53 protein-coding genes, 2 pseudogenes and 1 riboswitch (2 of these 56 cut by a window edge) are annotated in these 57,671 nt (G+C 53.2%); of the genes and pseudogenes, 35 read left to right on the top strand and 20 right to left on the bottom strand.

The window, feature by feature from the left end:
• The 3 genes from dkgA to I6L54_RS04800 form a co-directional block, all read left to right on the top strand.
• Window positions 1–755, top strand: partial view of a 2,5-didehydrogluconate reductase DkgA gene (dkgA, locus tag I6L54_RS04810; RefSeq protein ID WP_040233977.1) — the 3' portion only. Its footprint begins 73 nt before the window's first position; only the last 755 of its 828 coding nucleotides appear in the window; its start codon lies off the left edge, out of view; the stop codon is at window positions 753–755.
• A 188-nt stretch (window positions 756–943) separates the two neighbouring features.
• Complete coding sequence (locus I6L54_RS04805; RefSeq protein WP_005123117.1) at window positions 944–2,398, top strand: DASS family sodium-coupled anion symporter; 1,455 nt, start codon at window positions 944–946, stop codon at window positions 2,396–2,398.
• Window positions 2,399–2,442: 44 nt separating this feature from the next.
• Window positions 2,443–2,898, top strand: coding sequence for an HIT family protein (locus I6L54_RS04800; RefSeq protein WP_040233976.1), 456 nt, complete (start codon window positions 2,443–2,445; stop codon window positions 2,896–2,898).
• Between the two features lie 94 nt (window positions 2,899–2,992).
• Here the strand turns inward: I6L54_RS04800 and I6L54_RS04795 are convergent, their stop codons facing one another.
• The 5 genes from I6L54_RS04795 to I6L54_RS04775 form a co-directional block, all read right to left on the bottom strand.
• Window positions 2,993–5,164 (bottom strand): YgiQ family radical SAM protein, encoded by a 2,172-nt coding sequence (locus I6L54_RS04795; RefSeq protein ID WP_040233974.1) that lies wholly within the window; start codon window positions 5,162–5,164, stop codon window positions 2,993–2,995.
• Window positions 5,165–5,353: 189 nt separating this feature from the next.
• The gene (ftsP, locus tag I6L54_RS04790) at window positions 5,354–6,766 is read right to left on the bottom strand and encodes a cell division protein FtsP (protein ID WP_005123112.1); all 1,413 of its coding nucleotides are present in this window, start codon (window positions 6,764–6,766) and stop codon (window positions 5,354–5,356) included.
• Between the two features lie 71 nt (window positions 6,767–6,837).
• Window positions 6,838–7,575 (bottom strand): 1-acylglycerol-3-phosphate O-acyltransferase, encoded by a 738-nt coding sequence (gene plsC, locus I6L54_RS04785; protein ID WP_040233973.1) that lies wholly within the window; start codon window positions 7,573–7,575, stop codon window positions 6,838–6,840.
• A 196-nt stretch (window positions 7,576–7,771) separates the two neighbouring features.
• Window positions 7,772–10,030 carry a DNA topoisomerase IV subunit A gene (parC, locus tag I6L54_RS04780; protein ID WP_040233972.1) on the bottom strand — a complete coding sequence of 753 codons (2,259 nt, stop codon included), beginning with the start codon at window positions 10,028–10,030 and terminating at the stop codon, window positions 7,772–7,774.
• A gap of 117 nt (window positions 10,031–10,147) precedes the next feature.
• Window positions 10,148–10,543, bottom strand: a complete 396-nt coding sequence (locus tag I6L54_RS04775; protein WP_005123105.1) for a YgiW/YdeI family stress tolerance OB fold protein — start codon at window positions 10,541–10,543, stop codon at window positions 10,148–10,150.
• A gap of 152 nt (window positions 10,544–10,695) precedes the next feature.
• Between I6L54_RS04775 and qseB the strand changes: the two genes are divergently transcribed.
• The 4 genes from qseB (at window position 10,696) to I6L54_RS04755 (ending at window position 13,737) form a co-directional block, all read left to right on the top strand.
• Window positions 10,696–11,355, top strand: a complete 660-nt coding sequence (gene qseB / locus I6L54_RS04770; protein ID WP_040233971.1) for a quorum sensing response regulator transcription factor QseB — start codon at window positions 10,696–10,698, stop codon at window positions 11,353–11,355.
• Window positions 11,352–12,701: a quorum sensing histidine kinase QseC gene (gene qseC / locus I6L54_RS04765; protein WP_040233969.1), complete on the top strand. Its 1,350-nt coding sequence runs from the start codon at window positions 11,352–11,354 to the stop codon at window positions 12,699–12,701. The genes qseB and qseC overlap by 4 nt, the downstream gene beginning before the upstream one ends.
• 109 nt (window positions 12,702–12,810) lie before the next feature.
• On the top strand, window positions 12,811–13,392 hold the full coding sequence (locus I6L54_RS04760; RefSeq protein WP_040233968.1) for an NAD(P)H-dependent oxidoreductase: 582 nt from the start codon (window positions 12,811–12,813) through the stop codon (window positions 13,390–13,392).
• A 30-nt stretch (window positions 13,393–13,422) separates the two neighbouring features.
• A complete protein-coding gene (locus I6L54_RS04755) occupies window positions 13,423–13,737 on the top strand; it encodes a putative quinol monooxygenase (RefSeq protein WP_003024557.1) in 315 nt (104 codons plus the stop codon).
• Window positions 13,738–13,843: 106 nt separating this feature from the next.
• Here I6L54_RS04755 and parE read toward each other — a convergent pair whose 3' ends face one another.
• The 5 genes and pseudogenes from parE to nudF form a co-directional block, all read right to left on the bottom strand.
• Window positions 13,844–15,736, bottom strand: coding sequence for a DNA topoisomerase IV subunit B (gene parE, locus I6L54_RS04750; RefSeq protein WP_040233967.1), 1,893 nt, complete (start codon window positions 15,734–15,736; stop codon window positions 13,844–13,846).
• A gap of 28 nt (window positions 15,737–15,764) precedes the next feature.
• Entirely contained in the window at window positions 15,765–16,346 is a 582-nt protein-coding gene (gene yqiA, locus I6L54_RS04745) for an esterase YqiA (protein WP_003024575.1), read from the bottom strand.
• A pseudogene (gene cpdA / locus I6L54_RS04740) lies at window positions 16,346–17,172 on the bottom strand (3',5'-cyclic-AMP phosphodiesterase). Before cpdA ends, yqiA begins: the two are co-directional and overlap by 1 nt.
• Before the next feature lie 24 nt (window positions 17,173–17,196).
• Window positions 17,197–17,619: a DUF1249 family protein gene (locus I6L54_RS04735; RefSeq protein WP_005123087.1), complete on the bottom strand. Its 423-nt coding sequence runs from the start codon at window positions 17,617–17,619 to the stop codon at window positions 17,197–17,199.
• Window positions 17,616–18,248, bottom strand: a complete 633-nt coding sequence (nudF, locus tag I6L54_RS04730; RefSeq protein WP_040233966.1) for an ADP-ribose diphosphatase — start codon at window positions 18,246–18,248, stop codon at window positions 17,616–17,618. Before nudF ends, I6L54_RS04735 begins: the two co-directional genes overlap by 4 nt.
• Window positions 18,249–18,447: 199 nt before the next feature.
• Here nudF and tolC point away from each other — a divergent pair, with 199 nt between their 5' ends.
• From tolC to I6L54_RS04715, 3 genes are all read left to right on the top strand, one after another.
• Complete coding sequence (gene tolC, locus I6L54_RS04725; RefSeq protein ID WP_137378485.1) at window positions 18,448–19,929, top strand: outer membrane channel protein TolC; 1,482 nt, start codon at window positions 18,448–18,450, stop codon at window positions 19,927–19,929.
• Between the two features lie 157 nt (window positions 19,930–20,086).
• Entirely contained in the window at window positions 20,087–20,764 is a 678-nt protein-coding gene (locus I6L54_RS04720; protein WP_040233964.1) for a DUF1190 family protein, read from the top strand.
• A 5-nt stretch (window positions 20,765–20,769) separates the two neighbouring features.
• Complete coding sequence (locus tag I6L54_RS04715) at window positions 20,770–21,930, top strand: glutathionylspermidine synthase family protein (RefSeq protein WP_005123077.1); 1,161 nt, start codon at window positions 20,770–20,772, stop codon at window positions 21,928–21,930.
• Window positions 21,931–22,015: 85 nt separating this feature from the next.
• Here the strand turns inward: I6L54_RS04715 and ygiD are convergent, their stop codons facing one another.
• Window positions 22,016–22,804 (bottom strand): 4,5-DOPA-extradiol-dioxygenase, encoded by a 789-nt coding sequence (gene ygiD, locus I6L54_RS04710; RefSeq protein ID WP_005123074.1) that lies wholly within the window; start codon window positions 22,802–22,804, stop codon window positions 22,016–22,018.
• 147 nt (window positions 22,805–22,951) lie between these two features.
• On the opposite strand from ygiD, the gene zupT reads away from it, so the two are divergent.
• From zupT to dsbI, 4 genes are all read left to right on the top strand, one after another.
• The gene (gene zupT / locus I6L54_RS04705) at window positions 22,952–23,725 is read left to right on the top strand and encodes a zinc transporter ZupT (protein WP_003024600.1); all 774 of its coding nucleotides are present in this window, start codon (window positions 22,952–22,954) and stop codon (window positions 23,723–23,725) included.
• A gap of 639 nt (window positions 23,726–24,364) precedes the next feature.
• Window positions 24,365–26,161 carry an arylsulfate sulfotransferase AssT gene (locus I6L54_RS04700; RefSeq protein ID WP_040233963.1) on the top strand — a complete coding sequence of 599 codons (1,797 nt, stop codon included), beginning with the start codon at window positions 24,365–24,367 and terminating at the stop codon, window positions 26,159–26,161.
• A 23-nt stretch (window positions 26,162–26,184) separates the two neighbouring features.
• The gene (locus I6L54_RS04695; protein ID WP_040233962.1) at window positions 26,185–26,853 is read left to right on the top strand and encodes a thiol:disulfide interchange protein DsbA/DsbL; all 669 of its coding nucleotides are present in this window, start codon (window positions 26,185–26,187) and stop codon (window positions 26,851–26,853) included.
• A gap of 14 nt (window positions 26,854–26,867) precedes the next feature.
• Window positions 26,868–27,545 (top strand): protein-disulfide oxidoreductase DsbI, encoded by a 678-nt coding sequence (gene dsbI, locus I6L54_RS04690; protein ID WP_040233960.1) that lies wholly within the window; start codon window positions 26,868–26,870, stop codon window positions 27,543–27,545.
• 84 nt (window positions 27,546–27,629) lie between these two features.
• On the opposite strand, the gene ribB is transcribed toward dsbI, so the two are convergent.
• Window positions 27,630–28,283, bottom strand: a complete 654-nt coding sequence (gene ribB, locus I6L54_RS04685; protein WP_040233959.1) for a 3,4-dihydroxy-2-butanone-4-phosphate synthase — start codon at window positions 28,281–28,283, stop codon at window positions 27,630–27,632.
• 106 nt (window positions 28,284–28,389) lie between these two features.
• A riboswitch (FMN riboswitch) is annotated at window positions 28,390–28,539 on the bottom strand.
• Between the two features lie 132 nt (window positions 28,540–28,671).
• On the opposite strand from ribB, the gene ubiK reads away from it, so the two are divergent.
• On the top strand, window positions 28,672–28,968 hold the full coding sequence (gene ubiK / locus I6L54_RS04680; protein ID WP_005120914.1) for a ubiquinone biosynthesis accessory factor UbiK: 297 nt from the start codon (window positions 28,672–28,674) through the stop codon (window positions 28,966–28,968).
• Window positions 28,969–29,001: 33 nt separating this feature from the next.
• Here the strand turns inward: ubiK and glgS are convergent, their stop codons facing one another.
• Window positions 29,002–29,208 (bottom strand): cell surface composition regulator GlgS, encoded by a 207-nt coding sequence (gene glgS / locus I6L54_RS04675; protein WP_137378484.1) that lies wholly within the window; start codon window positions 29,206–29,208, stop codon window positions 29,002–29,004.
• A gap of 133 nt (window positions 29,209–29,341) precedes the next feature.
• Here glgS and I6L54_RS24205 point away from each other — a divergent pair.
• Window positions 29,342–29,702 (top strand): annotated as a pseudogene (locus tag I6L54_RS24205) (flotillin domain-containing protein).
• A 208-nt stretch (window positions 29,703–29,910) separates the two neighbouring features.
• Window positions 29,911–29,970: a type I toxin-antitoxin system Ibs family toxin gene (locus I6L54_RS04660; RefSeq protein WP_199947192.1), complete on the top strand. Its 60-nt coding sequence runs from the start codon at window positions 29,911–29,913 to the stop codon at window positions 29,968–29,970.
• Between the two features lie 124 nt (window positions 29,971–30,094).
• Here I6L54_RS04660 and hldE read toward each other — a convergent pair whose 3' ends face one another.
• The 3 genes from hldE to I6L54_RS04645 all read right to left on the bottom strand — a co-directional run bounded on the left by hldE (window position 30,095) and on the right by I6L54_RS04645 (window position 35,822).
• The gene (hldE, locus tag I6L54_RS04655; RefSeq protein ID WP_040233957.1) at window positions 30,095–31,528 is read right to left on the bottom strand and encodes a bifunctional D-glycero-beta-D-manno-heptose-7-phosphate kinase/D-glycero-beta-D-manno-heptose 1-phosphate adenylyltransferase HldE; all 1,434 of its coding nucleotides are present in this window, start codon (window positions 31,526–31,528) and stop codon (window positions 30,095–30,097) included.
• Window positions 31,529–31,587: 59 nt separating this feature from the next.
• On the bottom strand, window positions 31,588–34,428 hold the full coding sequence (gene glnE / locus I6L54_RS04650; RefSeq protein ID WP_040233955.1) for a bifunctional [glutamate--ammonia ligase]-adenylyl-L-tyrosine phosphorylase/[glutamate--ammonia-ligase] adenylyltransferase: 2,841 nt from the start codon (window positions 34,426–34,428) through the stop codon (window positions 31,588–31,590).
• A 92-nt stretch (window positions 34,429–34,520) separates the two neighbouring features.
• Window positions 34,521–35,822, bottom strand: a complete 1,302-nt coding sequence (locus I6L54_RS04645; protein WP_040233953.1) for a CYTH domain-containing protein — start codon at window positions 35,820–35,822, stop codon at window positions 34,521–34,523.
• 241 nt (window positions 35,823–36,063) lie between these two features.
• On the opposite strand from I6L54_RS04645, the gene I6L54_RS04640 reads away from it, so the two are divergent.
• Entirely contained in the window at window positions 36,064–36,684 is a 621-nt protein-coding gene (locus I6L54_RS04640; protein ID WP_005120905.1) for a TIGR04211 family SH3 domain-containing protein, read from the top strand.
• Window positions 36,685–36,746: 62 nt separating this feature from the next.
• Window positions 36,747–37,988 carry a multifunctional CCA addition/repair protein gene (locus I6L54_RS04635; protein ID WP_005120904.1) on the top strand — a complete coding sequence of 414 codons (1,242 nt, stop codon included), beginning with the start codon at window positions 36,747–36,749 and terminating at the stop codon, window positions 37,986–37,988.
• Window positions 37,989–38,084: 96 nt separating this feature from the next.
• Here the strand turns inward: I6L54_RS04635 and bacA are convergent, their stop codons facing one another.
• Complete coding sequence (bacA, locus tag I6L54_RS04630) at window positions 38,085–38,903, bottom strand: undecaprenyl-diphosphate phosphatase (protein WP_040233952.1); 819 nt, start codon at window positions 38,901–38,903, stop codon at window positions 38,085–38,087.
• A gap of 86 nt (window positions 38,904–38,989) precedes the next feature.
• A complete protein-coding gene (folB, locus tag I6L54_RS04625; RefSeq protein WP_005120902.1) occupies window positions 38,990–39,358 on the bottom strand; it encodes a bifunctional dihydroneopterin aldolase/7,8-dihydroneopterin epimerase in 369 nt (122 codons plus the stop codon).
• Window positions 39,359–39,464: 106 nt separating this feature from the next.
• Between folB and plsY the strand changes: the two genes are divergently transcribed.
• Entirely contained in the window at window positions 39,465–40,082 is a 618-nt protein-coding gene (gene plsY, locus I6L54_RS04620) for a glycerol-3-phosphate 1-O-acyltransferase PlsY (RefSeq protein WP_003828443.1), read from the top strand.
• 31 nt (window positions 40,083–40,113) lie between these two features.
• On the opposite strand, the gene ttdR is transcribed toward plsY, so the two are convergent.
• On the bottom strand, window positions 40,114–41,055 hold the full coding sequence (gene ttdR, locus I6L54_RS04615) for an L-tartrate utilization transcriptional activator TtdR (protein WP_040233951.1): 942 nt from the start codon (window positions 41,053–41,055) through the stop codon (window positions 40,114–40,116).
• Between the two features lie 212 nt (window positions 41,056–41,267).
• Between ttdR and ttdA the strand changes: the two genes are divergently transcribed.
• The 10 genes from ttdA (at window position 41,268) to ureG (ending at window position 49,342) form a co-directional block, all read left to right on the top strand.
• The gene (gene ttdA / locus I6L54_RS04610; protein ID WP_040233949.1) at window positions 41,268–42,176 is read left to right on the top strand and encodes a L(+)-tartrate dehydratase subunit alpha; all 909 of its coding nucleotides are present in this window, start codon (window positions 41,268–41,270) and stop codon (window positions 42,174–42,176) included.
• On the top strand, window positions 42,173–42,778 hold the full coding sequence (gene ttdB, locus I6L54_RS04605; RefSeq protein ID WP_005120898.1) for a L(+)-tartrate dehydratase subunit beta: 606 nt from the start codon (window positions 42,173–42,175) through the stop codon (window positions 42,776–42,778). Before ttdA ends, ttdB begins: the two co-directional genes overlap by 4 nt.
• Window positions 42,779–42,826: 48 nt before the next feature.
• Window positions 42,827–44,290, top strand: coding sequence for an anion permease (locus tag I6L54_RS04600; RefSeq protein WP_005120897.1), 1,464 nt, complete (start codon window positions 42,827–42,829; stop codon window positions 44,288–44,290).
• Window positions 44,291–44,418: 128 nt separating this feature from the next.
• Window positions 44,419–45,237 (top strand): urease accessory protein UreD, encoded by an 819-nt coding sequence (locus tag I6L54_RS04595; RefSeq protein ID WP_209442491.1) that lies wholly within the window; start codon window positions 44,419–44,421, stop codon window positions 45,235–45,237.
• A gap of 10 nt (window positions 45,238–45,247) precedes the next feature.
• Entirely contained in the window at window positions 45,248–45,550 is a 303-nt protein-coding gene (locus I6L54_RS04590; protein ID WP_003024678.1) for an urease subunit gamma, read from the top strand.
• Window positions 45,551–45,559: 9 nt separating this feature from the next.
• Window positions 45,560–45,880, top strand: coding sequence for an urease subunit beta (locus I6L54_RS04585; protein WP_005120895.1), 321 nt, complete (start codon window positions 45,560–45,562; stop codon window positions 45,878–45,880).
• Window positions 45,873–47,576: an urease subunit alpha gene (gene ureC / locus I6L54_RS04580; RefSeq protein ID WP_040233948.1), complete on the top strand. Its 1,704-nt coding sequence runs from the start codon at window positions 45,873–45,875 to the stop codon at window positions 47,574–47,576. The genes I6L54_RS04585 and ureC overlap by 8 nt, the downstream gene beginning before the upstream one ends.
• Before the next feature lie 9 nt (window positions 47,577–47,585).
• Complete coding sequence (gene ureE / locus I6L54_RS04575) at window positions 47,586–48,044, top strand: urease accessory protein UreE (protein WP_040233947.1); 459 nt, start codon at window positions 47,586–47,588, stop codon at window positions 48,042–48,044.
• Window positions 48,044–48,715 (top strand): urease accessory protein UreF, encoded by a 672-nt coding sequence (locus tag I6L54_RS04570; RefSeq protein ID WP_040233946.1) that lies wholly within the window; start codon window positions 48,044–48,046, stop codon window positions 48,713–48,715. The genes ureE and I6L54_RS04570 overlap by 1 nt, the downstream gene beginning before the upstream one ends.
• 9 nt (window positions 48,716–48,724) lie before the next feature.
• Window positions 48,725–49,342 (top strand): urease accessory protein UreG, encoded by a 618-nt coding sequence (ureG, locus tag I6L54_RS04565; RefSeq protein WP_003838095.1) that lies wholly within the window; start codon window positions 48,725–48,727, stop codon window positions 49,340–49,342.
• A gap of 37 nt (window positions 49,343–49,379) precedes the next feature.
• On the opposite strand, the gene tsaD is transcribed toward ureG, so the two are convergent.
• Window positions 49,380–50,393 carry a tRNA (adenosine(37)-N6)-threonylcarbamoyltransferase complex transferase subunit TsaD gene (gene tsaD, locus I6L54_RS04560; RefSeq protein ID WP_003024694.1) on the bottom strand — a complete coding sequence of 338 codons (1,014 nt, stop codon included), beginning with the start codon at window positions 50,391–50,393 and terminating at the stop codon, window positions 49,380–49,382.
• Window positions 50,394–50,629: 236 nt separating this feature from the next.
• Between tsaD and rpsU the strand changes: the two genes are divergently transcribed.
• The 5 genes from rpsU to I6L54_RS04535 all read left to right on the top strand — a co-directional run.
• Window positions 50,630–50,845 (top strand): 30S ribosomal protein S21, encoded by a 216-nt coding sequence (rpsU, locus tag I6L54_RS04555; RefSeq protein WP_001144069.1) that lies wholly within the window; start codon window positions 50,630–50,632, stop codon window positions 50,843–50,845.
• Window positions 50,846–51,079: 234 nt separating this feature from the next.
• Window positions 51,080–52,825: a DNA primase gene (gene dnaG, locus I6L54_RS04550; RefSeq protein WP_137378483.1), complete on the top strand. Its 1,746-nt coding sequence runs from the start codon at window positions 51,080–51,082 to the stop codon at window positions 52,823–52,825.
• Between the two features lie 359 nt (window positions 52,826–53,184).
• Complete coding sequence (gene rpoD / locus I6L54_RS04545) at window positions 53,185–55,032, top strand: RNA polymerase sigma factor RpoD (RefSeq protein ID WP_003024699.1); 1,848 nt, start codon at window positions 53,185–53,187, stop codon at window positions 55,030–55,032.
• A gap of 159 nt (window positions 55,033–55,191) precedes the next feature.
• On the top strand, window positions 55,192–56,241 hold the full coding sequence (gene yncE, locus I6L54_RS04540) for a 7-bladed beta-propeller protein YncE (RefSeq protein WP_040230558.1): 1,050 nt from the start codon (window positions 55,192–55,194) through the stop codon (window positions 56,239–56,241).
• A gap of 10 nt (window positions 56,242–56,251) precedes the next feature.
• Window positions 56,252–57,671, top strand: the 5' portion of a protein-coding gene (locus I6L54_RS04535) for a TonB-dependent receptor domain-containing protein (RefSeq protein ID WP_040230557.1). Its footprint extends 578 nt past the window's final position; only the first 1,420 of its 1,998 coding nucleotides appear in the window; the start codon lies at window positions 56,252–56,254; its stop codon lies beyond the right edge, outside the window.

The raw sequence follows: 57,671 nt of genomic DNA, 5'->3' as shown, positions 1-57,671 counted from the left end.
CAAGCAACGAAGAAGTCATCACCGCCATTCATAAAGCGCTGGAAGTAGGGTATCGCTCAATTGATACCGCTGCGGCGTACAAAAACGAAGAAGGTGTCGGCAAAGCAATACGCGATGCGGGCGTGCCACGCGAAGAGTTATTCATTACCACCAAGCTGTGGAATGATGACCAGAAACGCCCACGGGAAGCGTTGCTCGAAAGCATGGAGAAACTCCAGCTCGATTACCTCGATCTCTACCTGATGCACTGGCCTGTCCCGGCGATCGATCACTACGTTGAAGCGTGGGAAAACATGATCGACTTGCAAAAAGAGGGGCTGATTAAGAGCATCGGCGTGTGCAACTTTCAGATCAACCATCTCCAGCGGCTGATGGATGAAACAGGCGTCCCGCCGGTGATTAACCAGATAGAACTGCATCCACTGATGCAGCAACGCCAGCTGCACGCCTGGAACGCCACACATAAAATCCAGACCGAATCCTGGAGCCCGCTGGCGCAAGGCGGTAAAGATGTATTCGATCAAAAGATCATTCGCGACCTCGCTGAAAAATATGGTAAATCACCGGCGCAGATTGTCATCCGCTGGCATCTGGATAGCGGCCTGGTGGTGATCCCGAAATCCGTCACCCCTGCCCGTATTGCCGAGAACTTCAATGTCTGGGACTTCCGCCTGGACAAAGATGAACTCGGTGAAATCGCAAAACTCGATCAAGGGAAACGCCTGGGCCCTGACCCGGATCAGTTCGGCGGTTAATCTCTCCTCTCCAGCCCGGCATTCCCGTCGGGCTTTTCCCTTGCCGAAATATTAAGAAACAATAAACGCACAACTATAGATGTATTTATGGCACATCCACGTGCAGCATTACGCAATATAACTTACTAATTATTCAGTAATAATATTGTTTTCATGAATACATCACAAATGTCTATAGGTGCGTGACCATGGTGGAAAAAACACAGCAAGGCGTCAAATGGCTCCCATTGATTCTTATACTATTTATTTGTGCCGGGCTCTGGCAGCTTACCCCACCCAGTGGGTTAAGTGCGCCAGCCTGGCATTCAGCCATTATCTTCGTTGCTACCATTGCTTCTATCGTGGCAAAAGTTCTGCCTATTGGCGCAGTCGGCATTATCGGTATTACCGTTTTTGCCCTCGCTTATGCTGCCGGGGATAAAACCGCCAGCGGCGCTATTACCACCGCACTGAGCGAACTGAACAGTTCGCTGATCTGGCTGATTGTCGTCGCCTTTATGATTGCCCGCGGGTTTATCAAAACGGGACTCGGACGACGTATTGCGCTGCAGATGATTCGCCTGCTCGGCAAGCGCACGCTGGGACTCGCCTACGGGCTGGCGTTTGCGGACCTGATACTGTCCCCCGCAATGCCAAGCAATACGGCACGCTGCGGCGGCGTCATCTATCCAATTGCCGACTCCCTGGCGCGCAGTTTCCATTCGAACCCGGAAGATGAGTCCCGCAGTAAAATCGGTACCTTTCTTATCACCTGTATTGGCAACGTCAACGACGTCACCGCCGCGCTCTTTATGACTGGCTATACCGGCAACCTGTTGGCAGTGAAACTGGCGGCCAATGCGGGGGTCACACTCACCTGGGGCAGTTGGTTTATGGCGGCGCTGCTGCCTTGCCTGGTTTCCTTACTGCTGGTTCCATTACTGGTCTACTGGATTGTGCGTCCGGAAATTAAACACACGCCGGATGCCCCTAATCTGGCGCGTAAAGAACTGGCGGAAATGGGCCGTATGTCACGCGGTGAATGGCTGATGCTGGCTACCGTCGGCGTCCTGCTGGTGCTGTGGATTTTTGGTGATACCCTGGGCGTCGACGCCACCACCGCCTCATTTGTTGGTTTATCCATCTTGCTGCTCAGCGGCGTTCTAAGCTGGGAAGATGTCAAAAGCGAGAAAGGTGCGTGGGATACACTGATCTGGTTTGCCGCACTATTGATGATGGCAAATCAGTTGAAAAAACTGGGCTTTACCACCTGGTTTGGCAACCTGATTGGCGATAGCCTGAGCAGTACCATGCATGGGACCAGTTGGGTGGTTGTCCTGCTGCTGCTCAACGCCGCCTACTTTTATACCCACTACTTTTTTGCCAGCGGTAATGCGCAGATTGCGGCGCTGTACGCCGTTTTCCTTGGCGTCGGCCTGCATTTGAATATTCCTGCAGCCCCTACGGCGTTGATGCTGGCCTTCACCAGCAGTCTGTACTGTTCCCTCACTCAGTACACTCACGCTCGCGGGCCGATTCTGTTTGGTGCCGGGTACGTACCGACGGGGGTCTGGTGGCGAACAGGATTCATCATCAGCCTGTTTAATCAAGCCGTCTTTATCACTGTAGGGCTGATGTGGTGGAAGATACTGGGTCTGTACTAAACTCACTGCGTCCTGACGAAACGTCTTATCTACGGAGAAAAGGAATGACCTGTATTTTCTGTCAAATTGTTGAAGGTAAAGCGCCCTGCCATAAAGTCTGGGAAGACGAGCATCACCTGGCCTTTCTGTCGATTTTCCCGAACACCGAGGGGTTTACCGTGGTGATCCCGAAAAAGCACTACCCAAGCTATGCATTTGATATGCCGCCACAGGCGCTGGCAGACCTGATGCTGGCGACCCAAAAGGTGGCGAAGAAACTGGATAATGCTTTCCCGGATGTCAGTCGTACGGGGATGTTTTTCGAAGGGTTTGGCGTGGATCATGTGCACAGTAAGCTCAGCCCTATGCATGGCACAGGTGATTTGACGCGCTGGAAACCGATCGAGTCCCGGAAGACTAAATTTTTCGAGCAGTATGAAGGGTATCTGTCGTCACATGACCACGAACGGGCTGACGATGAAAAACTGGCCGCATTAGCGGCCAGAATTCGTGAGGCATAAATACTGAGCACGTCTGCCGGATAGCGGTGCAAGCACCTTATCCGGCCTACGGTCTGTCAGGCCCGGTAAGCATTCCACTCCCGGATCTGACAGATTAGCGCCCCGCGACTTTCCCGCGTTTTTTATTCGCCGCAGGCGTCTGACGCTGGTGCGCGACTGGCGTATGCTTGGTCAGTGCCGGACGGGTATGGCGGTTCTGACGACGTGCTTCACGCATCTCTTCCAGCGTCGGGGCCGGAACCAGACATTCGCGGCGACCGCCAATCAGATGCTTTTTCCCCATATCTTCCAGCGCCTGACGGATTAACGGCCAGTTAGCAGGATCATGGTAACGCAGCAGTGCTTTATGCAGACGGCGCTGTTTATCACCTCTTGGCACTACCACATCTTCACTCTTATAACCAATTTTGCCCAACGGGTTTTTCCCGGTGTAATACATGGTTGTAGAGTTTGCCAGCGGTGATGGGTAGAAGTTCTGCACTTGATCCAAACGGAAACGACGCTGTTTCAGCCACAGCGCCAGATTCACCATATCCTCATCACGCGTACCCGGGTGCGCGGAGATGAAGTACGGGATCAGGTACTGCTCTTTACCGGCCTGTTTAGAGTAGGTATCAAACAGCTCCTTAAAGCGGTCGTAGCTGCCCATACCCGGCTTCATCATCTTCGACAATGGGCCTTCTTCGGTATGCTCCGGCGCAATCTTCAGGTAGCCACCCACATGGTGAGTTGCCAACTCTTTAATATAGCGCGGGTCCTCAACGGCGATGTCATAACGCACCCCGGATGCGATAAGGATCTTTTTAATGCCTTTCAGATCACGCGCGCGGCGATAGAGATTAATCGTCGGTTCGTGGTTAGTATCCATATGCGGGCAGATATCCGGGTAAACGCAGGACAGACGACGACAGGTCTGTTCTGCACGCGGAGACTTACAGCGCAGCATATACATGTTTGCCGTTGGACCGCCGAGATCGGAGATCACGCCGGTAAAGCCCGGAACGGTATCGCGAATGGCTTCGATCTCATTGATGATCGAATCTTCAGAACGGCTCTGGATAATGCGCCCTTCGTGCTCGGTGATCGAACAGAACGAGCACCCACCAAAACAGCCTCGCATGATATTGATCGAGAAACGGATCATCTCATAGGCGGGAATACGGCTGTTACCGTACGCCGGATGTGGTACGCGCTTGTACGGCAGTGCAAAGACGCTGTCCATTTCTTCAGTCGACAACGGGATCGCTGGCGGGTTAACCCAAATATAGCGATCGCCATGCTTTTGCATCAGCGCACGCGCGCATCCTGGGTTGGTTTCGTGATGCAGAATACGTGACGCATGGGCGTACAGAACTTTGTCGCTCTTCACTTTCTCGAAAGACGGCAACAGTACGTAGGTTTTTTCCCACGGCTTCGGACGCGGCGGCTGTACGGTTACCGCTTTCGCTTCTTGTTTTTTCGGCGCCACGGGTTTGTTGTCAGCACACGGCAAATCTTCGCCGTACGGATGCGGAATAGGGTCAATTTTCCCAGGCATGTCCAGACGCGTGGAATCCACCCCGCTCCAGCCCGGCAGCGCTTCTTTGACCATAATCGCGGTATTACGCACGTCGCGGATCTGATCAATGGTTTCGCCCATCGCCAGACGGTGTGCGACTTCCACCAATGGGCGTTCGCCGTTGCCAAACATCAGCATGTCAGCTTTTGAATCCACCAGCACGGAACGACGCACGGTATCTGACCAGTAATCATAATGCGCAGTACGGCGCAGGCTGGCTTCAATACCGCCGAGAATAACCGGCACATCTTTCCAGGCTTCTTTACAGCGCTGGGTATAAACCAGCGTCGCGCGGTCCGGGCGTTTACCCGCCACGTTGTCCGGCGTATAGGCATCGTCATGGCGCAGTCGGCGATCGGCGGTATAACGGTTGATCATCGAGTCCATGTTGCCGGCGGTTACGCCGAAGAACAGGTTCGGTTTACCCAGACGCATAAAGTCATCTTTGCTGTTCCACTCCGGTTGGGCGATGATCCCCACGCGAAAGCCCTGTGCTTCCAGCATACGGCCGCAAATAGCCATGCCGAAGCTCGGGTGATCGACGTACGCATCGCCGGTAACCAGAATGATGTCGCAGCTATCCCAGCCAAGTTGATCCATTTCGTCGCGTGACATCGGCAAAAATGGTGCCGGCCCAAAGCAGGCGGCCCAGTACTGCGGCCAGGAGAAAAGGTCTCTGTCCGGTTGGATCAGGGATATTGCGCTCATAATGCTTCCAAAAAAATGGTAAAAAAATAATCAAAGGCCGGGGATTATACGCTGGATCAACAGGGGAAATGAAGGAGTATTGTAAGGATGTTAAATTTCATCTCTGCTGGTGCTACGCTGACCGTTCCTGTGCTTTCGCACGGCCCAGGCCGGGTTAGGCGAAGCCGCCACCCGGCACAGGAATATCCATTACGGTGCCGGGTTCACCAGCATCTGGCCAATAGAACCACGGTCTGCCATTTCCAGCGTCTGGCTGTTGAAGTAGAACGGAAAATGCGCCCAGGAAGGCTGCCCATAATAGACCAGCAACTCCACTTGCCCATCAACCCATACGGTATCTTTCCAGCCACGGTCTTCCGGGAACGGCATCGCGCCATTCACATTACGGATCAGGAAAGAGACGCCTTCAATATGGAACGACTGCGGCATATCGGCGCGCACCGTCCAGCGCTCCCAGGAGCCCTGCTGCGCCGTGATATCCATGCGATTAACATCCCACAGTTGGCCATTGATTCCAGGATCGTCATCAAGGCTAATATCACGGCTGCGAATCGGCGAGCCGCTCAAAATTTCGGTGGGTAACAGACGCATTGGCAGGCTATCCGTTACCAGCGGCAGAAGGCCGGTTGGACGCAGAGTCAGTACCAGCGTGGAGATCAGGATACTGGAAGGTTCAAAGAAACCACGGATCCTGTCAACAATACTGGCCGCCTCGCCGCAGGTAATCGAAACTTCATCACCGTTGGTCATATCGACCAGAATCTCACGACGCTCGCCTGGCGCCAGCGATAGCTGCTTCACCGAAACCGGCGCGGGTAAAAACCCCTGATCGCCAGAGATAACATGCAGCGCGCGACCATCGCTCATTTTCAGCAGATATCGACGCGAATTTGAGGCATTCAGCAAACGCAAACGCACCCAGCCGCGGGACACTTCGACATACGGACTTTGCGCCCCGTTGACCAGAAGAGTATCCCCCACAAAACCCCCACTGCCCGGTTCGCTATATTCTGGCGTACCGAAATTATCCAGCCGCTTATCCTGAATAATGACTGGAAAATCATCCACGCCATAGTGGTTAGGGATCGGCAGTGATTTACTCACTTCATCTTCAACCAGCCACATCCCGGCAAGGCCGTTATAGACCTGCTGGGCAGTGCGATTTGGCGTATTGGCGTGATACCACAAGGTTGCTGCGCTTTGGCGAATCGGCAGCACGGGCGCCCAGTCCGCATTAGGCGACATCATACGCGCCGGCCCCCCCATAAGAGGACCCGGGACCTGTAATCCGGCAACGGTCATTGAGACATTTTCTGTCAGACGGTTGCTGTAGATAAGCTTGACGTCATCACCTTTCCAGACGCGGATTGTCGGCCCCAGGTAGCGCCCGTTAACACCCCATACGGGTGCGCGCGTGCCCGGCGTAAACGACCAGTGCGCACGTTGCAGCGTCATAAATAGCGGCTGTCCCCGACGGGACTCCAGCAGGGGGGGAACAGGTAGCGGTTGTTGCTGACCGGCAGCATTAGCCTTCAGCGGAACAGCACCTGCACACAATGCGATCCCCGATGCCTGAATGAACTGACGCCGACTGAATGACATATAAGCTCCATGAAAAACTGGCGATTAACACGCAGGAAATCATTTCCTGTAACAAACCCGAAATGAGCGAATCAAACCTTACCGGCAGCTTCCCGCTCAGCAACTTCTTTATCGAGTTCTGCGATTTTTTGTTCCATCAGCGTGCGGCAATGCGCTGCCAGTTCACGAACCTGATCTTTACCAAAATGACTGATATCCACTGGCGGCAGCATCTCTACAATCGCCAGCCCATTATTGAGTCGGTTCAATTTGATCTTATTAGAGGTTGTTGAAACGCAAACAGGGATAACCGGGACACCCGCAGCAATTGCCGCATGGAACGCACCTGTTTTAAACGGCAGCAGACCACGGCCACGGCTACGCGTTCCTTCAGGGAACATCCAGATAGAGATACGACGCTTTTTAAAGTGGTTCACAACCGCCGCAATGGTGCTGTGCGCTTTGGCGCGGTTATTTCTGTCGATCAACAGATTACCGGTGAGCCAGTACAGTTGTCCGAAGAAAGGGATCCACAACAGGCTTTTTTTACCTACTGTAACCGTCGGTGGCTGAACGATATTCGCTGCGGTAACCATGTCATAGTTATTCTGATGGTTACAAATATAGATAGCATTACCATAGTTCTTCGCGTCAGGCGGCATGCGACACTCAACCTTCAGGCCATACAGGGGAGCCAGGCGACCAAACATATGGCCGAACGTCGCAACGTGTTTTGGATTTCGTGGGCTGAACAGACAGTATATGCAACCGAAAATACAGACCAAAATGCAGTAAATAACAGTAATAATTAAACGAAAAATATATAGCATAACAACCTCTAAAGGCCTAAGAGCCTGGCATTCTACGTCACCTGATTCCGAACACTGCATCAGGTTAGGGCATTGTTAAGAGTGGCTCTCTGGAAAAGCGTATTGTTAATCGCAACGCACGAATAAACAACGGTTTCACGGGAATTTTTAAAACAAGCTCTCCCTGTGCGAAAACAGGGAGAGCCAGACGCTGGCGTTATTCTTCGCTGTCGCCGTGACGGGCGCGTCGAGGCGAGTCAATCTCAACACGGTCGATGCGTTGCAGACCGCGCATGAGCGTACCGCGACGACCACGCTCGCCGGTTACCTTCTGTAGCTCTTCAGGGCGCAGTTTAATTTTGCGTTTCCCGACGTGGATAGTCAGCGTGCTTTGCGGCGGCAGCACGTAGAGTTGTGCCAGACCATCTTCGCCTTTCGCAGCTTCCGCAGAAGGAATATTGATTATCTTGTTCCCTTTGCCTTTCGACAACTGCGGCAAATCGCTCACCGGGAACATCAACATGCGGCCCGCATGGGTAATCGCCAGCAGCATATCGGTTTCATCTTCAATCACCACCGGCGGCATAACATGTGCGTTTTCCGGCAGCGTAATCAATGCCTTGCCCGCACGGTTACGCGCAACGAGGTCATTGAAGGTGCAGACAAAACCGTAACCGGCATCAGATGCCATCAGCAGCTTCTGATCGTCGCCCTCCATCAGCATATGCTCAACCGTCGCGCCCGGTGGCAGCGTGAGCTTACCGGTCAACGGTTCCCCCTGACCCCGTGCAGACGGCAGCGTAATTGGGTCGATAGCATAGCTACGCCCGGTTGAGTCAACGAATACAACCGGTTGGTTACTCTTACCCTTCACAGCCGACTTAAAGCTGTCGCCCGCTTTATAGCTTAAGCCAGGCGCATCAATGTCGTGGCCTTTCGCACTTCGCACCCAACCACTCTGGGACAGCACAATGGTCACCGGCTCAGACGGCAACATGTCGTGCTCGCTCATCGCCTTCGCTTCTTCACGCTCCCGCAATGGAGAACGGCGATCGTCACCATAAGCATCCGCATCAGCCTGCAGTTCTTTCTTCAGCAGGTTACTCATTTTGCGTTCAGAGGCCAGAATGCCCTGCAGTTGATCGCGCTCTTTCGCCAGTTCGTCCTGCTCACCACGGATTTTCATCTCTTCCAGTTTGGCAAGGTGACGTAATTTCAGCTCAAGAATGGCTTCCGCCTGAGTTTCTGAAATACCAAACCGCGACATCAGCTCAGGCTTTGGTTCATCTTCATGACGAATAATTTCGATCACTTCATCAATGTTGAGGAACGCTATCAGCAAACCTTCAAGAATGTGCAGGCGTTTGAGTACTTTCTCCAGGCGATAGTTCAGGCGACGGCGCACGGTATCGCGACGGAACGTCAGCCACTCGGTGAGGATCTCCAGCAGGTTTTTAACTGCCGGACGACCATCAAGACCGATCATGTTCAGGTTAATACGGTAGCTTTTTTCCAGATCGGTGGTAGCAAACAGATGGTTCATCACCTGTTCCATATCCACGCGATTCGACCGCGGGACAATCACCAGACGAGTCGGGTTTTCGTGATCCGATTCGTCGCGCAGGTCATCGACCATCGGCAGCTTTTTATTGCGCATTTGAGCCGCAATCTGTTCCAGTACTTTTGCGCCGGAGACCTGGTGCGGCAGCGCGGAAATCACCACCGCGCCATCTTCTTTCGTCCATACCGCACGCATGCGAACGGAACCGCGTCCGTTTTCATAAATCTTACGAATCTCCGCACGCGAGGTAATGATCTCTGCTTCGGTCGGATAATCCGGCCCCTGTACAATATCCAGCAGTTGATCCAGCGTCGTTTTCGGCTGTTCAATCAGCGTAATTGCCGCTTTGGCCACTTCACGCAGGTTGTGCGGCGGAATGTCCGTCGCCATACCCACGGCAATCCCGGTCGTGCCGTTTAGCAGGATATTCGGCAGACGCGCAGGCAGCATTTTTGGCTCTTGCATGGTACCGTCGAAGTTTGGCACCCAATCCGACGTTCCCTGACCGAGTTCACCCAGCAGGACTTCCGCATATTTCGACAGGCGGGATTCCGTGTAACGCATCGCGGCGAAGGATTTCGGATCGTCTGGTGCCCCCCAGTTCCCCTGCCCGTCAACCAGCGGATAACGGTAAGAGAAGGGCTGGGCCATCAGCACCATCGCTTCATAGCAGGCGCTGTCGCCGTGCGGATGGTATTTACCCAATACGTCACCGACGGTACGGGCGGATTTTTTAAATTTGGCGCTGGCATTCAGCCCCAGTTCGGACATCGCATAAACGATGCGACGCTGAACAGGTTTCAGACCATCACCAATAAACGGTAACGCCCTGTCCATGATGACGTACATGGAGTAGTTCAGATAGGCGTTTTCCGTGAATTCATGCAGCGCCAGGCGCTCTGCCATATCGCTCATTAATCGTGGTTCCTCAACTTATACCCGTCTATTGAAGGGCAATATTGCCGCAGATACTACCCTATCTGGCGTGTTGAGTCACAAAGAAAAGGGCCGCGAATACGGCCCTGATGGGGATTATTTGGCAACTTTGGTAATCTGTTTCACGTCGATTTCAACGGAGTTCCAGTCTTTATCCACTTCACCCTGGATTTCAACCACATCCTGCGGCGTGACGGTTACGCCGTTCCAGCGCTTGTGGTCAATATCCACATTCACTGTGCCGGTCGCATCTTTAAACACATACAGGTCGTCGGAAATACGCTCAACGATGTTCCCGCGCAGGGTAACCCAGGTGTCATCACGCAGCGATTTGGCGCTTTCTACCGTCGTGCTGCTACCGTTTGGGCCAACAAAGCCGCCGTTTTGGCTTTGCGTTGTCGTCGTCGGTCCAGAGAAGCCGCCCTGCTGCGCTGCCAGAACAGGTGCGGAACACAGTGCCATTACGGCAACCATTGCAGCTAATTTTTTCATCGTCATGTCTCCCTTTCATGTTGGTTTACGACTATTAAATAAGTTAATCCTTAACAAGTTCTTAAGGCAAAAAAAGATACTTTTTTTACTGTACAGAGGCTGTAGCCACAGGTTTACTTGACGGTAATGAGAGCGACCGCAGGGAAGAACATATGCGTATTTTACTGGTAGAAGATGACACGCTGATTGGCGATGGCCTTAAAACAGGTCTGAGTAAAATGGGTTTCAGCATCGACTGGTTTACCGAGGGTCGCCAGGGGAAAGAAGCGCTTTACAGCGCCCCTTATGATGCGGTGATCCTTGACCTGACGCTGCCTGGTATCGACGGGCGCGATATCCTGCGCGAATGGCGGGCAAAAGGTAATCAAGAGCCTGTGCTGATTCTGACGGCTCGGGATGCGCTGACAGAACGCGTTGAAGGCCTGCGCCTGGGCGCGGATGACTATCTGTGTAAACCCTTTGCACTCATCGAGGTTGCCGCCAGACTGGAAGCATTGGTACGCCGCGCCAGCGGCCAGGCCACCAGCGAACTGCGCCATGGTCAGGTCTCGCTTAATCCCGGCGCGCTGGTCGCGACAGTCGCAGGTGAACCTTTGCCACTCAAACCCAAAGAGTTCGCCCTGCTGGAGCTACTGATGCGTAATAAAGGCCGCGTGCTGCCCCGCAAACTGATCGAAGAAAAACTGTATAACTGGGACGAAAACGTTTCCAGCAATGCCGTTGAAGTGCACGTCCACCACTTACGCCGTAAGCTCGGCAGCGACTTTATCCGCACTGTACATGGCATTGGCTACACCCTGGGTGACGCATGAAACTCACACAACGCCTGAGTCTACGCATCAGACTTACGCTTATATTTATCATTTTGGTTTTGGTAACCTGGTTGATTTCCAGTTTTGTTGCCTGGAAACAAACCACCGATAACGTTGACGAGATGTTTGACACGCAACTGATGCTGTTTGCCAAACGGCTGGTCACGCTGGATCTTGATGAACTAAAAGCTTCTGAGCGCATCGCGCAGACACCGAAAAAGTTCAAACATGGCCATATTGACGACGATGTACTGACCTTTGCGGTCTACACGCCGGATGGGAAAATGGTTCTTCATGATGGTGACAATGGTCAGTACATTCCCTATAGCTATCGTCGGGAAGGGTTTGACGATGGTTATCTGAACGGTGATAACGATAAATGGCGCTTTATCTGGCTAACTTCAGCGGATAAAAAGTACCGGATCGTGGTCGGTCAGGAGTGGGAATATCGCGAAGATATGGCCCTGGCGATCGTGACAGCCCAATTGGTGCCGTGGCTGGTCGCCCTGCCGCTGATGCTGCTGATCCTGATTGTCCTGTTAAGCCTTGAACTTAAGCCGCTAAAAAAGCTGGCGCAGGCCTTACGTGTGCGGGATCCGGAATCTGAAGAACCACTGAGCCTAAAAGGTATTCCTGGCGAGGTTCGCCCGCTGGTTGAGTCGCTCAATCAACTGTTTATCCGCACACACTCGATGATGGTTCGCGAACGGCGCTTTACCTCTGATGCCGCCCACGAACTGCGCAGTCCGTTGACGGCACTGAAGGTACAGACCGAAGTCGCGCAGTTGTCCGACGATGATCCGCAGGCACGACAAAAAGCGTTAATGCAGATGCAGACGGGAATTGACCGCGCTACCCGACTGGTTGATCAGCTCCTGACGCTTTCGCGCCTCGACTCCCTCGACAACCTTCAGGACGTGGCTGATATCTCGCTGGAAGAACTATTGCAATCCGCTGTAATGGATATCTATCACCCAGCGCAACAGGCACACATTGATGTGCGTTTGCAGATTAACGCCCACGATATCAAGCGCATGGGACAACCCTTGTTACTCAGCCTGATGGTGCGGAATCTACTGGATAATGCGATTCGCTATAGCCCACAGGGTAGCATTGTAGAGGTGACGCTTAACTCCCGCTATTTTAGCGTCAAAGATAACGGGCCTGGCGTTGCGCCGGAAGTCCTGACGCACATCGGTGAACGCTTTTATCGTCCGCCGGGACAAAGTGTTACCGGCAGCGGTCTCGGCCTGTCGATTGTCCGCCGTATCGCGACGTTGCATGGAATGTCAGCCTCGTTTGGCAATGTGCCGGAAGGTGGCTTTGAAGCGAAAGTCAGTTGGTAACTGGGTTATTATTGCTCAAATAGCAAAAGACTTTGCACATTTTGCTAATTTCACCGCACCGCTGGTGGGAGTAAAATCGTCCTCAAACGTATTTCCTTGAGGACACAACATGAGCAACATTCTGATTATCAATGGGGCGAAAAAATTCGCTCACTCTAACGGTCAGTTAAACGACACCCTGACCGAGGTCGCGGATGGTATCCTGCGCGACCTCGGGCATGATGTTAAAATCGTGCGTGCAGATAGCGATTACGACATTGAAACGGAAGTGCAGAACTTTGTCTGGGCTGATGTGGTTATCTGGCAAATGCCGGGCTGGTGGATGGGTGCACCGTGGACGGTGAAAAAATACATCGATGATGTGTTTACCGAAGGTCACGGTACGCTGTATGCCAGCGATGGTCGTACACGTTCAGATGCCTCTAAAAAATACGGCTCAGGCGGGCTGATTCAGGGCAAAAAATACATGCTGTCCCTGACCTGGAACGCGCCAATGGAAGCCTTCACTGAAAAAGACCAATTCTTCCATGGTGTTGGCGTTGATGGTGTGTATCTGCCGTTCCATAAAGCAAATCAGTTCCTGGGAATGGAAGCGCTGCCGACGTTTATCACCAATGACGTGATTAAAATGCCAGATGTTCCGCGTTATATCGCAGAATATCGCAAGCATCTGACCGAGATTTTTGGTTAACTAGTCACCTGGAATTAGAAGGAGTTAACCATGCTTACTGTTATTGCAGAAATCCGTACACGTCCAGGTCAACATCACCGCCAGGCGGTACTGGATCAGTTTGCTAAAATCGTTCCGACCGTACTGAAGGAAGAAGGCTGCCACGGCTATGCGCCGATGGTGGATCATGCTGCGGGTGTGAGTTTTCAGACCACAGCACCAGACTCAATCGTGATGGTTGAACAGTGGGAAAGCATCGCGCATCTTGAAGCGCATTTGCAGACCCCGCATATGAAAGCCTACAGCGAAGCCGTGAAAGGCGACGTGCTGGACATGAATATCCGTATTCTGGAATCGGGTATTTAAGTTATCGTCATGGCCGCCGGGCCAGATAAGCGCAGCGCCATCGGGCATAATGACCTTGCCGGATGGCGGTATTAACCGCCTTATCCGGCCTACATACCCATATCCCTTAGCCTTCGAGATCCGCCAGGTCACCTTTCTCCTGCAACCAGTTGCGACGATCCTCTGAACGTTTCTTGGCCAGCAGCATATCCATCACCGCATTCGTACGCTGATCGTCCTCATCATCAATGATGAGCTGCACCAGACGACGCGTATTGGGATCCAGCGTCGTTTCACGTAACTGCATCGGGTTCATTTCACCCAGACCTTTAAAGCGTTGTACGTTCGGTTTCCCTTTCTTGCGCTTTAACTGCTCCAGCACGCCCGCTTTTTCTTCTTCTGTCAGAGCGTAATACACTTCTTTGCCGAGATCGATACGGTACAACGGCGGCAGCGCCACATAGACGTGGCCGTGTTTCACCAGCGTACGGAAGTGTTTCACAAACAGCGCGCACAGCAGCGTCGCGATGTGCAAACCATCGGAGTCCGCATCCGCCAGAATACAGATCTTGCCATAGCGCAACTGGCTCAGATCGTCGCTGTCCGGATCGATGCCGATCGCCACCGAAATATCATGCACTTCCTGCGAGGCCAGCACTTCATCAGAAGAGACTTCCCAGGTATTGAGGATCTTACCTTTCAGCGGCATGATCGCCTGGAATTCACGATCGCGCGCCTGTTTGGCGGAACCGCCTGCGGAGTCACCTTCGACGAGAAACAGTTCGGTGCGGTTAAGATCCTGTGCAGTGCAGTCCGCCAGTTTGCCCGGCAGCGCCGGACCGCTGGTCAGCTTTTTACGTACGACTTTTTTCGCCGCACGCAGGCGACGCTGGGCACTGGAAATCGCCATCTCAGCCAGCAGTTCGGCTGACTGTACGTTCTGATTCAGCCACAGGCTGAAGGCATCTTTCACCACGCCAGAAACAAACGCCGCACACTGACGCGAAGAGAGGCGTTCTTTGGTTTGACCGGCAAACTGCGGATCCTGCATTTTTACCGACAGCACATAGGCGCAGCGATCCCAGATATCTTCAGCAGACAACTTCACGCCGCGCGGCAGAATATTACGATACTCGCAGAATTCGCGCATTGCATCCAGCAGACCCTGACGCAGACCGTTGACATGCGTCCCACCCTGCATGGTTGGGATCAGGTTCACATAGCTTTCGGTCAGCAGCTCGCCGCCTTCCGGTAGCCAGAGCAGCGCCCAGTCTACGGTTTCTGTTTCACCGCTGAAATTACCGATAAACGGTTTTTCCGGCAGCGTCGGCAGGCCATTTACCGCTTCGCTCAGGTAGTCATTCAGACCGTCCTGGTAGCACCAGCGCTGCTCGCTGTTGTTAACTTCATCTTTAAAGGTGATCTCTACGCCCGGACACAGCACCGCTTTGGCTTTCAGTACGTGCGTTAAGCGAGAAACAGAGAAACGCGGGCTGTCAAAGAAGGTTTCATCCGGCCAGAAGTGTACGCTGGTACCGGTATTGCGTTTACCACAAGTACCGACAACCTGTAAATCCTGCACTTTATCGCCATTCTCAAACGCGATGTTGTATACCTGCCCGTCGCGGCGTACGTTCACTTCCACACGTTTGGACAGGGCGTTAACAACGGAGATACCCACACCGTGCAGACCACCGGAGAACTGGTAGTTCTTGTTGGAGAACTTGCCGCCCGCGTGCAGACGACAGAGGATCAGCTCGACCGCCGGAACGCCTTCTTCTGGGTGAATATCCACCGGCATGCCGCGTCCGTCGTCAATGACTTCCAGCGATTGATCGGCATGTAAGATCACATCCACGCGTTTCGCGTGGCCAGCCAGTGCTTCATCCACACTGTTATCAATCACTTCCTGTCCAAGATGGTTAGGACGGGTCGTGTCAGTGTACATCCCAGGGCGACGGCGTACCGGCTCAAGCCCAGTGAGTACCTCAATGGCATCAGCGTTATAAGTTTGCGTCATGGTTTAAATTAGCAATTCGAATTGATCGTCAGAAACTGTGCAGTCCAAGGAAATCGACAATCGGGTTGAAATAATCTTCGAAGCCCGTGAATGCGTGGTTTCCGCCCTCAATAACTGTCTGACGGCAGGAGGCGTAATACGCCACCGCCTGGCGGTAGTCCAACACTTCATCGCCCGTTTGTTGAAGCAGCCAAATCAAATCCGGCGCTTCCAGCGGGTCAATCTGCATGACTTTAAGATCGTAAATATGGCGTGACTCTAGCACATATTGCTGCCCCGTGTAGGGGTTCTCGTTTTGACCGAGATAGTCGACCAGCAGTTCATAAGGCCGTACAGCCGGGTTCACCACCACTGCCGGCAGCATAAAACATTGCGACAGCCAGGTGGCGTAATAGCCTCCTAATGAGGAGCCGACAATCCCCAGCGACTCTCCGCCATGTTCAAGAATGATCGATTCCAGCATCTCTGCGGCCTGGGCCGGATACGGCGGCAACTGCGGCACGATCATCTCAACGTGCGGATGGTGCTCCGCCAGCCAGTTTTTCAGCAAGCACGCCTTCGCCGAACGAGGAGAACTATTGAATCCATGAAGATAGAGAAGCGTAGACATCAGTAGCCTTCTGAAGCGGTATCAGGGTGGAAACGATTACCCTGCAGACGGCGAACCTGAGTCTGCAACGTCCCGTCAGCAAAAAGCTCCAGCGTCCGCCAGCCGGGGCTGATGGTATCTAACGTGAAGTTGGAACAATGCGGCTTAAACTGCACGCAGGTCGATGGCGTCGCCAGCAGGCGGCGACCGTTCCAGTCCAGATCCAGTTCCTGATGAATATGCCCGCACAGCAGATACTTCACGCGCGGATAATTCACCAGCACGTTGTCGAGCTCCGCCGCATTGCGCAGGCTGTGCTGATCGAGCCAGCTGCAGCCCGCAGGCAAAGGATGATGATGCAGAAGCAGCAAGGTATTGCGCTCAGGCGCATCGGCAAGTTTACGCTCCAGCCATTCGAGCTGAAATTCACTTAATTCACCGTGGGGAACGCCGAACACCTGGCTGTCGAGCAACAATATTTGCCACTGTTCGCCGATGAAAACGCGCTTGGCAGGGGAATTCCCGCGTCCTGTAGCGCGCTGTACATTGCCGGCTGAAAATCGTGATTGCCCGGTAGCCAAACGCAGGGCGCACGAAAGCTTGCGATGCCCTCAGCAAAATGCTGATAGGCAGCAGCGGATTGATCCTGCGCCAAATCCCCCGTCGCGACGATCAGATCGTACTCTGGCGACTCTGCATGTATGGCATCCAGTACGGATTGATAACTGTCCCAGGTGTTCACACCCAGCAGCGTTTCATGCTTTTCGGCAAACAGGTGAGTGTCTGTAATTTGTAAGATCCTGACTCTGGCCTCACCAGCCAAAGGAAGGGTTAACAGGCTTTCCAAATGGTGTCCTTAGGTTTCACGACGCTAATAAACCGGAATCGCCATCGCTCCATGTGCTAAACAGTACCGTAACCAGTCGGCCAAAAACTGATTAATTTGATGCTTTTCGTCGCGTTGATGCAACTTTTTATTTGGATAATCATACCGCGCTTTGAAGCGAAAGATCTGCTGACTTGAACACACTTCAGCCACCCTCGCATCATGATACAGGCGCACAGTCAGCGACGGCAGGCTCCAGTAGGTAACCGCTGGTGCCGTCTGTTCGATCGCGACAAGCGTAGTGTATCGGGTCGATTCCACGATCGTTAATCGATATTGTGCGTTTGCAACCTGATAGCTCACTGTTTCACCGGCTGCATCATTGCGTGGCAACAGGCGGCGCAACTGCGAAAAATTGGTTTCGCACAGGCGCATCATTTCAGGGAAGTCAGGTGTGTAACGCTTCATTTTTTCCACTCAGTTTTTAACTCTTGATAGTGCAGCTGTAACCATTGCAAAGCGATGACAGAAGCCGCGTTGTCGATTATCCCCTCTTCTACCCATTGATAAGCCTGTTCCCGACTCACCACATGAACACGAATATCTTCGTTTTCATCCGCCAGACCGTGGATACCATTTGCGGTCGAAGCGTCCACTTCACCTACCAAAATAGACAGGCGCTCACTGGTGCCGCCAGGGCTTGCCAGATAACTCAGCACGGGTTTCGTACGTTTAACGTCCAGTCCGGCTTCTTCCATTGCTTCACGACGGGCCACATCTTCAACGGTTTCGCCTTCTTCAATCATTCCGGCTACCATTTCCAGTAGATACGGCGTTTCGCTGGTGTCATAGGCCGCGATGCGGATCTGTTCAACCAACACAACTTCATCCCGCTCAGGGTCAAAGGGTAGCAAGACTGCCGCGTGTCCGCGCTCAAAAATTTCACGCTTCACTTCACCGCTCATACCACCGTTAAACAGGCGATGACGGAAGCGATAAAGATCTAATGAAAAAAAACCGCGGTATAGTGTTTCTCGTGCAATAATTTCTACATCATTTTTAGTGAATGTCATTGGCAAGTTGTCTGGTTTACGCATTGTGCTGTCCTGGTACCAATAGTGATTAAAATGTGAATTTCAAGGTCGTTTGACTGCTGTTTGAGCGCCCTTGTGTTAAATTGATGCAAATTAACGCCGTATGGCACGTAACGCCAACTTTTTGAAGTGGCGGATTCTGCTAGAATCAGCAATTATTTTTACAATTTGATCAGCGCTAAATACTGCTTCACAACAAGGAATGCAAATGAAGAAATTGCTCCCCATCCTTATCGGCCTGAGCCTGTCGGGGTTCAGTACTCTGAGCCAGGCAGAAAACCTGATGCAGGTTTATCAGCAAGCACGCCTGAGCAACCCGGAATTGCGTAAATCCGCCGCCGATCGCGATGCTGCATTCGAAAAAATTAACGAAGCGCGTAGTCCTTTACTGCCGCAACTGGGCTTAGGTGCCGATTACACCTACAGCAATGGCTACCGTGATTCAAATGGTATCAACTCCAACGCCACCAGCGCGTCATTACAATTGACTCAGACGCTGTTTGATATGTCAAAATGGCGTGCCTTGACGCTGCAAGAAAAATCAGCGGGCATCCAGGACGTGACCTATCAGACCGATCAGCAAACGCTGATCCTGAATACCGCCACGGCCTATTTTAACGTATTGAACGCGATTGACGTGCTCTCTTATACCCAGGCACAAAAAGACGCCGTTTATCGTCAGTTAGATCAGACGACCCAGCGTTTTAACGTTGGCCTGGTTGCTATCACTGACGTACAGAACGCCCGTTCACAGTACGATACTGTGTTGGCGAATGAAGTTACCGCGCGTAACAACCTGGACAACGCCGTTGAACAGCTGCGTCAGGTCACCGGCAATTACTATCCGGAACTGGCTTCGCTGAATGTTGATGGCTTTAAAACCAACAAACCGCAGGCGGTGAATTCACTGCTGAAAGAAGCAGAAAACCGCAACCTGACGTTATTGCAGGCACGTTTAAGCCAGGATCTGGCGCGTGAGCAAATTCGTCTGGCACAGGACGGTCATCTGCCGACGCTGGGTTTAACCGCCTCTACTGGTGTTTCTGATACCTCTTACAGTGGTTCTAAAACTAACACCTCTCAGTATGACGACAGTAACCAGGGCCAGAATAAAATTGGTCTGAACTTCTCGCTGCCGCTGTACCAGGGCGGGATGGTTAACTCGCAGGTTAAACAAGCACAGTACAACTTTGTTGGCGCCAGCGAGCAACTGGAAAGCGCGCACCGCAGCGTAGTACAGACCGTTCGTTCGTCATTCAACAACATTAATGCGTCTATCAGTAGCATTAATGCGTACAAACAAGCCGTTGTCTCTGCGCAAAGTTCCCTTGACGCGATGGAAGCGGGTTATTCTGTCGGTACACGTACCATCGTGGACGTGTTGGATGCCACTACCACGCTGTACAACGCTAAGCAGCAGTTGGCAAATGCGCGTTATACCTATCTGATCAACCAGTTAAACATCAAGTCTGCGCTCGGTACGCTTAACGAGCAGGATCTGGTGGCGTTGAACAATACGCTGGGCAAACCTATTTCCACCGCGCCTGACTCCGTTGCGCCGGAAAACACCCAGCAAGACGCCACAGCAGATGGTTATACCGCCAACAGTGCGGCGCCGGCGGTCAAACCGGCAGCAGCACGTACAACCAGCAGCAGTAACGGCAACAACCCGTTCCGTAATTGATGTTGATGACGGGGCTTCGGCCCCGTCTGAACGTAAGACAACGTAAAGATCCGCCCCTTCCTGCGCATTCTCGCCTCTTCCCGCTTCAATTTCGACCAGTCATCCTCTATCCTGAGCATTATTTACTGTGTTTACCACTGGGTCCTGGAAGACAAAAATGAAACGGACAAAATCGATACATCATGCTTCGTTCCGCAAAAGCTGGAGCGCGCGCCATCTGACTCCTGTCGCCCTGGCAGTTACCGCTGTGTTTATGCTCGCGGGCTGTGAAAAGAGTGACGAAACGGTTTCGCTTTATCAGAATGCGGACGACTGCTCTGCGGCGAATCCAGGTAAAAGCGCTGAATGTACGACCGCATTCAACAACGCGCTGAAAGAAGCTGAACGCACGGCGCCAAAATACGCCACGCGCGAAGACTGTATTGCCGAGTTCGGTGAAGGTCAGTGCCAACAGGCACCTGCCCAGGCAGGTATGGCACCGACCGGTGAAGGCCAGGCTCAGGCGCAGAATCAAAGCAGCGGCAGCTTCTGGATGCCGCTGATGGCTGGCTACATGATGGGCCGCATGATGGGCGGCGGAATGGGCGCTCAGCAGCCGCTGTTCAGCTCGAAAAACCCGGCCAGCCCTGCATACGGCAAATACACTGACGCCGGCGGCAAAAACTACGGCGCAGCAACGCCGGGCCGCACCATGACCGTACCAAAAACCGCCATGGCACCGAAACCAGCCACCACGTCTACCGTAACCCGCGGCGGATTTGGTGAGTCAGTCGCCAAACAGAACACCATGCAGCGTAGCGCAAGCGGCACCACCACACGTTCAATGGGTGGCTGATCGTCATGGAAAGAGTCAGTATTGTTGAGCGCCCGGACTGGCGCGATAAGGCCACCGAGTACGGTTTCAACTTTCACACCATGTACGGCGAGCCGTACTGGTGTGAAGACGCATACTATAAGCTGACGCTCGCTCAGGTCGAAAAGCTGGAGGAGGTCACCGCAGAGCTGCACCAGATGTGCCTCAAGGTGGTTGAGAAGGTCATTGCCAGCGACGAGCTGATGACCAAGTTTCGTATTCCGAAGCATACCTGGGGCTTTGTCCGCCAGTCCTGGCTGACACAGCAACCGTCGCTCTATTCCCGCCTCGATCTGGCGTGGGATGGTACCGGTGAACCCAAGCTTTTAGAAAACAACGCCGATACGCCAACCTCATTGTATGAAGCTGCTTTTTTCCAGTGGATCTGGCTGGAAGATCAGCTTAATGCGGGCAACCTGCCGGAAGGCAGCGATCAGTTCAACAGCCTGCAGGAAAAACTGATCGAACGTTTCACTGAGCTGCGCGAGCAGTACGGTTTTCAGTTGCTGCACCTGACCTGCTGTCGCGATACGGTCGAAGATCGTGGAACGATCCAGTATTTGCAGGATTGCGCGGCTGAGGCTGAAATTGCCACTGAATTTCTCTATGTCGAAGATATCGGTCTTGGCGAAAAAGGTCAGTTCACGGACATGCAGGACCAGGTGATCGCCAACCTGTTCAAGCTATATCCGTGGGAGTTTATGCTGCGTGAAATGTTCTCCACCAAGCTGGAAGATGCCGGCGTTCGCTGGCTGGAACCAGCATGGAAAAGCATTATCTCCAACAAAGCACTGTTGCCGCTGCTGTGGGAAATGTTCCCGGATCATCCGAATCTGCTACCGGCATATTTCGCCGAAGACGACTATCCGCAGATGGATAAGTTTGTCGTGAAACCGATCTTCTCGCGTGAAGGCGCTAACGTTTCCATCATTGAGAACGGTAAAACGATCGAAGCCGTGGAAGGCCCATACGGTGAAGAAGGCATGATCGTGCAGCAGTTCCATCAGTTACCGAAGTTTGGCGACAGCTATATGCTGATCGGCAGTTGGCTGATTAACGACCAACCGGCCGGGATCGGCATTCGCGAAGACCGCGCCCTGATCACGCAGGATCTCTCCCGTTTCTATCCGCATATTTTTGTCGAATGATTGAGAGTGCCGGGTGGCGGCTCCGCCTTACCCGGCCTACGGCACGAACTTAATGCCCGATAAGCGTAGCGCCATCGGGCGTTCATCACCCAACCTGCACTGACAACATACTCAGGCTACCCATCTCAATCCCATCAACAGGAATCGTCACCGGCTCTTTGCCATCCCACGCGCCAAGTACATACAGCAGCGGCAGATAGTGATCCGCCGTTGGGTTCGACAGCGATCCGCCTTCATGATCCATATAGTTAACCAGCGGGTGCTGTTCAACCGGTCCCTGCCATGTGAGGTTTGCTTTAACATAATCGTTAAATGAGGTCGCCCACGGATACGGCGTATTCTCGCCGTGCCAGCGCGCAGTACGCAGGTTATGCACCACGTTACCGCTGGCTACCAGCATAATGCCCTCATCACGCAGCGCCGCCAGCTTACGACCCATTTCGAAATGCCAGGCCGCAGGTTTGGTGCTATCGACACTCAACTGCACCATCGGGATATCTGCGTTCGGGTACATCTTGATCAGCACACCCCATGAGCCGTGGTCAAATCCCCACGCCTCTTTATCTAACGTGACTGGCACTGGAGAAAGCAGATCCACCAGATGCTGAGCCAGTTCAGGAGACCCCGGGGCCGGATAATGCGTGTCATACAGCGCCTGCGGAAAACCACCAAAGTCATGAATCGTTTTCGGTGCTTCCATCGCGGTTACGCCAGTGCCGCGCGTAAACCAGTGCGCTGAGACCACCACGATGGCTTTCGGACGTGGCAACGTTTCCCCCAGCTGCTGCCAGGCACGGGTATAAACGTTATCTTCCAGAACATTCATCGGGCTGCCGTGGCCCAAAAACAATGCTGGCATACGAGTTGAAGACATGATGATATCCTTACTGAGGGAGTCATTTTGATATCACCACAATACGCTTTTTCGGTTGATGAAGAACTCAGATAACCATGATGAAGATCATCAGTTATTTTGACGAACCGCCCCGAATAGCAGATTGATAAGGAGTTTTATTTGTCGATGTCAGTACCTTTACTTCTGACCTTACTGGCAGGCGCCGCCACATTTATTGGTGCATTTCTTGGCGTGCTGGGACAAAAACCCTCTAACCGCGTTCTCGCATTTTCTCTGGGTTTTGCCGCAGGTATCATGTTGCTAATCTCCCTGATGGAGATGTTGCCAGCCGCACTGGCAGCAGAGGGAATGTCTCCGGTGCTGGGTTACGGGATGTTTATCGTTGGTTTGCTGGGCTACTTTGGCCTGGATCGTTTGCTGCCGCACGCTCACCCTCAGGATTTAGTCCAAAAAACCACACAGCCGTTACCCGGTTCCATTAAGCGTACTGCGATTTTATTAACTCTGGGTATCAGCCTGCATAACTTCCCAGAAGGGATTGCGACTTTTGTTACCGCCAGCAGCAATCTCGAACTGGGCTTTGGTATTGCGCTTGCCGTCGCATTACACAATATTCCTGAAGGATTAGCCGTTGCAGGTCCGGTCTATGCAGCCACGGGTTCAAAACGTACCGCTATATTCTGGGCAGGGATCTCGGGAATGGCGGAAATATTAGGTGGGGTACTGGCATGGTTAATTCTGGGCAGTTTGATTTCACCCGTGGTGATGGCGGCAATTATGGCCGCGGTCGCCGGAATTATGGTGGCGCTGTCAGTCGATGAATTGATGCCACTGGCAAAAGAGATCGACCCGAATAATAATCCCAGCTATGGGGTGCTTTGTGGCATGTCAGTTATGGGGTTAAGCCTCGTCATCCTCCAGTCTATGGGAATCGGATAATCCTGAGGGCGGATGCCACCCTGCTATTTTACAGCATCCGCTCATCCATAGCAGAACGTGAAGGACTATTCCTGTTCCTTAATCACGCTGTTATCTTCACCAGAACGACGGAAGAGTTTGTTTCGCGCCTCGAGCAATGCGTCTCTGTCTTGTCGGAATGCCCGACAATAACGCTTCATATGGCAATAATAACCCAATGCAACGAGTGCAATTAATACGATCCAATACCAGGCAATAAACATTCTTTTACCCTTAACATTTAACATCATTAAACATTTAACGTTAAAATTTTACATAAGCTTATTCTGACATACCCCTATAGTGGCATATTCCAGAAACAAATATATGATTTCGATCATATAAACCAGCAGCTATGCCAATAGCTAAAACACTTATAAAAAATAAAACTGTGTCGACGAGATCACACTAAGCAATAATAAATATTGTCCTTAAAATACCTCACTCATACTATCCAGAAAATAACAAAAATTAGATCTTGCAGAATAATACACTTCATAAATATTTATATACCCACAATAAAAATGACATCAGTAGTACTATTTTCATTTTTAGCCATATCGTAAAAACATAATATATTCATTGAGATTATATTTAAAATTAATATAAGGAGATATATCCATGTTTAGACAATATCGAAAAACGCTACTCGCAGGCACTCTGGCACTGACGTTTGGATTAACGGTCGGAAATTCTTTTGCTGCTGGCTTTCAACCCGCCCAACCCGCAGGAAAACTGGGCGCAATAGTCGTTGATCCTTATGGAAACGCCCCACTTACCGCGCTGGTTGAATTAGACAGTCACATTATTTCAGATGTTAAAGTCACCATTCATGGCAAAGGCGAGAAAGGCGTTCCTGTTACTTATACTGTTGGCAAAGAGTCGTTAGCAACCTATGACGGCGTGCCTATTTTTGGTCTTTATCAAAAGTTTGCTAATAAGGTCACCGTTGAATATAAAGAAAATGGCAAAGCCATGAAGGATGATTATGTGGTGCAAACGTCCGCCATCGTTAATCACTACATGGATAACCGTTCAATTTCCGATTTACAGCAAACGAAAGTTATTAAGGTAGCGCCTGGTTTTGAAGACCGTCTGTATCTGGTGAATACCCATACCTTCACTGCACAAGGGGCGGAATTCCACTGGCATGGTGAAAAAGATAAAAATGCCGGCATCCTGGATGCGGGTCCGGCGGGCGGGGCATTACCCTTTGACATTGCCCCCTTCACCTTTATCGTCGATACGGAAGGTGAATATCGTTGGTGGCTGGATCAAGATACCTTCTATGATGGCCATGACATGGATATCAATAAGCGCGGTTACTTGATGGGGATTCGAGAAACGCCGCGCGGCACCTTCACTGCCGTGCAGGGCCAGCATTGGTACGAATTCGATATGATGGGGCAGATTCTGGCCGATCATAAGCTACCGCGCGGCTTCCTCGACGCGTCGCATGAATCGATCGAAACAATCAACGACACCGTGCTGCTTCGCGTGGGCAAACGCGATTATCGCAAAGAAGATGGCATCCATGTGCAAACTATCCGCGATCAGATAATTGAAGTAGACAAGTCCGGTCGAGTGGTTGACGTGTGGGATCTGACAAAAATACTCGATCCGATGCGTGATGCGCTGCTGGGTGCGCTGGACGCAGGTGCGGTATGCGTCAACGTTGACCTCGCTCATGCCGGTCAACAGGCGAAACTGGAGCCAGATACACCTTACGGTGACGCCCTCGGCGTGGGTGCGGGTCGTAACTGGGCGCACGTTAACTCCATTGCCTATGATGCCAAAGATGACTCCATTATTATCTCTTCCCGCCATCAGGGCGTCGTCAAAATCGGTCGCGATAAACAGGTGAAATGGATCCTCGCTCCGTCGAAAGGCTGGAATAAGACGCTGGCAAGTAAGCTGTTAAAACCGGTTGATAGCAAAGGCAACGCGTTAAAATGTGACGAAAACGGCAAGTGCGAGAATACCGATTTCGATTTTACCTATACACAGCACACCGCATGGCTCTCGAGCAAAGGGACATTAACCATCTTTGATAACGGCGATGGTCGTGGGCTCGAACAACCGGCATTGCCGACGATGAAATACTCCCGTTACGTCGAATATAAAATTGACGAGATAAAAGGTACCGTTCAGCAAATCTGGGAATACGGCAAAGAACGCGGTTACGATTTCTATAGTCCCATCACCTCGGTTATCGAATATCAGAAAGACCGTGACACCATGTTTGGCTTTGGTGGTTCAATTAATTTATTTGAAGTTGGACAACCAACCATTGGCAAAATCAATGAAATTGACTACAAGACCAAAGAAGTCAAAGTTGAGATAGATGTCCTTTCAGATAAACCAAACCAAACTCACTACCGTGCATTACTGGTCCGCCCACAACACATGTTTAAATAATCGCGTTAGCTTAAGGATTAATTATGTCATCTAAATGGATTACTTCATTATTTAAAAGCGTGATATTAACCGCAGCGCTTACCTCGTCGTTTGCCGCCTCCGCTTTTACAGAAGGCACTGATTATATGGTTTTAGAGAAACCGATTCCTAATGCTGATAAGACGTTAATAAAAGTATTCAGCTACGCCTGTCCGTTCTGTTATAAATATGATAAAGCCGTGACTGGCCCGGTTTCTGAAAAAGTGGCTGATCTCGTCACCTTCACACCATTTCATCTGGAAACCAAGGGTGAATATGGTAAACAGGCCAGTGAAGTTTTTGCGGTAATGATTGCTAAAGACCAGGCCGCAGGGATTTCATTGTTTGATGCCAAATCACAGTTCAAAAAAGCGAAATTCGCTTATTACGCTGCTTACCACGACAAGAAAGAGCGCTGGTCAGATGGTAATGATCCGGCCGCATTCATTAAAACAGGCCTGGATGCTGCAGGTATGAGCCAGGCAGATTTTGACGCCGCGCTGCAAGATCCCGCCGTTCAGCAAACGCTGGAGAAATGGAAAGCGGCATATGACGTCGCCAAAATTCAGGGGGTTCCGGCTTACGTCGTTAACGGTAAATACCTGATCTACACAAAAAGTATCAAATCCATTGACTCCATGGCTGAGCTTGTCAGAGAGCTGGCGACAAAATAAACAGGGACCTGGCTATGGCTTTCATAAAAGGATTTTGGCGGGACTTACGTACCACGCCGGTTGATACGCTGGTGAGATGGCAGGAACGGCGCTTTCTGTGGCTACTGATGGCCTGCGCGATGGGCGGGTTAATAATACTGGCGCACTCATTCTTTCAAATCTACCTCTATATGGCCCCCTGCGAGCAGTGTGTCTACATTCGCTTTGCCATGTTTGTAATGGTTTTCGGTGGATTGATCGCGGCAATAAACCCTAAAAATGTTGTTCTGAAGCTTATTGGTTGCATCGCGGCATTTTATGGCAGCATCATGGGCATTACGTTCTCCATCAAACTTAACGGTATTCATTATGCTGTACATAACCCGGACCCGGATTCGTTGTTTGGTGTCCAGGGATGTTCCACAGATCCGATATTCCCTTTCAATTTGCCGCTGGCAAACTGGGCTCCGGAGTGGTTTAAGCCCACAGGGGATTGCGGCTATGACGCCCCCGTGGTTCCCGATGGCGTAGCGCTCAGCAGTACGCAAAAGTGGTTTATCGATCTATACCAACAGTCTGAAGGCTGGTATCTGCTCCCACCGTGGCATTTTATGAACATGGCACAGGCCTGTTTGCTGGCCTTTGGTTTATGTTTATTGCTGTTGGTGACAATGAGCGGTGCCTGGGCTTTAAAACTGGCCAGAACCAGGTAATTGGGAGCAAAAAACAAAAAAACCGAAGCCTGGAATATGGCTTCGGTTTTTTATGCTTACCAAAACTAACGTGGTAATAGTCTATTAGCTGGCTTTGCGCTCGTGCGCCTGGCGGTAAGCCACCAGGTCTTCAATAGTGACCACCGCCATATTGTGCTTGCCGGCAAACTCAATGCACTGTGGCGCACGCGCCATGGTGCCATCGTCATTGGTCAGCTCACACAACACGCCTGCCGGTTTAAACCCTGCCAGCGTCATCAGATCGATGGTGGCTTCGGTGTGGCCACCACGAGTTAACACACCACCAGCCTGAGCACGCAGCGGGAACACGTGCCCCGGACGGTTCAGATCGGAAGGTTTTGCGCCATCCTTAACTGCCGCGCGTACCGTAGTAACACGGTCCGCTGCGGAAACACCGGTGGTCACACCTTCTGCAGCTTCAATGGTCACGGTAAAACCGGTACCGTAAGCACTGGTGTTATTTTCCACCATCATTGGCAGATCGAGCTGTTTGCGGCGGTCTTCGGTGATGCACAGGCAAACAATACCGCTGCCGTGACGGATGGTCAGCGCCATCTGTTCAACGGTCATGGTCTCGGCCGGGAAAACCATATCGCCTTCGTTTTCACGATCTTCGTCGTCAAGCACCATCACACCGCGTCCTTCACGCAGCGCAGACAGCGCATGTTCAACACGTTCGAAAGGCGTACCAAAAGAGGAAAGTAGCGTCTGATTCATGGTAAAAAAACCTCACTAAAATTATGGTTACCAGAATCAGGGCAGTCTTAGGAGTACCGTCTAAGCGGCAAAAAAATAACGTGAGCGGGTCCATGCCCGACTGGATCGTTACTCTCTCCCATCCGGACTCTAACCGTCGGCCCCGGAATTACACCGGATCTGCTGACCTTTGAGTTTGCACCCAAAGCGCTCGCGGGCTTTCAACCTGAGTTGATTTACCGCCGGTGGGGAATTTCGCCCCGCCCTGAGAATAAGCGAGTTAACTATAACGCTATTGATTACCTTCATCAACGCCTTTGCTCATCTTAGCTTCACACAATTCTGGTTTATGCCTGGGACAGTTCGCACTACAATAGGCAGCAACACGTACCAGTTCAGGGAAACCATAATGATTGACCCGAAAAAAATTGAGCAGATTGCTCGTCAGGTTCACGAGTCGATGCCGAAAGGGATCCGCGAGTTTGGCGAAGACGTCGAGAAGAAAATTCGCCAAACGCTGCAATCACAGCTGACCCGTCTGGATCTGGTAAGCCGCGAAGAGTTTGACGTACAAACCCAGGTTTTACTGCGTACCCGTGAAAAACTGGCGCTGCTTGAGCAACGTCTGACGGAGCTTGAAGCGCGCGAGAAAGCGGCGGAAGTCAAGTCTGCGCCCGCAATCCCGCCAGTCGATCCACTGGTATAAAAACGACAACGGGCCGCAAGGCCCATTAATATGTTAGTGTTCCAGTTCTAATTTTTTCGCCTCTGTTGCCTGCTGGCAGTAAAGTGCATAGCGTTTGCAAAACCAGCTGCGATGTTCTTCATCCATATTTCCAGTTACAGCCTGGATATCAACGGGTCGGCCCTCAGCCTGCATTCTGGCAAAACTCCGCGCCAGGAAATCGAAATTATTCAATGAATACATACTATTGTTCATGAGCATACCCTCCAGTTATTGAATATCTGTTAAGGCCATATGCTTTTTCTGATTTCAGTATTTCCCTGGATGCGAAGATATTCTGCACATATTGTGCGCAAAAAAATCACCAGCTTCACAGTTTCCTACGAAATCTAAGATGGATGATGTTTTTGGTATGTTACCTTACCGCCGTTGTGACGGTGGTCGTCTTATTAATTATCGGGATTATCTTTGCCCGTCTGTATCGTCGCGCGTCTGCTGAACAGGCGTTTGTACGTACCGGACCTGGCGGGCAAAAAGTGATGATGAGCGGCGGCGCAGTCGGTGAAGTGAGCGCAGGTAACGTAAGCGGTGGAAATTTGGCTGAGCAGGCATTATCCGCCGTCCTTGCCTATCGCACACAAGCGCCGCTGATTGATTCGCTGTTAAATGAAATTGGCTTATCCGGCGGTTCGCTAAATGCGCTGACCACGACGACAGTCGACGTTAACCCTCAGACAACGGTAAAAGAAGAATAACCACTTCTGCATCATTCCCCTATCCCTGGCCGTAAAGCCGGGGATTTTTTATTCTGCAGCAGCGTTTTGCGTGGATGCTCCAGCAATAAGAAATCGGAGGGAGAAAGCCCTTGCCCCTGTCAGGAGGCTCACTAACAATCGCCTTGTCAGCAAGGGGCTGCAACGAGAAAGCCCCTCTCGAAGAAGGGGCTTTAATAAGGAAAGGGTTATGATGAAGTTCGTCATCATACTGGTTGTGCTGTTATTGATAAGTTTCCAGACCTATTAACAGTCAATCAGAGGGGGGAGAAATCCCCTCTCACCCTTATTCCTGTACTTTAGGTCGAAAAAACAGCAGCGTCAACAGCGGGAAACGCACCAAAACGAAAATTTCGACGCGTTTCCAGCATTTGCTATTTATCGCTGTCTTTCTGGATCTTCCTGATGATATTGGTCGTTGAGCAGCCATCTTCAAAGTTCAGCACCAGCACTTCACCGCCGTTCGCCCAGACCTCTTTGCTGCCCGCAATATCTTCTGGCTTATAGTCGCCGCCTTTGACCAGCAGATCCGGCAGGATGCCGGCTATCAGACGCTGCGGTGTATCTTCTTCAAACGAGACCACCCAGTCGACGGATTCCAGCGCGCCCAGCACGATCATGCGCTGTTCCAGCGGGTTGACCGGACGCGTTTCGCCTTTCAGACGTTTGGTCGACGCATCGCTGTTTACCGCCACGATCAGGCGATCGCCCAGCTTGCGTGCATTCGCCAGATAGGAGACGTGGCCCGCATGCAGGATGTCGAACACGCCGTTGGTCATCACCACTTTCTCACCGCGCTTGCGGGCGCTGGCAACGGCCTGTTTCAGCTCAGATTCGCTCATCACGCCAAAACCAGTATCAGCCCGACCACGCACGGCGTTTTCCAGTTCAATCGGAGAAACGGTGGAGGTTCCCAGTTTACCGACGACAACACCGGCTGCAGCGTTAGCAAAATAGCACGCCTCTTCCAGTGAGTTACCCGCCGCCAGCGTCGCCGCCAGCACGCCGATTACCGTATCGCCCGCACCGGTCACGTCATACACTTCCTGCGCCTGCGTCGGCATATGCAGTGGCGATTTGCCCGGTTGCAGCAACGTCATACCCTGTTCTGAACGGGTAATCAGCAGTGCGGAAAGGTCGAAATCAGCAATCACTTTCATGCCGCGCTCAACCAATTCATCTTCGCTTTTGCATTTACCGGCTACCGCTTCAAACTCAGACAGGTTCGGCGTTAGCAGCGTTGCGCCGCGGTAACGTTCAAAATCGATCCCTTTCGGATCGATAAGCACCGGCACGCCAGCCTTACGCGCCAGAGCAATCATCTGCTGCACGCTTGCCAGCGCGCCTTTGGCGTAGTCGGAAAGCACCAGAGCGCCGATAGAACCCAGCGCCTGATTAATACGCTCGTGCAGCGGTTGCGGATCCACGCCTTCAAAACCTTCTTCGAAATCCAGGCGAATCAACTGCTGGTTACGGGAAAGCACGCGCAGTTTGGTGATTGTCGGATGCGTCGGCACGGAAACGAAGTCGCATTTTACGTTCACATCCGCCAGCGTTTTGCTCAGCGCCCGCGCCGCGTCGTCGATACCGGTCAAACCCACCAGACGGGAATTTGCGCCCAGAGAGGCAATGTTCATCGCCACGTTTGCTGCGCCACCGGGACGTTCTTCGATGGTATCGACCTTCACCACCGGAACCGGCGCTTCAGGTGAAATACGGCTGGTAGGGCCGTACCAGTAGCGATCCAGCATCACATCACCGACAACCATGACTCCTGCACGTTCAAACTCTGGCAGCGTTACTTTCATTCCTGTCTCCTGAGAGATTCTCTGAGGGTCTTAAAATTTGCGCGCGATAATAGCACACTTCACTCGGCAACCAGCCACTTCTGCCAGCTGTCACGCACCAGCGTACGTTCAGCGCTGAAGAGCTCCGGCGCGACATGACCCGGAAGTTCCTGCAACGCAAGATGGTGAAGTTCGTCGCGCAGCGTTGTATAAGCGCGGGTAAGCGCCAGCGCTTCCTGCTCATCCATAATGTCGTTTTGCGCCAGCAATTCCAGAATGCGCACGTTATCCGACCAGCGCGTCAGCTTCGGTTTTTCATGCGCATAGCGCAGCACCAGATATTGCGTAATAAACTCAATGTCGGTAATGCCACCCTCATCCGCTTTAATATCAAAACGATCGCGATGCTTATTGCCTAAATGGGCGCGCATTTTCTCACGCATTTCACGCACGTCGGTCTGCAAGGTTTTCCCATCACGGACGAGGATCATGATATCGCGACGAATCACATCAAACTGAGAGGTCAACTGCGGGTCGCCATATACCACACGAGCACGCACCAGCGCCTGATGCTCCCATGTCCAGGCTTCGTTGCGCTGGTAATCGGCGAAAGCCTCGGTTGATGTCACCAGCATTCCCGCCGCGCCGGATGGACGCAGCCGCGCATCCACTTCGTACAAAATACCGGACGAGGTGCGGGTGCTGAAAAGGTGCATAATGCGCTGCGACAGACGCAGATAGAACTGTCGCCCGTCAATCTCACGCTCACCATCCGTCATCACGTCCATCGGACAATCATGCAGGAAGATCAAATCAAGATCCGAACTGTAGCCCAGTTCCCAGCCGCCCAGTTTGCCATAGCCGACGACGGCAAAACCGCGCCCCTCACGTTCGCCAAGATGGGTGGGTTGCCCGTAGCGAGCAACCATCTGCGTCCACGCCTGCTGGACTACCGCATCAATAATCGCTTCTGCCAGCCAGGTTAAGTGATCGCTCACCTTCATCACCGGCAGCGTACCGGCAATATCGGCTGCCGCGATACGCAACAGTTGCGTTTGCTTAAACTGGCGCAGCGCTTCCAGTTGCTGTTCTTCGTCATCTTCCGGTACGCGCAGCAAATACTGGCGCAGCTCATCACGGTAGGCATCCGTCGCGGTGGGTTGATACAGGGTGTTCGGATCCAACAGTTCATCGAGCAACAGCGGATAGCGCGCCAGCTGGCTGGCGACCATCGGCGAAGCCGCGCAGAGCGAAATCAGGTGCTTAAGCGCGCCGGGGAATTCGCTCAGCAGCTCCAGGTAGGTCGTGCGGGTCACGATGCCCACCAGCAGCGGTGTGATACGCGACAGCGGTATTGAGGCGTCGTCACGCGTACAGACATCGCTCAGCAGGTGCGGCATTAAATGATCCAGCACCTGACGTCCGCGTGGGCCAATGGTGCGTTTATCCAGCTCTTTGCGGAAATCAGCAATCAGAGACAGCACGCGCCGGCGATCGTCATCCGCCAGATGCGTCAATACCGGCGTGGTATCATCTTCCTGTAATGCGTCCTGCCACAGTTCGCGCCACTGCTCAGAGAGCGACTCTTCCTGGGTTTCAGCTTCGTCATCGCCAATCAGCTCGTTGAATACCCGGCGCACATTGTCCATATGATTGGCCAGCACATCGGTTAACTGCTGCCAGTCATCAACGTTCATCCCCCACGCCAGTCGCGCGCGATTCAGTTCATCGCCCGGCAACGTCTGGGTCTGCTCATCATTGATACTTTGCAGCAGGTTTTCCAGGCGGCGTAAGTAGAGATAGGCTGCGCGCAGTTGTTCCGCGTCGGTATCAGACAGCAGGTGCAATTCATTGATGGCACTGAGCGTGGGTAACAGCGAGCGGGATTGCAGCGACGGCTCGCGCCCACCGCGAATAAGCTGGAATACCTGCACGATAAATTCGATTTCACGAATACCGCCCGCCCCCAGCTTGATGTTGTCTTTCAGGCCACGGCGGCGCACTTCACGGGCAATCATCCCTTTCATGTTTCGCAGAGACTGGATCACGCTGAAATCAATATAGCGGCGGAAGACAAATGGCCGCAGCATCGCGCGAAGTTCACTGACGTAAGTGCCGTCGGAATCGCCCATAATGCGGGCTTTGACCATCGCATAGCGTTCCCAGTCGCGCCCTTGTTCCTGGTAATAATCCTCCAGCGCAGAGAAGCTCAGCACCAGCGGGCCGCTATCGCCAAACGGGCGTAAACGCATGTCCACCCGGTAGACAAACCCATCCATTGTGGGCTGATCCAGCACCTTGATAAGCCGCTGGCCCATGCGAGTAAAGAACTGCGCGTTATCCAGCTCGCGACGCCCGCCCTGTGTGCTGCCGTGCTCCGGCCAGGCAAAAATCAGGTCAATATCCGAGGAGAAATTCAACTCTCCGCCGCCGAGTTTTCCCATGCCTAAAATCAGCAGCGGCTGCGCAACACCGTCAGAATTACAGGGCGTTCCCCACTCACGACAGCAGGCGTCATACAACCAGTCGCGTGCGGCAATAATCAGCGTTTCAGCCAGATGGCTTAACTGCTGCAAAATACTCTCTTCCGTCACCCGCGACAGCGTCTGCGCCCAGGCGATACGCACCATGATGCGGCGGCGAAACAGGCGCAGCTCGCGCATCAGCGTGTTTTCATCGCCGACGTCAACCAATGCTTGCTGCAACCACTCGGCATAGTGTTGCCATTCATCCGCCTGAGGTGGCGTACTTTCCAGCTCAGCCAGCCATTCGGGATGGGCAATAATGCTGTCGCGGACAAAATCACTGAATGTAAGCACTGACTTCGCCTGCACGCTAAGCGAGGACTCAGAGATTGCTGCTGGCAGCCGCTCAACAACGGCCGGCCAGTACTGCTGTAACGGTGAAGAGAGCTGCTTCATGTATGGGACATCCTTTGCGTATTGAGGCTCATGGTATGGCCTCGTAGGCCTGATAAGCACTGCGCCATCAGGCATCCCGGCCTCAACCCTGATTATCGTTTTCCGCTGTGCAGCCAGAACGGTTCCAGCGCGATCGCCTCGTTGCGGAAGTGTTCAATTTCAATATATTGGTTGGCCACAATGGCGCGACGTAAGCCCTGCCAGTTGGCGATCCATTCCGATGCAACATTTTCGTCGTAGTATCCCGACAGCATCAGCATGCTATCAATGTTGCGCGTCAGGCGCGGCAGCTGATCGACGTACTTATCGCCCAACGGCTGAGCAAAAGTGGTTTTCAGTTCAGCGGCATGGCGTGAGAGATGCGTATCCGAGAAACGCTTAAAGGAATCGGCAATTTTGCCCTGCGCCTTCGCATCAAGGAACGGCTGCCACCCTTTGGTCACCAGCCATTCGGTCAGCGCCAGTTTGGCCATTGCCGTTTCTGTGCTGTAAACCGCCGAAACGGCAGAGGCATCAGACGCGATGATCGCTTCCGACCGGGTCAGCAAATCACGTAAGTGAGCGCTCGCTTTTCGTGGCACATTACCGCCAAACAACATCAGAATGTGACGCACCAGCCCCATTGCCGCCAGCACCTCGGCTTTCGCCCCTTTGACGCCGCGTACCCACAGCTCTTCGTGGTACTGCCACTGTGATAATGCCAGCTCCAGCGCCGCTTCCAGCCCCTGCTCAATGCTCGCCTTCGCCGGAACCTGTAAAATGCGCGTCGGTTTGAGTTCACGCGGCGCATTCCCCTGAGCCAGATGATAGCCGCGCGCGGCTTTGCTCAAACTGCCCTGGCGTAAACCGGTTTGCGAAACCAGCTGGTTTGCCAGCTTCAGTACCGCACGGGTATCGCCGCTTAGCAGCTCAAGTTCAAGCTCACAGAGAGGTTCAGCACATTCGCCCGCTTTTACTTCCCCGAGATCGAGGGCGATTTCGATACGGCTGCCGTCAACATCAAGGCGCCATTTCTCACGGTAAAAATCGGTACTGAACAGCGGCTGCACCTGAGAGTCAAGCTCAGCGGGCAGTTCGCCATCAGGCCAGACTTCCGTTGGGAACAAGGCAAGATCCAGCTCAGGCGCGTCCAGCGCAACGTTAAATTCCGGTCGCTGATGCAGGCCGCCCGTCACGCGTCCGGCAATTTTCATGGTCATTTCGTAATGACCGTTTTCACCGCGAATACGCAGCCCCATATCGTGACCACGCAACCACGCATCCGGCGTTTCGTAGTAAATATTCAGCAACTGGCTGGGGGCATGATGCTCTCCCCCCAGCGTATTCAGACGTTCACGCAGCGCATCTACAGCGTCACTATTGACGATAAATTTTAATTCGATTTCCTGGGCCATGGTCTTGTACTTATGGGTTATGTCACAGTTGAGAAAACTGACTGCGAACTAAGTTCGTTCTTTATGGTCAGTAGATAGTATTTTGCGCCAAATTGCCATGCAACGAGCAATTTGACGGGCGTAAAAGTTTCGGGTGGTGGCAAAAAGGACACAGATGATTCCGATTGATGTCGAATGCTTTGCGTAGAGACACTGATGCCACTACTATCGTTCCACTTTCTATGACAATAACGACAGCCTGATGCCAAAATTACGCCTGATTGGATTAACTTTACTCGCACTTAGCGCCACTGCAGTCTCTCATGCCGAAGAAAAGCGCTATGTCTCTGACGAACTGAACACCTGGGTCCGCAGCGGTCCGGGAGATAATTATCGCCTCGTGGGTACGGTTAACGCCGGCGAGGAAGTCACGCTATTACAGACCGATGCCAACACCAACTACGCTCAGGTGAAAGACAGCACCGGACGTACCGCCTGGATCCCACTGAAAGAGCTGAACAGTACGCCGAGCCTGCGTACCCGCGTTCCCGACCTGGAAAACCAGGTTAAGACACTGACCGATAAGCTCAATAATATCGATACCACCTGGAATCAACGCACCGCCGATATGCAGCAAAAAGTATCGCAAAGCGACAGCGTGATCGACGCGTTGAAGGAAGAAAACCAGAAGCTGAAGAACGAGCTTATCGTGGCGCAAAAGAAAGTCAGCGCCGCTAACCTGCAGCTTGATGACAAGCAACGTACTATCATCATGCAATGGTTTATGTATGGCGGCGGCGTGCTGGGACTCGGCCTGCTGCTCGGTCTGGTTCTGCCGCACATGATCCCGAGCCGGAAGCGCAAAGATCGCTGGATGAACTGAATCGCCTTCTCCGTCACACTGACATATGATTAAGGAATACTGTTTTTCAAAAGGAATGTGGCGTGAAGATTTATCTGGTCGGTGGTGCTGTTCGGGATGCGTTATTAGGGCTACCGATTAAAGATAAAGATTGGGTCGTTGTCGGCGCCACGCCGCAGGAGATGCTTGACGCGGGCTATCAGCAGGTAGGTCGCGATTTCCCCGTGTTTCTCCACCCACACACCCGGGAAGAGTATGCGCTGGCGCGCACTGAACGTAAATCAGGTTCGGGATATACCGGATTCACCTGCTACGCCGCGCCAGATGTGACGCTGGAGGCCGATCTTCAACGCCGCGACCTGACTATCAACGCAATGGCCCGCGATGACAACGGGGAGATTATCGACCCGTATAACGGACGCGACGATCTGGAAAACCGCCTGCTGCGTCATGTATCCCCTGCTTTTAGTGAAGATCCGCTGCGCGTTCTGCGCGTGGCGCGCTTTGCTGCCCGCTATGCACACCTTGGCTTTCGTGTTGCTGATGAAACCATGATGCTGATGCGCAACATGGCCGCCGCAGGAGAGCTGGAACACCTGACGCCAGAACGCGTGTGGAAAGAGACAGAAAGCGCCTTAACCACCCGTAATCCACAGGTATTTTTCCAGGTCCTGCGCGATTGCGATGCACTGCGCGTGCTGTTCCCGGAAGTAGATGCTCTGTTCGGCGTCCCCGCGCCCGCGCAGTGGCACCCGGAAATCGATACCGGCATTCACACGCTGATGACGTTGTCGATGGCGGCCGTGTTAAGCCCGGAGGTCGACGTGCGTTTCGCCACGCTGTGCCACGATCTTGGCAAAGCATTAACGCCTAAAGCACTATGGCCGCGCCATCACGGCCACGGTCCGGCAGGCGTTAAGCTGGTTGAGCAACTGTGCCAACGCATGCGCGTACCCAATGACATCCGCGACTTAGCCAAACTGGTGGCCGAGTTCCACGACCTGATTCATACCTTCCCGATCCTGCAACCGAAAACCATCGTTAAGCTGTTTGATTCCATCGATGCATGGCGCAAACCGCAGCGCGTGGAGCAAATCGCCCTGACCAGCGAGGCCGACGTGCGTGGGCGAACCGGTTTTGAAGCGGCGGATTACCCGCAAGGCCGACTGTTACGCGAAGCCTGGCTGGTTGCACAGGCGGTTCCCACGAAAGATGTTGTGGAAGCGGGATTCAAAGGTCAGGCAATTCGTGAAGAACTGACCCGACGCCGCATCGCAGCAGTGGCCAGTTGGAAAGAACAGCGTTGTCCGAAACCAGCCCATTAAACTGACGTTGCCGGATGGCGGCATAAATGCCTTATCCGGCCTACATATTGCGCCCGTAGGCCGGATAAGCGCAGCGCCATCCGGCATTTAAGGCGATCAGAAAAAAACCACATAGACGGCGGCAGCAACAATAAAGCGGTAAATCGCAAACGGAATGAACGAAATACGCTTAATCAGTTGCAGGAAGGTTTTGATCGCCACCAGCGCCACAACAAATGCCGTCACGAAGCCGACAGCAAACATCGGAATATCTGCTGCAGTCAGAAACGACCAGCTTTTGTAGAGATCCAGCGCCGTGGCGCCCATCATCATCGGCACCGCCAGCAGGAATGAAAACTCAGAAGCCGCGTAACGGCTCACGCCCATCAGCATACCGCCAGAAATCGTCGCCCCGGAGCGAGAAAAACCCGGCCATAGCGCCAGACACTGAAAACAGCCAATCATAAACGCCTGGCGATACGTCATATCATCCAGACCCGGCGCACGCGGCTCTTTCGGCTTCAGGCATTCTGCGGCAATCAGCAGCACGCCCCCTACCACCAGCGCATACATCACGTTGATCGGGTTAAACAGCGATTTGATGGTGTCGTGGAATATCAGCCCCAGTACCACGGCTGGAATCATCCCCAACAGGATATGCCCCAGCGTCAGCCGACCTTTACCAGTACCTTCATGCGGGGTCTTGCCAAAGTGAATGCCAATTAAACCAAACAGACGTCGCCAGAACATCACCACTACCGCCAGAATGGAACCCAGTTGGATCACGACTTCAAACGTTTTTGCGGTATCGCCCTCAAAACCTAACAAGTGGCCAACAATTATCATATGGCCGGTACTGGAAACGGGTAGGAACTCCGTCAGCCCTTCGACCACACCCAAAATTGCCGCCACCAGCAGCGAGTGCATATCACTCATTAATAAACCCCTAGATAGAGAAAGCACGGCAAAAAAGAGCCGACGAAAGGACTCTTTTATACCTGTTTGATTTAGAAATTATTAAGTTAATTATTTTCTTTCAGATTATTGCCACGCTCAATGATGACCCCGACGTTTGCCGCACGGGCCACCGCACCAGGTTTGCTGAGTTTGATGCGCACCCATGGAGACTTAAAGCGGCTAAGCAGCAGATCCGCCACTTCTTCCGCCACACGTTCTACCAGCGCAAAACGCCCACCTTCCACATGATTAACAACTGTTTGAGCAATATCAGCATAGCTCAGACAATCAGCGACATCATCACTTTTGGCAGATTGACGGTTATCCCATGCCATTTCGATATCGAACACCAGTTTTTGTTCGATAGTTTGTTCCCAGTCATAAACACCGATAGTGGTGATTACTGAAAGTTGCTCTATAAATACAATATCCATCACGACCTGCCTGCTTTTTGGCTAACCCGGATACCACTTCCGGCGAAATATGCGTATTATCCACAGAAGTAGCGTTTTACACGACATTTTCAAAACGGAACAGCTTATGAGTGCAATCGCGCCTGGAATGATCATCTTCGCGTACCTCTGCGGCTCAATTTCCAGTGCTATTCTGGTATGCCGCCTTGCTGGATTGCCGGACCCGCGTGACAGCGGCTCCGGGAATCCGGGCGCGACGAACGTATTGCGAATCGGTGGCAAGGGAGCCGCCGTCGCGGTGCTGATTTTCGACGTCCTGAAAGGTATGTTACCCGTCTGGGGCGCCTATGCGCTAGGCGTCAGCCCCTTCTGGCTGGGATTGATCGCAATCGCCGCCTGTCTCGGACACATTTGGCCGGTATTCTTCGGCTTTAAAGGTGGGAAAGGCGTTGCCACCGCCTTTGGCGCAATTGCGCCGATTGGCTGGGACTTAACCGGCGTGATGGCCGGAACCTGGCTGCTAACCGTCCTGTTAAGCGGCTATTCGTCGTTAGGCGCTATCGTCAGCGCGCTGATCGCCCCTTTTTACGTCTGGTGGTTCAATCCCCAGTTCACTTTCCCGGTGTCCATGTTGTCGTGCTTAATCCTACTGCGTCACCATGACAACATTCAGCGTCTGTGGCGTCGTCAGGAGCCGAAAATCTGGACCAAGCTAAAGAAAAAACGCGAAAGAGACCCCGAGTGATTTTATTGTCGGATAGCGACGCATCGGCGTCTTATCCGGCCTCGGGGATGTGATACCCTTCCACCGGCTTGCCTAATCGACGCTGACACCACCCCGCCAGAAACTCCACGCACACGCGAAGCTTCACGCTGCGATACAGCGGCTCCTGATAAACCGCCCAGATATTGGCGCTTTGCGCATAATCCGGCAGCACACGCACCAGTTCACCGCTAACCAGAAATGGCTGCAGATCCCATTCGGAACGCAGCATAATCCCTTTTCCCTGCAGCGCCCACTGCAACACAATCTCACCGCTGTTGGAGGAAAGATGTCCCGCCACCTTAATCGACTTTTTCTCCTGGCCGTTATCCAGTTCCCACACCCCGTGAGTCATATCCCGTTCTTTGGTGACCAGGCAATCATGCCGACTTAATTCCTGTAGCGTCGTCGGCTCACCGTATTTTTGTAAATACGTCGGCGCTGCGCATAATATCCTTTTATTTTTCGTTAACAAATGCGCAATATAATAATCAGGAATCTCATCATTGATACGAATATCCAAATCGATATTATCCTGCGCCAAATCAATTTGCCGATCGTAAAGTTCAAAATGTACCTGTAATTCAGGATAGCTGTGCATCAATTCTGTAATTGCCGGGGCAATATAACTGCGCCCAAAGCCAAAGCTACAGCCGATACGAATCATCCCTGCCGGACGCGTTTTGATTTGTGTGACGTCATCCACCAGATGCTGATAACGGGCAAGGATCTCCAGCGCATGTTCATAGCAACGTTGACCACTCTCCGTTAACGCCACGCCGCGCGCCGAGCGGCTTAGCAACGTAGCCCCAAGCGTGGACTCAAGGATCTGAATACGCTTCGTCACAAACGCTGGCGTCTGGCCCAGCGTCGCGGCGGCGGCGCTAAAGCTGCCGCTATGAACAATTTCAACCAGCACCTGCAGGTCTTTCGCCAGGGGATACGTGTTCAGCATGATCGGTAATCCGTAATGTTGTTAACCGCAGTGTAATTCTCCCATACGTATTAAACCCTGCCCTGGCGCAATTTTTATTGCCTTATCTGGACATCATTCACGAACTGTTAATTAGATATTCACAGTGCCAAATAATATAAAACCACATTTTTAGTGGTAGTTTGTGGCGGAGAATTTATTTCCAGATAAATAAAAGAACTGGAGTTAATAAGATGAGCAATCAAAATAACCAAAATGCGATAACTACGCTGACGAACATTGTCGCCGACTTTACCGCCATGATTTCTACCCGCATGCCTGACGATGTTGTGGATAAATTAAAGCAACTGCGTGAAGGCGAGACCTCACCGATGGGTAAAATCATCTACCACACCATGTTTGACAACATGCAGAAGGCGATCGACCTGAATCGTCCGGCCTGTCAGGACACCGGTGAAATCATGTTTTTTGTGAAGGTTGGTTCCCGTTTTCCGCTACTTGGCGAACTGCAAAGCATTCTGAAACAGGCCGTTGAAGACGCCACGGTAAAAGCGCCGCTGCGCCATAACGCAGTTGAGATTTTTGACGAAGTGAATACCGGAAAAAATACCGGCACCGGTGTGCCGTGGGTCACCTGGGATATCATCCCTGACGGCGACGATGCAGAAATCGAAGTCTACATGGCGGGCGGCGGGTGTACGCTGCCGGGGCGCTCGAAAGTGTTAATGCCTTCTGAAGGCTACGAAGGCGTGGTGAAATTTGTCTTCGAAAATATCTCCACGCTGGCAGTCAACGCCTGCCCGCCGGTGCTGGTGGGCGTGGGTATTGCCACCTCCGTAGAAACCGCTGCCGTGCTTTCTCGTAAAGCGGTGCTGCGCCCTATCGGATCACGCCATCCAAACCCAAAAGCGGCAGAACTGGAACTGCGCCTGGAAGAAGGACTTAACCGTCTGGGCATTGGGCCGCAAGGGTTGACCGGGAATAGCTCGGTGATGGGCGTACATATCGAATCCGCCGCACGCCATCCGTCGACTATCGGCGTTGCCGTCTCTACCGGCTGCTGGGCGCATCGTCGCGGCACGCTGTTGGTTCATGCCGACCTCTCCTTCGAAAACCTGTCTCACACCCGGAGCGCGTTATGAAAAAGATCCTCACCACCCCGATCAAAGCCGAAGATCTGGCAGACATTCGCGTTGGCGATGTCATTTACCTGAGCGGCACGCTGGTGACCTGCCGTGACGTTTGTCACCGCCGCCTGATCGAACTAAAGCGCCCGATTCCTTATGACCTGAACGGCAAAGCCATTTTCCATGCGGGCCCGATCGTTCGTAAGAACGGTGAAAAATGGGAGATGGTCTCCGTCGGCCCAACCACCAGCATGCGTATGGAAGCCTTTGAGAAAGAGTTCATTGAGCAAACAGGTGTGAAACTGGTAGTCGGTAAGGGCGGTATGGGGCCGTTGACGGAAGAAGGCTGCAAGCAGTTCAAAGCGCTGCACGTCATTTTCCCGGCTGGCTGTGCGGTCGTCGCGGCAACCCAGGTTGAAGAGATCGAAGAAGTGCACTGGACGGAGTTGGGCATGCCGGAATCTCTGTGGGTATGCCGGGTAAAAGAGTTCGGCCCGCTGATCGTTTCCATCGATACTCACGGTAATAACCTGATTGCCGAAAACAAAAAGCTGTTCGCTGAACGTCGAGATCCTATCGTCGAAGAAATCTGCGAGCACGTGCACTACATCAAATAACCCTCCCGGAGAGGCGTAATGCCTCTCCCTCTTCGCAGGGATACAACAATGGCACCTTTAGCTGGTTGGTGGCGATACCTGGCTCCGCTGGTAGTCATCGCCATTATTGCTGTTCTGCCCGTCCCCACCGGTCTTGAGAGTCATACCTGGCTCTATTTTGCCGTCTTTACCGGTGTGATTGTCGGGCTTATTCTGGAGCCTGTACCGGGCGCGGTGGTGGCGATGATTGGCATTTCGATCATCGCCGTCCTTTCACCATGGCTACTGTTCAGCCCGGAGCAGCTCGCGCAGGACGGTTTTAAATTTACCGCCAAATCGCTGTCGTGGGCGGTATCGGGCTTTTCAAACTCGGTCATCTGGCTGATCTTCGCAGCCTTTATGTTTGGTACCGGCTATGAAAAAACCGGGCTCGGTCGGCGTATCGCGCTGATGCTGGTGAAAAAGATGGGGCACCGGACGCTGTTTCTCGGCTATGCGGTGATGTTCTCTGAGCTGATCCTCGCCCCCGTCACGCCTTCCAACTCCGCGCGCGGAGCCGGAATAATCTACCCGATTATCCGCAACCTGCCGCCGCTGTATAATTCACAGCCCAATAGCGCCAGTTCACGCTCCATTGGCTCGTACATTATGTGGATGGGCATTGTCGCTGACTGCGTCACCAGTGCCATTTTCTTAACGGCGATGGCGCCGAACCTGCTGCTGATCGGCCTGATGAAAGGCGCATCCCACACGGCGCTGAGCTGGGGCGACTGGTTCTTAGGCATGCTGCCGCTGAGCATTTTGCTGGTGCTGATCGTGCCGTGGCTGGCGTATGTGTTGTATCCACCGGTACTGAAATCCGGCGATCAGGTTCCACGCTGGGCGGATACAGAGCTAAAAGCGATGGGACCGCTGTGCGCTCGCGAGAAAAAGATGCTGGTGCTGATGGTCGGCGCACTGGTGCTGTGGATTTTCGGCGGCGATTTTATTGACGCCGCGATGGTCGGATACAGCGTGGTGGCGTTGATGCTGGTATTGCGCATCATCAACTGGGATGACATCGTCAGTAATAAAGCCGCGTGGAACGTCTTTTTCTGGCTGGCCTCGCTGATAACGCTCGCCACCGGACTGAACAACACCGGCTTTATCTCCTGGTTTGGCAAACTGCTGGCGGGAGGACTGAGCGGCTATTCGCCGATGATGGTGATGGTGGCGCTGATCGTGGTGTTCTACCTGCTGCGCTACTTCTTTGCCAGCGCCACGGCGTATACCTCTGCCCTCGCGCCGATGATGATTGCCGCCGCGCTGGCGATGCCGGAAATCCCATTACCGGTCTTCTGCCTGATGGTCGGTGCCGCCATTGGTCTGGGCAGCATTCTGACCCCGTACGCCACCGGTCCTAGCCCTATCTACTACGGCAGCGGCTATTTGCCGACGGTGGATTACTGGCGACTCGGTGCTATTTTTGGCCTGATTTTCCTCGTGCTGCTGGTGATCACCGGTCTGGTCTGGATGCCCCTCGTTTTACTGTAATCTCCCATTGGGCGGCATATTGTCGCCCCTTAATCCATAAGCTTCTCATATGATCGGTTTCCCGATGCGCTGAGGCATACTTTTTTGTATGCAAACACCCTCATGCTGATAAGGGAAACGCTCTGGACATGGTTGCGCACGAGACATTCACACGGGGCTGGCAGGCTGAACTGGATCTGCATTTTACCTGCACCGGGCACAAAACGGTGCTCGCCTCGGCGCGTCATCATGGTCCATTGACGGTCCAGCGCCCGTTTTACCCGGAAGAGGACGTCTGTCATCTCTATTTGCTGCATCCACCTGCGGGAATCGTTGGTGGGGATGAGCTTCATATTGCCGTCACGCTCGACGAAAACAGCCATGCGTTAATCACCCAGCCCGGCGCGGGTAAGTTTTATCGCAGCCGTGGGCCACAAGCGTTGCTGCGCCAGCATTTCACGCTAGCTTCGCATGCCACGCTGGAGTGGCTGCCGCAGGATACGATCCTCTTTCCCGGCGCCAACGCTGTTATTCAATCCGTCTTTCACATCGCATCCGCAAGCCGCTTGCTGGCCTGGGATCTGTTGTGTCTTGGCCGACCGGTTATGCAGGAAACTTTCAGCCACGGCGTGCTGCAAAATCGCCTGGAAGTGTGGCGAGATGGGCAGCCGCTGCTGATAGAACGCTTGCAGTTGCAGGAGGGGAATCTGAGCGGCGTCGCGCATCACCCCTGGGTCGGCACGTTGCTGTGTTATCCGTCCAGCGAACACATGCTGGAGGGCACGCGCGAGCGGCTTACACCGTTTGGCGATTACGCCGGGGCAACGCTTAACGACTCGCTGCTGACAATCCGTTTTCTTGCTAACGACAACCTGGTTGTTCAGTGCGTGATGCGTGACATCTGGCAATTCCTGCGCCCGCTGCTTACGCAGAAATCTCCCGTACTCCCGCGAATCTGGCAAACCTAAGAGAACCCTTATGGAACTGACTCCCAGAGAAAAAGACAAGTTGTTGCTGTTTACCGCCGCGCTGGTGGCGGAACGCCGCCTGGCCCGCGGGCTGAAGCTGAACTACCCGGAATCGGTGGCGCTGATTAGCGCTTTCATCATGGAAGGCGCGCGCGACGGGCAAACCGTAGCCGCCCTGATGGAAGACGGGCGTCACGTGCTGCGTCGCGATCAGGTGATGGAAGGCGTACCGGAAATGATCCCGGATATTCAGGTTGAAGCCACGTTTCCGGACGGCTCGAAGCTGGTCACCGTCCACAACCCGATCGTCTAAGGAGCGGTAATGATCCCAGGTGAATATCAGATCGCAAAAGGCAATATCGCGCTCAATCCAGGGCGGGAGACCTGCACGATTGTGGTGGAAAATCATGGCGACAGGCCCATCCAGGTGGGATCGCACTATCACTTTTACGAAGTGAACCCGGCGCTGCGCTTTGACAGGCTGGCCGCACGCGGCTTTCGTCTGAACATTGCTGCGGGCACAGCGGTGCGTTTTGAGCCGGGACAAAAACGCGAAGTCGAACTGGTGCGCGTCGCTGGCGCACAAAGGATCGTGGGTTTTCGCAGTGAAGTGATGGGCGCGCTGGAGGCAGATAATGAGTGAAATTTCCCGGCAGGCGTACGCCGATATGTTTGGCCCAACCACCGGCGATAAGGTACGCCTGGCAGATACTGACCTGTGGATCGAAGTAGAAAAAGATTTCACCACCTACGGCGAAGAGGTCAAATTCGGCGGCGGAAAAGTGATCCGCGACGGCATGGGCCAGGGGCAAATGCGCGCGCAAGCGTGTGTGGATCTGGTAATAACCAACGCGCTGATCGTCGATCACTGGGGGATCGTGAAAGCGGATATCGGCATCAAAGCCGGCAGGATCTTCGCCATCGGCAAAGCAGGTAATCCCGATATTCAGCCCAACGTCACGATCCCGATAGGCGTGGGAACTGAAGTCATCGCCGGGGAGGGCAAGATCGTCACCGCGGGCGGCGTGGATACGCATATTCACTGGATCTGCCCACAGCAGGCGCAGGAGGCGCTGGTTTCCGGCGTAACGACGATGATCGGCGGCGGCACCGGTCCGGCCGCGGGAACTCACGCCACCACCTGTACGCCGGGTCCGTGGCACATCGCGCGCATGCTGCAGGCGGCAGACGCATTGCCGGTTAACATCGGTTTACTGGGCAAAGGTAACGGCTCAAATCCTGACGCCTTGCGCGAGCAAATCACCGCGGGCGCAATTGGCCTGAAAATCCATGAAGACTGGGGTGCCACGCCCGCCGCTATCGACTGCGCGCTGACCGTGGCCGACGAAATGGACATCCAGGTCGCGTTGCACAGCGACACGTTGAATGAGTCTGGATTCGTCGAAGATACGCTGGCGGCGATTGGCGATCGCACTATTCATACCTTCCACACCGAAGGGGCGGGTGGCGGCCATGCGCCGGATATCATCACCGCCTGCGCACATCCGAATATCCTGCCCTCCTCTACGAACCCGACGCTGCCCTATACCCTCAACACCATCGACGAGCATCTCGACATGCTGATGGTTTGCCACCATCTCGATCCGGATATCGCCGAAGATGTGGCCTTTGCCGAATCACGCATTCGCCGGGAAACGATCGCTGCCGAAGATGTGCTGCATGACATTGGCGCCTTTTCCCTGACCTCGTCCGATTCACAGGCAATGGGGCGCGTGGGCGAAGTGATTCTGCGCACCTGGCAGGTAGCACACCGTATGAAGGCGCAGCGTGGCACCCTGGCAGAAGAGACCGGCGACAACGACAACCTGCGCGTTAAACGCTACGTCGCCAAATACACCATCAATCCGGCGCTAACCCACGGTATCGCTCATGAAGTCGGCTCCGTTGAGCCTGGCAAACTGGCCGATCTGGTGCTGTGGTCACCGGCATTCTTTGGCGTAAAACCGGCAACGATCGTTAAGGGCGGGATGATTGCCTGCGCGCCGATGGGCGACATCAACGCCTCGATCCCGACTCCGCAGCCGGTGCATTACCGCATGATGTTCGGCGCACTTGGCGCGGCGCGGCATCACACCCGGTTGACCTTTATTTCGCAGGCCGCTGACGCGCAGAACATCGCGCAGCAACTCAACCTGCAAAGCGCCATCGCCGTCGTCAAAGGCTGCAGAACGGTGAAAAAGGCCGACATGATCCACAACGACCTGCAACCCAATATCACCGTTGATGCTCAGACCTACGAGGTGCGTATTGATGGCGAACTGATTACCAGCGAACCGGCCAACGTTTTGCCAATGGCGCAACGCTATTTTCTGTTTTGAGGAGTGACGATGATCTACCTGACCCAACGCCTGGACCATACCCACTGCGTCACCGCAAGCGTCACGCTACCCATTGATATGCGGGTAAAAAGTCGTGCCAGAGTGGCGCTGAACGACGGTCGCGAAGCCGGGTTGATGCTACCGCGCGGTTTGCTGTTACGCGGTGGCGACCTGCTGACCACCGACGATGGCAGCGAGGTGATCGAAGTGATCGCCGCGCCGGAGTCGGTTTCCGTGGTGCGCTGCGCCGATCCTTTCCTGCTCGCCAAAGCCTGTTATCACCTCGGCAATCGCCACGTTCCGCTGCAAATCCTGCCGGATGAGCTGCGCTACCACCACGATCATGTGCTGGACGCCATGCTGCGCCAGTTCAACCTTGAGGTGACGTTCGCTCAACTACCGTTTGAACCGGAAGCAGGCGCTTATGCCAGTGAATCACACGGGCATCATCACGGCCATGCGCACTGATGTATAACACCCAACAGCTGCGTCTGATGCACCTCGCCAGCAGCGCACTCCCGGTGGGGTCGTTTACCTGGTCCCAGGGTCTGGAGTGGGCGGTGGAGATTGGCTGGGTGAAAAGCATCGATGACTTCTCTGCCTGGCAAATTCAGCAGATGGAGCAGAACTTTTTTACCGTCGACCTACCGCTGCTGGCGAGACTGTATCGCGCCTGCGAGCAGGACGATCTCACCGCCGCGCGCCGCTGGAGCGCTTACCTGTTAGCCTGTCGCGAAACCCGCGAACTGCGGGATGAAGAACGCAGCCGGGGCGCGGCGTTTACGCGGCTGGTCACCGACTGGGAGGTGGATTGCTCGCGAGAGTGGCGCACTCTCTTCGCCGACAGCCAACTCTGCGGCATGGCCTGGCTGGCCGTGCGCTGGAAAATCCCCCTGACCGAGCTGGCGTTAAGCCTCGGCTACAGCTGGATTGAGAGCGCTGTGATGGCTGGCGTCAAGCTGGTTCCTTTTGGACAACAGGCGGCCCAGCGTTTGATTATTGCGCTCTGCGATCGCTATGCGCAGGGTCTGGCACAGGCGCTGGCGACGCCTGACGCCAGTCTCGGCTCCGCAACGCCGCTGGCTGCAATCGCCTCTGCCCGGCATGAAACGCAATATTCCCGATTATTCCGCTCCTGAGGAGAAAAAATGAGTAACTACAAGCATCCCCTGCGTGTGGGCGTTGGCGGCCCGGTCGGTTCCGGCAAAACGGCGCTGCTGGAAGCGTTATGCAAAGCCATGCGCAGCAGCTATCAACTGGCGGTAGTGACTAACGATATCTACACCAAAGAAGATCAGCGCATTCTCACCGAAGCGGGCGCACTGGAGCCAGACAGGATCGTCGGTGTGGAAACCGGCGGCTGCCCGCATACCGCCATCCGCGAAGATGCCTCGATGAATCTGGCTGCCGTAGAGGCGCTGAGCGAGAAATTCGGCAATCTGGATCTGATTTTTGTGGAAAGCGGTGGCGATAACCTGAGCGCCACCTTTAGCCCAGAATTAGCGGATCTGACGATCTATGTGATCGACGTTGCCGAAGGCGAGAAGATCCCACGTAAGGGGGGGCCGGGGATCACTAAATCCGATTTTCTGGTGATCAATAAAACCGATTTAGCGCCTTACGTCGGCGCCTCGCTGGAGGTGATGGAACGCGATACCCTGCGCATGCGCGGCGAGCGTCCGTGGACGTTCAGTAATTTAAAATCCGGAGAGGGTCTGGAAAAAATTATCGCGTTTCTGGAAGAGAAAGGAATGCTGCGGATGTAGCGTCTTGCCCGGTAACATTGCGCCACCGGGCAAAAAATCACGCCGCCGGTAATTCCGCCAGCGGCCAGCGTGGGCGCACGGTTACGCCAAGATCCGCCGTTGCGCCCGCTTTAAAACGCACCATGCCCGCGTAGGCGATCATCGCCCCGTTGTCGGTACAAAATTCCGGACGCGCGTAAAATACTTCGCCACGACGTTTTTGCATCATTTCAGCCAATTTTGCGCGCAGCGTACGGTTCGCGCTCACGCCCCCCGCCATCACCAGACGTTTAAAACCGGTTTGATCCAGTGCGCGTTTGCACTTGATCATCAGCGTATCCACTACCGCATCTTCAAACGCACGGGCGATATCTGCGCGCGTCTGATCGTCATTTTCGTTATTACGAATGGTATTCGCGGCAAAGGTTTTCAGCCCGGAGAAGCTGAAATCCAGCCCCGGACGGTCGGTCATCGGGCGCGGGAAGACAAAACGTTTTTCAACGCCTTGCGATGCCAGTTTTGACAACATTGGGCCGCCAGGGTAATCCAGCCCCAGCAGCTTGGCCGTTTTATCAAACGCTTCGCCAGCGGCATCATCAATCGATTCGCCCAGCAATTCATACTGACCGATACCGGTGACGCTAATCAGCTGCGTGTGACCGCCGGAAACCAGCAGCGCGACGAACGGAAAAGCAGGAGGATTATCTTCCAGCATCGGCGCCAGCAGATGCCCTTCCATATGGTGTACAGGAATTGCCGGCACGCCCCAGGCGAACGCCAGCGAACGTCCTACGGTGGCGCCGACCAACAGCGCGCCAACCAGACCAGGACCTGCGGTATACGCCACCGCATCAATCTCTTTTGCCGTCAGTCCCGCCTCTTTCAGCGCGGCCTGGATCAGCGGTACGGTTTTACGTACGTGATCGCGCGAGGCCAGTTCTGGCACTACGCCGCCGTAGTCAGCGTGTAATTTCACCTGACTATACAATTGGTTGGCTAAAAGACCTTTTTCATCGTCGTAAATGGCGATGCCGGTTTCATCGCAGGATGTTTCAATACCCAGTACACGCATGACTTGTTTTACCTCGCTCTATTACCGCGCAGTGTAGGACCAATGCGGGTTGATGTAAAACTTTGTTCGCCCCAGGAGTTCCGCTCGTGTATACTCCTTGTCCTTATAAAAGTCCCTTTCAAAATCGCGTCGGTGCTTTACAAAGCAGCAGCAATTGCAGTAAAATTCCGCACCATTTTGAAATAAGCTGGCGTTGATGCCAGCGGCAAACCGAATTTATTAAAGGTGAGAGTTACATGCCGGTAATTAAAGTACGTGAAAACGAGCCGTTCGACGTAGCACTGCGTCGCTTCAAGCGTTCATGCGAAAAAGCAGGTGTTCTGGCGGAAGTTCGTCGTCGTGAGTTCTATGAAAAACCGACTACCGAACGTAAGCGCGCTAAAGCTTCTGCTGTGAAACGTCACGCGAAGAAACTGGCTCGCGAAAACGCACGCCGCACTCGTCTGTACTAATCTATTGAGAGCCAACGCTCTCAATTCAGACTGAGTTGTAGTTGTAAGGCCGTGCTTCCGGAAGGAATGCGCGGCTTATTTTCGTTTATGCATTGGCATATACACAAAATCATTCAGTATGCATCAAGGCGGCAAGTGAGTGAAGCCCCGGAGCTTACATAAGTAAGTGACAGGGGTGAGCGAGCGCAGCCAACACAGAGGCAGGCTGAAGGATGAAGTGTATAAAAGGGGCATATGGCTGGACGAATTCCACGCGTATTTATCAATGACCTGCTGGCAAGAACCGACATCGTCGATCTCATCGACGCGCGGGTAAAGCTGAAAAAGCAGGGCAAAAATTATCACGCGTGCTGTCCGTTCCATAACGAAAAAACCCCCTCTTTCACCGTAAACGGTGAAAAACAGTTTTATCACTGCTTTGGGTGTGGCGCGCATGGCAACGCCGTCGACTTTCTCATGAACTACGACAAGCTTGAGTTCGTGGAAACCGTCGAAGAACTGGCCGCAATGCACAACTTAGAAGTGCCCTATGAAGCAGGCAGTGGCCCCAGTCAGATAGAGCGCCATCAACGGCAAAGCCTTTATCAATTGATGGACGGCCTGAACACTTTTTATCAACAGTCTTTGATGCAGCCCGCCGCTACCCCTGCGCGCCAGTACCTGGAAAAGCGAGGATTAAGTAGCGACGTAATCACCCGTTTTGCTATTGGTTTTGCGCCCCCCGGTTGGGACAACGTCCTGAAACGGTTTGGCGGCAATGCTGAGAATCGCAAATCGCTGGTTGATGCGGGGATGTTGGTCACCAACGATCAGGGACGCAGTTACGATCGCTTCCGCGAACGGGTGATGTTCCCCATCCGCGACAAACGTGGTCGGGTCATTGGTTTTGGTGGACGCGTGCTGGGCGATGCCCTGCCGAAGTATCTGAACTCCCCGGAAACCGATATTTTCCATAAAGGTCGCCAGCTGTATGGTCTTTATGAAGCCCAGCAGGATAACGCCGATCCACAGCGCCTGTTAGTGGTAGAAGGCTATATGGATGTGGTGGCGCTGGCGCAATACGGAATTAACTACGCCGTGGCATCCCTTGGGACGTCAACCACCGCCGATCACATCCAACTGTTGTTCCGCGCGACGAACAACGTAATTTGCTGTTACGACGGCGACCGTGCCGGACGCGACGCAGCATGGCGCGCGCTGGAAACCGCACTGCCTTATATGACAGACGGCCGCCAGCTACGTTTTATGTTTTTACCTGACGGCGAAGACCCCGATACGCTGGTGCGTAAAGAAGGGAAAGAGGCCTTTGAAGCCCGGATGGAGCAGGCGCTGCCGCTCTCCGCGTTTTTATTTAACAGCCTGTTGCCGCAGGTCGATTTGAGTACCCCAGACGGGCGCGCACAGCTCAGTACGCTGGCGCTACCGCTGATCACTCAGGTACCAGGTGAAACGTTACGCATTTATCTGCGACAGGAGTTGGGAAACAAGCTCGGCATTCTGGATGACAGCCAGCTTGAACGTTTAATGCCAAAACTGGCAGAAAATGGGGCTTCCCGCCCTGTTCCACAGCTAAAACGTACGACCATGCGTATACTGATAGGGTTACTGGTGCAAAACCCGGATTTGGCTCCGCTGGTTCCGCCGTTAGGCGCTCTGGATCGAAATAAGCTGCCTGGACTTGGCTTATTCAGAGAACTGGTCAACACTTGTCTGGCTCAGCCAGGTCTGACCACTGGGCAACTTTTAGAACACTATCGTGGCACAAATGATGCTGCGACCCTTGAAAAACTGTCGATGTGGGACGATATAGCAGATAAAGATATCGCAGAAAAAACCTTCACCGACTCACTCAACCATATGTTTGATTCGATGCTTGAACTGCGCCAGGAAGAGTTGATAGCTCGTGAGCGCACACACGGTTTAAGCAGCGAAGAACGCCGGGAACTCTGGACACTAAACCAGGAACTGGCCAGGAAATAACAGAAAGACAAAACAAAGACAAAATCATTCGCGTTGTATCAAGGCAGCAAGTGAACGAACGCCTGGGAGTGTACATAAGTACATGACCAGGATGACAAATCCGCCGGGAGCGGATTTGAACGCTGCTTGCGGCGGCCCCGTAAGGGGCGAGGCTCAGGATGAGCCGAGTAACGAACGCAGCTAACGCAGAGACAACGTGAAAGATGAAGTATTTAACGGCTTAACTGCCGAATATCGTTCGGGAAGCCCCCGACAGCCGCACGGAGAGGCAGCGGCAAAATATAAGTATGCCCTCGTTTTGCCGTTGGCGGTTTTACCGCCCAACACCAATCAAACGAATTAAGTGTGGATACCGTCTTATGGAGCAAAACCCGCAGTCACAGCTGAAGCTTCTTGTCCAACGTGGTAAGGAGCAAGGCTATCTGACCTATGCCGAGGTCAATGACCATCTGCCGGAAGATATCGTCGATTCAGATCAAATCGAAGACATCATCCAAATGATCAATGACATGGGTATTCAGGTGATGGAAGAAGCACCGGATGCCGATGATCTGCTGCTTGCTGAAACCTCCAACAGCACCGATGAAGACGCGGAAGAAGCGGCTGCCCAGGTTCTGTCCAGCGTTGAGTCCGAAATCGGCCGTACAACTGACCCGGTTCGCATGTACATGCGTGAAATGGGTACCGTTGAACTGTTAACCCGTGAAGGCGAAATCGACATCGCTAAACGCATCGAAGACGGGATTAACCAGGTTCAATGCTCCGTTGCCGAATACCCGGAAGCCATCACCTACCTGCTTGAGCAATACGATCGCGTAGAAGCTGAAGAAGCACGTCTTTCCGATCTGATCACCGGCTTTGTCGATCCGAACGCAGAAGAAGACATGGCGCCAACCGCGACCCACGTCGGCTCTGAACTTTCTCAGGAAGAGATGGATGACGATGAAGACGAAGATGAAGAAGATGGCGACGACGACAGCAGCGATGACGACAACAGCATCGACCCTGAGTTAGCGCGTGAAAAATTCGGTGAACTGCGTACTCAGTACGAAATCACTCGCGACACCATCAAAGCGAAAGGCCGCAGCCATGCTGCCGCGCAGGAAGAAATTCAGAAGCTGTCCGAAGTGTTCAAACAGTTCCGCCTGGTGCCGAAGCAGTTCGACTACCTGGTAAACAGCATGCGCGTCATGATGGACCGTGTGCGTACTCAGGAACGTCTGATCATGAAGCTCTGCGTTGAGCAGTGCAAAATGCCGAAGAAAAACTTCATCACCCTGTTCACTGGCAACGAAACCAGCGAAACCTGGTTCAACGCGGCAATCGCGATGAACAAACCGTGGTCTGAAAAACTGCACGATGTGGCAGATGACGTTCACCGCGGCCTGCAGAAACTGCAGCAGATTGAAGAAGAAACCGGCCTGACCATCGAGCAGGTTAAAGACATCAACCGTCGTATGTCCATTGGTGAAGCGAAAGCCCGCCGTGCGAAAAAAGAGATGGTTGAAGCAAACTTACGTCTGGTTATCTCCATCGCTAAGAAATACACCAACCGTGGTCTGCAGTTCCTGGATCTGATTCAGGAAGGCAACATCGGTCTGATGAAAGCGGTTGATAAGTTTGAATACCGTCGTGGTTACAAGTTCTCCACCTATGCAACCTGGTGGATCCGTCAGGCGATCACCCGTTCGATCGCGGATCAGGCGCGTACCATTCGTATCCCGGTACATATGATTGAGACCATCAACAAGCTCAACCGTATCTCCCGTCAGATGCTGCAAGAGATGGGCCGCGAGCCTACGCCGGAAGAACTGGCTGAACGCATGCTGATGCCGGAAGACAAGATCCGTAAAGTGCTGAAGATCGCTAAAGAGCCTATCTCCATGGAAACGCCGATCGGCGACGATGAAGATTCGCATCTGGGTGATTTCATCGAGGATACCACCCTCGAGCTGCCGCTGGATTCTGCAACTACCGAGAGCCTGCGTGCCGCCACGCACGACGTCCTGGCTGGCCTGACCGCCCGTGAAGCAAAAGTTCTGCGTATGCGTTTCGGTATCGATATGAACACCGACCACACGCTGGAAGAAGTCGGTAAACAGTTCGACGTTACCCGCGAACGTATCCGTCAGATCGAAGCGAAGGCATTGCGTAAACTGCGTCACCCGAGCCGTTCTGAAGTACTGCGTAGCTTCCTCGACGATTAATCGTTTCTGTTATTAAGAAGCTCCCTCCGGGGAGCTTTTTTTTGAGATTTTCCGCAGTGTACAAAAATTGGTAGGGGCATTGCCTATACATGCAATTGTAAATGATATTTATTTTCATTATCATTTTTCTTTTCGTAAACAACTGTAAAGAAAAATGACATGAATTTCAAAACATTAAAAAATAAGTCCCTCTGCGCGCTTGCGATTTCACTGGCACTTTATGCCGGTTCAGCCCTGGCAAAAGACTTTACTGAGGATCAGTTCGCCTCTCAGACGCTTGGTCATGGCGTTTACGAACTGGCTTATGACGCCGGACAACAGGCTATCTATGCAGCCTCTGCCCCCTCTTTCGACAAAGATAAAACCGCCGGTGAAGTGTTCCTGTTTTCAACTGAATCATTAAAAGTCGATGAGCGGATCGCCACCGAACGCCGTCCTTTTGCGGTCTCACTGGATGAACCTAACCACATTCTCTGGCTAGGTAATGCGCTGGATGGCTCACTGACCCTGCTGGATACCCGCACCCATAAAGAAGTGAAAATGCTTCAGCTTGCAGACGAAGAAAATAAAGCCCACGTTCGTGAAGTGGTGCTCGACAAGAAGCACCACCGTCTGTATGTCTCCGGTATTGGCAGTGAAAATAAAGGTGTGCTGTGGGTTGTCGACACGCATAACCAGAAACTATTACACGCTCTCAAAGGGATGGATCCGGTCGGTTTCGCCGTTGATGAAGCTGGCAATAAAGTTTACGCCGTCACCGGCAAAGGCGAACTGGTTACCCTGGATGGCAAAACGTCGCAGGTTCTGTCGCGTGTGAAGGTTGACCCCTCCGAGCCGAAGCATTACTTCCTGAACATCGCGTTGAACACGGCCAAAGGCGTCGGATTTATCGCCGATACCAACACCGCCGACGTGCTGGTAGTTCAACTGGACAACGGTAAAATTGTTCACCGTGTTCCCACGCCAAACTCTATCGCTGCGGTCTATAACCCTGCCCGCAACGAAGTGTATGTTACCCATCGCAATGCCCGTCAGATTAGCGTTATCGATGCCAACACTTACAGCCTGAAGCACACCATCAAAACGGCAGCAATGCCAAACAGCATGGTGCTTTCTCCTGACAGCAAAACGCTCTTCGTTAGCGTGAAGCAGGATGAAAAAGCCAACAAGGCTGACTATGTACTCAAGCTCGATTTAACCCAGTTCTGAGGAATGCGTTGTGATTAACCAGACTCGTACCGCGCTGGCGATTTCGCTCGCCCTTGCCAGCCTCCCGGCGACCGTTTTCGCCGAAGAAACCACACCAGATAATGAAGATCAACTGGTGGTCACCGCCACCGGTTTCGCACAGGAACGCCGTGAGGCACCGGCGACCATCTCCGTCATCGGCGAGAAAGAACTGAACACCCGCTCTAACCAGAACGTCACCGAAGCCCTTCGCGAGATGCCCGGCGTATTGGTGGGTAATGGCAACGGTAGCCTTGCCACAGGCGATGTGCAGATGCGCGGCATGGACTCGACCTATACCTCCTACATGGTCAACGGCATCAAACAAGGCACCCGCGAATCGCGTCCTTACGGACACCATATCGGGACAGAGGCTGCCTTTTTACCGCCGCTTGCTGCTATCGAGCGAATCGAGGTGATTCGCGGACCGATGTCCTCACTGTATGGCTCTGACTCCATCGGGGGCGTGGTCAACGTCATCACCAAAAAAGGCTACAACCTCGATAAATGGACGGGTGTGCTGGAAGATAACTACTTCCTGCAAGAGAAGAGCGAGTACGGTAACACCAACCAGACCAATGTCTTCCTGATGGGGCCAATTATCCCCAGCAAGCTCGGGGTGAGCGTAGCGGCGGATTATCTTGATCGCCGTGATGACGACAGCATCTCCGATGGGCGCTTTGTGAAGCACCAGGCTGGCAATCTGGATGCCACCATCAACATGTCGCCGACCGACACCCAACTGTGGGATTTGAACGTCGTCAAAGGGCATCAGGTAAAATCACACAATGATAAAGCCTGGCAATGGGACTTTGACCGCGATGCCGCTTCACTTGCGCAGCATGCCTGGTACGGCGACGATCTGCTGGAAGTGAAGAACTTCATCAGCTACGAGAACGCTAAAACCGAGTATCGTGTGCCGGGCATGAGTTCGCAGTTCATTAAGCAGAAAAACTATGAAGCCAACAGCGCGAACACCTTTACACTGGGCGACCACAAGCTGACGCTGGGGATCAACTTCACCCGTAATGAGCTGGACGACACTTTCGGCATCGAAAACAAAGAAGTGCCGGGCATAACGCCGGTCAGCAAGATCACCCGTGACGGCTGGGCCATCTTCGCGGAAGATGCCTGGATGATGGTTCCGGACTTCACCCTCACCACCTCGGCGCGTCTCGATCACGACAGCTACTTTGGCTACCACGTCACGCCAAAACTCTACGGTAACTGGACGATTGACGAAAGCTGGGCGCTGAAGGGCGGCGTATCGGCGGGCTATAAAAAACCGGACCTGCGTGAGAACAATGAAGGTTTCACCAGCGTCTACGGTTCGTATCCGTATTCCTTCATTGGGATCGGTAACGATGACCTGAAACCTGAGCAGAGCGTCAACACCGAGCTGGGCGTCTACT

The sequence above is a fragment of the Citrobacter pasteurii genome, assembly GCF_019047765.1.
GTDB classification, from domain to species: domain Bacteria; phylum Pseudomonadota; class Gammaproteobacteria; order Enterobacterales; family Enterobacteriaceae; genus Citrobacter; species Citrobacter pasteurii.
Note: the sequence above shows the minus strand (reverse complement) of the source record. Positions and strands in the feature narration are given on the sequence as shown.

What these genes read in the sequence shown, in the direction of transcription:
- bacA (WP_040233952.1), bottom strand. Translation starts at nt 38,903, where the DNA reads ATGAGTGATATGCACTCGCTGCTGGTGGCGGCAATTTTGGGTGTGGTC.
- ygiD (WP_005123074.1), bottom strand. Translation starts at nt 22,804, where the DNA reads ATGTCTTCAACTCGTATGCCAGCATTGTTTTTGGGCCACGGCAGCCCG.
- ttdB (WP_005120898.1), top strand. Translation starts at nt 42,173, where the DNA reads ATGAAAAAGATCCTCACCACCCCGATCAAAGCCGAAGATCTGGCAGAC.
- ubiK (WP_005120914.1), top strand. Translation starts at nt 28,672, where the DNA reads ATGATTGACCCGAAAAAAATTGAGCAGATTGCTCGTCAGGTTCACGAG.
- I6L54_RS04590 (WP_003024678.1), top strand. Translation starts at nt 45,248, where the DNA reads ATGGAACTGACTCCCAGAGAAAAAGACAAGTTGTTGCTGTTTACCGCC.
- dnaG (WP_137378483.1), top strand. Translation starts at nt 51,080, where the DNA reads ATGGCTGGACGAATTCCACGCGTATTTATCAATGACCTGCTGGCAAGA.
- tsaD (WP_003024694.1), bottom strand. Translation starts at nt 50,393, where the DNA reads ATGCGTGTACTGGGTATTGAAACATCCTGCGATGAAACCGGCATCGCC.
- glnE (WP_040233955.1), bottom strand. Translation starts at nt 34,428, where the DNA reads ATGAAGCAGCTCTCTTCACCGTTACAGCAGTACTGGCCGGCCGTTGTT.
- ttdR (WP_040233951.1), bottom strand. Translation starts at nt 41,055, where the DNA reads ATGCTGAACACGTATCCCCTGGCGAAAGACCTGCAGGTGCTGGTTGAA.
- I6L54_RS04735 (WP_005123087.1), bottom strand. Translation starts at nt 17,619, where the DNA reads ATGAAGCGTTACACACCTGACTTCCCTGAAATGATGCGCCTGTGCGAA.
- yncE (WP_040230558.1), top strand. Translation starts at nt 55,192, where the DNA reads ATGAATTTCAAAACATTAAAAAATAAGTCCCTCTGCGCGCTTGCGATT.
- parE (WP_040233967.1), bottom strand. Translation starts at nt 15,736, where the DNA reads ATGACGCAAACTTATAACGCTGATGCCATTGAGGTACTCACTGGGCTT.
- I6L54_RS04640 (WP_005120905.1), top strand. Translation starts at nt 36,064, where the DNA reads ATGCCAAAATTACGCCTGATTGGATTAACTTTACTCGCACTTAGCGCC.
- I6L54_RS04715 (WP_005123077.1), top strand. Translation starts at nt 20,770, where the DNA reads ATGGAAAGAGTCAGTATTGTTGAGCGCCCGGACTGGCGCGATAAGGCC.
- I6L54_RS04600 (WP_005120897.1), top strand. Translation starts at nt 42,827, where the DNA reads ATGGCACCTTTAGCTGGTTGGTGGCGATACCTGGCTCCGCTGGTAGTC.
- I6L54_RS04645 (WP_040233953.1), bottom strand. Translation starts at nt 35,822, where the DNA reads ATGGCCCAGGAAATCGAATTAAAATTTATCGTCAATAGTGACGCTGTA.
- rpsU (WP_001144069.1), top strand. Translation starts at nt 50,630, where the DNA reads ATGCCGGTAATTAAAGTACGTGAAAACGAGCCGTTCGACGTAGCACTG.
- yqiA (WP_003024575.1), bottom strand. Translation starts at nt 16,346, where the DNA reads ATGTCTACGCTTCTCTATCTTCATGGATTCAATAGTTCTCCTCGTTCG.
- qseB (WP_040233971.1), top strand. Translation starts at nt 10,696, where the DNA reads ATGCGTATTTTACTGGTAGAAGATGACACGCTGATTGGCGATGGCCTT.
- I6L54_RS04595 (WP_209442491.1), top strand. Translation starts at nt 44,419, where the DNA reads ATGGTTGCGCACGAGACATTCACACGGGGCTGGCAGGCTGAACTGGAT.
- folB (WP_005120902.1), bottom strand. Translation starts at nt 39,358, where the DNA reads ATGGATATTGTATTTATAGAGCAACTTTCAGTAATCACCACTATCGGT.
- I6L54_RS04760 (WP_040233968.1), top strand. Translation starts at nt 12,811, where the DNA reads ATGAGCAACATTCTGATTATCAATGGGGCGAAAAAATTCGCTCACTCT.
- plsY (WP_003828443.1), top strand. Translation starts at nt 39,465, where the DNA reads ATGAGTGCAATCGCGCCTGGAATGATCATCTTCGCGTACCTCTGCGGC.
- I6L54_RS04755 (WP_003024557.1), top strand. Translation starts at nt 13,423, where the DNA reads ATGCTTACTGTTATTGCAGAAATCCGTACACGTCCAGGTCAACATCAC.
- ttdA (WP_040233949.1), top strand. Translation starts at nt 41,268, where the DNA reads ATGAGCAATCAAAATAACCAAAATGCGATAACTACGCTGACGAACATT.
- ureE (WP_040233947.1), top strand. Translation starts at nt 47,586, where the DNA reads ATGATCTACCTGACCCAACGCCTGGACCATACCCACTGCGTCACCGCA.
- I6L54_RS04795 (WP_040233974.1), bottom strand. Translation starts at nt 5,164, where the DNA reads ATGAGCGCAATATCCCTGATCCAACCGGACAGAGACCTTTTCTCCTGG.
- qseC (WP_040233969.1), top strand. Translation starts at nt 11,352, where the DNA reads ATGAAACTCACACAACGCCTGAGTCTACGCATCAGACTTACGCTTATA.
- plsC (WP_040233973.1), bottom strand. Translation starts at nt 7,575, where the DNA reads ATGCTATATATTTTTCGTTTAATTATTACTGTTATTTACTGCATTTTG.
- nudF (WP_040233966.1), bottom strand. Translation starts at nt 18,248, where the DNA reads ATGCGTAAACCAGACAACTTGCCAATGACATTCACTAAAAATGATGTA.
- ureC (WP_040233948.1), top strand. Translation starts at nt 45,873, where the DNA reads ATGAGTGAAATTTCCCGGCAGGCGTACGCCGATATGTTTGGCCCAACC.
- I6L54_RS04585 (WP_005120895.1), top strand. Translation starts at nt 45,560, where the DNA reads ATGATCCCAGGTGAATATCAGATCGCAAAAGGCAATATCGCGCTCAAT.
- glgS (WP_137378484.1), bottom strand. Translation starts at nt 29,208, where the DNA reads ATGCTCATGAACAATAGTATGTATTCATTGAATAATTTCGATTTCCTG.
- rpoD (WP_003024699.1), top strand. Translation starts at nt 53,185, where the DNA reads ATGGAGCAAAACCCGCAGTCACAGCTGAAGCTTCTTGTCCAACGTGGT.
- hldE (WP_040233957.1), bottom strand. Translation starts at nt 31,528, where the DNA reads ATGAAAGTAACGCTGCCAGAGTTTGAACGTGCAGGAGTCATGGTTGTC.
- I6L54_RS04805 (WP_005123117.1), top strand. Translation starts at nt 944, where the DNA reads ATGGTGGAAAAAACACAGCAAGGCGTCAAATGGCTCCCATTGATTCTT.
- I6L54_RS04700 (WP_040233963.1), top strand. Translation starts at nt 24,365, where the DNA reads ATGTTTAGACAATATCGAAAAACGCTACTCGCAGGCACTCTGGCACTG.
- I6L54_RS04775 (WP_005123105.1), bottom strand. Translation starts at nt 10,543, where the DNA reads ATGAAAAAATTAGCTGCAATGGTTGCCGTAATGGCACTGTGTTCCGCA.
- I6L54_RS04800 (WP_040233976.1), top strand. Translation starts at nt 2,443, where the DNA reads ATGACCTGTATTTTCTGTCAAATTGTTGAAGGTAAAGCGCCCTGCCAT.
- parC (WP_040233972.1), bottom strand. Translation starts at nt 10,030, where the DNA reads ATGAGCGATATGGCAGAGCGCCTGGCGCTGCATGAATTCACGGAAAAC.
- zupT (WP_003024600.1), top strand. Translation starts at nt 22,952, where the DNA reads ATGTCAGTACCTTTACTTCTGACCTTACTGGCAGGCGCCGCCACATTT.
- I6L54_RS04570 (WP_040233946.1), top strand. Translation starts at nt 48,044, where the DNA reads ATGTATAACACCCAACAGCTGCGTCTGATGCACCTCGCCAGCAGCGCA.
- ftsP (WP_005123112.1), bottom strand. Translation starts at nt 6,766, where the DNA reads ATGTCATTCAGTCGGCGTCAGTTCATTCAGGCATCGGGGATCGCATTG.
- tolC (WP_137378485.1), top strand. Translation starts at nt 18,448, where the DNA reads ATGCAAATGAAGAAATTGCTCCCCATCCTTATCGGCCTGAGCCTGTCG.
- I6L54_RS04695 (WP_040233962.1), top strand. Translation starts at nt 26,185, where the DNA reads ATGTCATCTAAATGGATTACTTCATTATTTAAAAGCGTGATATTAACC.
- I6L54_RS04720 (WP_040233964.1), top strand. Translation starts at nt 20,087, where the DNA reads ATGAAACGGACAAAATCGATACATCATGCTTCGTTCCGCAAAAGCTGG.
- dsbI (WP_040233960.1), top strand. Translation starts at nt 26,868, where the DNA reads ATGGCTTTCATAAAAGGATTTTGGCGGGACTTACGTACCACGCCGGTT.
- ureG (WP_003838095.1), top strand. Translation starts at nt 48,725, where the DNA reads ATGAGTAACTACAAGCATCCCCTGCGTGTGGGCGTTGGCGGCCCGGTC.
- ribB (WP_040233959.1), bottom strand. Translation starts at nt 28,283, where the DNA reads ATGAATCAGACGCTACTTTCCTCTTTTGGTACGCCTTTCGAACGTGTT.